Origin of the sequence: Methylomonas koyamae, assembly GCF_001644025.1 — a bacterium.
Classification (GTDB): Bacteria; Pseudomonadota; Gammaproteobacteria; order Methylococcales; family Methylomonadaceae; genus Methylomonas; species Methylomonas koyamae_A.
The window spans coordinates 1-41,238 of record NZ_LUUK01000200.1 but is presented as its reverse complement, the minus strand read 5'-3'; the positions used below and the strand labels follow the sequence as shown (position 1 = coordinate 41,238).

General features: G+C 57.3%; 32 protein-coding genes and 1 pseudogene. 10 read left to right on the top strand and 23 right to left on the bottom strand.

The features are described 5' to 3' along the window. The 4 genes and pseudogenes from A1355_RS19805 to coaBC form a co-directional block, all read right to left on the bottom strand. A pseudogene (locus A1355_RS19805) lies at positions 1 to 505 on the bottom strand (acetylglutamate kinase); the annotation flags it as partial. 12 nt (positions 506 to 517) lie between these two features. Next, on the bottom strand, positions 518 to 3,094 hold the full coding sequence (locus A1355_RS19800; protein WP_064031009.1) for a phosphomannomutase/phosphoglucomutase: 2,577 nt from the start codon (positions 3,092 to 3,094) through the stop codon (positions 518 to 520). A 17-nt stretch (positions 3,095 to 3,111) separates the two neighbouring features. Next, positions 3,112 to 3,567: a dUTP diphosphatase gene (gene dut, locus A1355_RS19795; protein WP_064031012.1), complete on the bottom strand. Its 456-nt coding sequence runs from the start codon at positions 3,565 to 3,567 to the stop codon at positions 3,112 to 3,114. After that, the gene (coaBC, locus tag A1355_RS19790; RefSeq protein ID WP_064031013.1) at positions 3,539 to 4,744 is read right to left on the bottom strand and encodes a bifunctional phosphopantothenoylcysteine decarboxylase/phosphopantothenate--cysteine ligase CoaBC; all 1,206 of its coding nucleotides are present in this window, start codon (positions 4,742 to 4,744) and stop codon (positions 3,539 to 3,541) included. The genes dut and coaBC overlap by 29 nt, the downstream gene beginning before the upstream one ends. A gap of 92 nt (positions 4,745 to 4,836) precedes the next feature. On the opposite strand from coaBC, the gene radC reads away from it, so the two are divergent. The 3 genes from radC to A1355_RS19775 all read left to right on the top strand — a co-directional run bounded on the left by radC (position 4,837) and on the right by A1355_RS19775 (position 9,022). Continuing rightward, on the top strand, positions 4,837 to 5,511 hold the full coding sequence (gene radC, locus A1355_RS19785; protein WP_064031008.1) for a RadC family protein: 675 nt from the start codon (positions 4,837 to 4,839) through the stop codon (positions 5,509 to 5,511). A 116-nt stretch (positions 5,512 to 5,627) separates the two neighbouring features. Beyond that, positions 5,628 to 7,058: a hypothetical protein gene (locus tag A1355_RS19780; protein WP_157197962.1), complete on the top strand. Its 1,431-nt coding sequence runs from the start codon at positions 5,628 to 5,630 to the stop codon at positions 7,056 to 7,058. Next, positions 7,055 to 9,022 (top strand): DUF3857 domain-containing transglutaminase family protein, encoded by a 1,968-nt coding sequence (locus A1355_RS19775; protein ID WP_064031006.1) that lies wholly within the window; start codon positions 7,055 to 7,057, stop codon positions 9,020 to 9,022. Before A1355_RS19780 ends, A1355_RS19775 begins: the two co-directional genes overlap by 4 nt. A 551-nt stretch (positions 9,023 to 9,573) precedes the next feature. On the opposite strand, the gene A1355_RS19770 is transcribed toward A1355_RS19775, so the two are convergent. Next, entirely contained in the window at positions 9,574 to 11,475 is a 1,902-nt protein-coding gene (locus A1355_RS19770) for a tetratricopeptide repeat protein (protein WP_064031005.1), read from the bottom strand. Between the two features lie 238 nt (positions 11,476 to 11,713). Between A1355_RS19770 and A1355_RS19765 the strand changes: the two genes are divergently transcribed. Next, a complete protein-coding gene (locus tag A1355_RS19765) occupies positions 11,714 to 13,708 on the top strand; it encodes an alpha/beta hydrolase family protein (protein WP_064031004.1) in 1,995 nt (664 codons plus the stop codon). 12 nt (positions 13,709 to 13,720) lie between these two features. Here the strand turns inward: A1355_RS19765 and A1355_RS19760 are convergent, their stop codons facing one another. From A1355_RS19760 to A1355_RS19745, 4 genes are all read right to left on the bottom strand, one after another. Further along, positions 13,721 to 14,449 (bottom strand): TIGR00266 family protein, encoded by a 729-nt coding sequence (locus A1355_RS19760; RefSeq protein ID WP_064031003.1) that lies wholly within the window; start codon positions 14,447 to 14,449, stop codon positions 13,721 to 13,723. A 65-nt stretch (positions 14,450 to 14,514) separates the two neighbouring features. Next, the gene (gene dapE / locus A1355_RS19755; protein ID WP_064031002.1) at positions 14,515 to 15,642 is read right to left on the bottom strand and encodes a succinyl-diaminopimelate desuccinylase; all 1,128 of its coding nucleotides are present in this window, start codon (positions 15,640 to 15,642) and stop codon (positions 14,515 to 14,517) included. After that, a complete protein-coding gene (locus A1355_RS19750) occupies positions 15,639 to 15,980 on the bottom strand; it encodes an ArsC family reductase (RefSeq protein WP_064031001.1) in 342 nt (113 codons plus the stop codon). The genes dapE and A1355_RS19750 overlap by 4 nt, the downstream gene beginning before the upstream one ends. A 5-nt stretch (positions 15,981 to 15,985) precedes the next feature. After that, a complete protein-coding gene (locus tag A1355_RS19745; RefSeq protein ID WP_064031000.1) occupies positions 15,986 to 16,228 on the bottom strand; it encodes a hypothetical protein in 243 nt (80 codons plus the stop codon). A 241-nt stretch (positions 16,229 to 16,469) separates the two neighbouring features. On the opposite strand from A1355_RS19745, the gene A1355_RS19740 reads away from it, so the two are divergent. Together A1355_RS19740 and A1355_RS19735 are read left to right on the top strand one after the other, a co-directional pair. Further along, a complete protein-coding gene (locus tag A1355_RS19740; RefSeq protein ID WP_064030999.1) occupies positions 16,470 to 18,707 on the top strand; it encodes a putative bifunctional diguanylate cyclase/phosphodiesterase in 2,238 nt (745 codons plus the stop codon). 708 nt (positions 18,708 to 19,415) lie between these two features. Beyond that, the gene (locus A1355_RS19735) at positions 19,416 to 20,132 is read left to right on the top strand and encodes a hypothetical protein (protein ID WP_064030998.1); all 717 of its coding nucleotides are present in this window, start codon (positions 19,416 to 19,418) and stop codon (positions 20,130 to 20,132) included. Between the two features lie 343 nt (positions 20,133 to 20,475). Here A1355_RS19735 and A1355_RS19730 read toward each other — a convergent pair whose 3' ends face one another. The 9 genes from A1355_RS19730 to A1355_RS19690 form a co-directional block, all read right to left on the bottom strand. Further along, positions 20,476 to 21,450 (bottom strand): hypothetical protein, encoded by a 975-nt coding sequence (locus A1355_RS19730; RefSeq protein WP_064030997.1) that lies wholly within the window; start codon positions 21,448 to 21,450, stop codon positions 20,476 to 20,478. A 168-nt stretch (positions 21,451 to 21,618) separates the two neighbouring features. After that, positions 21,619 to 22,437, bottom strand: coding sequence for a 2,3,4,5-tetrahydropyridine-2,6-dicarboxylate N-succinyltransferase (dapD, locus tag A1355_RS19725; RefSeq protein WP_064031011.1), 819 nt, complete (start codon positions 22,435 to 22,437; stop codon positions 21,619 to 21,621). Between the two features lie 93 nt (positions 22,438 to 22,530). Continuing rightward, positions 22,531 to 23,733, bottom strand: a complete 1,203-nt coding sequence (gene dapC / locus A1355_RS19720; RefSeq protein WP_064030996.1) for a succinyldiaminopimelate transaminase — start codon at positions 23,731 to 23,733, stop codon at positions 22,531 to 22,533. After that, entirely contained in the window at positions 23,733 to 24,515 is a 783-nt protein-coding gene (locus A1355_RS19715) for a M48 family metallopeptidase (protein WP_064030995.1), read from the bottom strand. Before A1355_RS19715 ends, dapC begins: the two co-directional genes overlap by 1 nt. 84 nt (positions 24,516 to 24,599) lie before the next feature. Beyond that, positions 24,600 to 26,558 carry a diguanylate cyclase gene (locus A1355_RS19710; RefSeq protein WP_064030994.1) on the bottom strand — a complete coding sequence of 653 codons (1,959 nt, stop codon included), beginning with the start codon at positions 26,556 to 26,558 and terminating at the stop codon, positions 24,600 to 24,602. A 93-nt stretch (positions 26,559 to 26,651) separates the two neighbouring features. Continuing rightward, positions 26,652 to 27,143, bottom strand: coding sequence for a CinA family protein (locus tag A1355_RS19705; RefSeq protein ID WP_064030993.1), 492 nt, complete (start codon positions 27,141 to 27,143; stop codon positions 26,652 to 26,654). Between the two features lie 44 nt (positions 27,144 to 27,187). Then, positions 27,188 to 27,766, bottom strand: coding sequence for a DUF502 domain-containing protein (locus A1355_RS19700; protein ID WP_064030992.1), 579 nt, complete (start codon positions 27,764 to 27,766; stop codon positions 27,188 to 27,190). Between the two features lie 88 nt (positions 27,767 to 27,854). Then, positions 27,855 to 28,928 (bottom strand): cytochrome d ubiquinol oxidase subunit II, encoded by a 1,074-nt coding sequence (cydB, locus tag A1355_RS19695; protein WP_064030991.1) that lies wholly within the window; start codon positions 28,926 to 28,928, stop codon positions 27,855 to 27,857. Further along, a complete protein-coding gene (locus A1355_RS19690; protein ID WP_064030990.1) occupies positions 28,918 to 30,309 on the bottom strand; it encodes a cytochrome ubiquinol oxidase subunit I in 1,392 nt (463 codons plus the stop codon). The genes cydB and A1355_RS19690 overlap by 11 nt, the downstream gene beginning before the upstream one ends. Before the next feature lie 167 nt (positions 30,310 to 30,476). Here A1355_RS19690 and A1355_RS19685 point away from each other — a divergent pair, with 167 nt between their 5' ends. Further along, positions 30,477 to 32,624 carry a sensor domain-containing diguanylate cyclase gene (locus A1355_RS19685; RefSeq protein WP_064030989.1) on the top strand — a complete coding sequence of 716 codons (2,148 nt, stop codon included), beginning with the start codon at positions 30,477 to 30,479 and terminating at the stop codon, positions 32,622 to 32,624. Here the strand turns inward: A1355_RS19685 and phoR are convergent. From phoR to clpB, 4 genes are all read right to left on the bottom strand, one after another. Continuing rightward, the gene (gene phoR, locus A1355_RS19680; RefSeq protein ID WP_064030988.1) at positions 32,621 to 33,895 is read right to left on the bottom strand and encodes a phosphate regulon sensor histidine kinase PhoR; all 1,275 of its coding nucleotides are present in this window, start codon (positions 33,893 to 33,895) and stop codon (positions 32,621 to 32,623) included. The two genes, A1355_RS19685 and phoR, sit on opposite strands and share 4 nt — an antisense overlap. Before the next feature lie 6 nt (positions 33,896 to 33,901). Beyond that, positions 33,902 to 34,594 (bottom strand): phosphate regulon transcriptional regulator PhoB, encoded by a 693-nt coding sequence (gene phoB, locus A1355_RS19675; RefSeq protein ID WP_064030987.1) that lies wholly within the window; start codon positions 34,592 to 34,594, stop codon positions 33,902 to 33,904. Between the two features lie 136 nt (positions 34,595 to 34,730). After that, positions 34,731 to 35,783: a glyceraldehyde 3-phosphate dehydrogenase NAD-binding domain-containing protein gene (locus A1355_RS19670; protein ID WP_064030986.1), complete on the bottom strand. Its 1,053-nt coding sequence runs from the start codon at positions 35,781 to 35,783 to the stop codon at positions 34,731 to 34,733. 229 nt (positions 35,784 to 36,012) lie between these two features. Continuing rightward, positions 36,013 to 38,586, bottom strand: a complete 2,574-nt coding sequence (gene clpB, locus A1355_RS19665; RefSeq protein WP_064030985.1) for an ATP-dependent chaperone ClpB — start codon at positions 38,584 to 38,586, stop codon at positions 36,013 to 36,015. A gap of 263 nt (positions 38,587 to 38,849) precedes the next feature. Between clpB and A1355_RS19655 the strand changes: the two genes are divergently transcribed. The 3 genes from A1355_RS19655 to A1355_RS19645 all read left to right on the top strand — a co-directional run bounded on the left by A1355_RS19655 (position 38,850) and on the right by A1355_RS19645 (position 40,469). Next, on the top strand, positions 38,850 to 39,053 hold the full coding sequence (locus A1355_RS19655) for a cold-shock protein (RefSeq protein ID WP_064030983.1): 204 nt from the start codon (positions 38,850 to 38,852) through the stop codon (positions 39,051 to 39,053). A gap of 131 nt (positions 39,054 to 39,184) precedes the next feature. Then, positions 39,185 to 40,111, top strand: a complete 927-nt coding sequence (locus A1355_RS19650; RefSeq protein ID WP_064030982.1) for a hypothetical protein — start codon at positions 39,185 to 39,187, stop codon at positions 40,109 to 40,111. 103 nt (positions 40,112 to 40,214) lie between these two features. Beyond that, positions 40,215 to 40,469: a hypothetical protein gene (locus A1355_RS19645; protein ID WP_064030981.1), complete on the top strand. Its 255-nt coding sequence runs from the start codon at positions 40,215 to 40,217 to the stop codon at positions 40,467 to 40,469. On the opposite strand, the gene A1355_RS25815 is transcribed toward A1355_RS19645, so the two are convergent. Then, positions 40,466 to 41,238, bottom strand: a 773-nt coding sequence (locus tag A1355_RS25815; RefSeq protein WP_231883735.1) for a radical SAM protein, incomplete at its 5' end; no start/stop codon positions are given. The genes A1355_RS19645 and A1355_RS25815 overlap by 4 nt on opposite strands.

The window sequence follows — 41,238 nt, the reverse complement described above, 5'->3', positions numbered from 1 at the left end:
CGACGGCCGGGTCTATGCTGCTAACCTCGCCGACATGGCCTAGATCGATGATTTCCGGCGCATCGTCGACATTGGCGCCGGCCTTGGTCATGGCGATCTTGCGGGCGTGGATGAAATTGCCGTCCTTGCCGGTCAGCCCGACGGCCTTGCCGCCGTGCATATTGATCAGATTGACGATTTCCTTATTCACCAAGCCGCCCAGCACCATTTCGACGACATCCATCGTTTCGCTGTCGGTGACGCGCATGCCGTCGACGAATTCGGAGGTCTTGCCGAGCCGGGTCAACAGATTGCCGATTTGCGGACCGCCGCCGTGGACGACGACCGGATTGATGCCGACCAATTTCATCATCACGATGTCGCGGGCGAAGCTGTGTTTCAACGCGTCGTCGACCATCGCGTTGCCGCCGTATTTGATGACGACGGTCTTGTCCTTGAATTTTTGGATATAGGGCAGGGCTTCGATCAGAACGTGAGCGATTTGGTGTGGGGTGTTTTCTTTCATGAATGAGCTTAATTAAAAAGGTAGGTCTAGGTCGGGTTTGATTTGTAGCAACAGCTGTTTGAACTGATCTTGAATCCGGCGTAGCGCATCCTTGGTGTCCGCCTCGAAGCGGGCGGTCAGCGCCGGCGTGGTATTGGACGCGCGAATTAGTCCCCAGCCGTCGGCGAATTCGATGCGCAGTCCGTCGATGTCGATGACCTTAGCGTTTGGGAAGCGGGCATTGCCGGCCAATTGGGTCATCACGGCCGCCGCTTCGCCCTCGGCGAGCGGAATCAGCAACTCCGGCGTGCTGATGCTATCGGGCAGATCGGAGAACACGTCGCTGCTGGAACGCATGTCGGCCGACAGAATCTCGATCAAGCGCGCCGCCGCGTACAGGCCGTCGTCGAAGCCGAACCAGCGGTCGTTGAAAAAGATATGACCGCTCATTTCGCCGGCCAGCGCCGCGCCGGTCTCGTGGAGTTTGGCTTTCATCATCGAATGGCCGCTCTTCCACATCAACGGCCGGCCGCCGCGCTTCCTGATTTGCTCTTCCAAATGCTTGGAGCATTTGACGTCGAAAATCACTTCAGAGCCAGGCTTGCCGGCCAGCACGTCTCGGGCGAACAACATCAATTGCCGATCTGGCCAGATGATTTTGCCCGACGAATCGACCACGCCCAAGCGGTCGGCGTCCCCGTCGAACGCGACGCCGACATCGGCGCCGTAATGCTTGACCGCGCCGATCAGGTCGGCCAAATTCTCCGGCTTGCTGGGATCGGGATGGTGGTTGGGAAAATGGCCGTCGATATCGCAAAACAATTCGACAATATCGCAGCCCATGGTTTTCAACAGCATCGGGGCCAGCAAACCGGCGGCACCGTTGCCGCAATCGACGACGACCTTCATCGGCCGGACCAGATGCACGTCGTCGGCGATCGTGCCGATATATTCGTTGCTGAACGCGGTATTCAGCTCGACCTTGCCGAGTTCGGCCTGGTGAAAGTCGCGGGCCAGCGTGCGCTGCTTGAGCTGCTGAATCGCCGGGCCGGCCAGGGTTTCGCCGTTTAGCACCAGTTTCAGTCCGTTGTAGTCGGGCGGATTGTGACTGCCGGTGATCATGATGCCGGTACGGCCCTCGCAATGGCGGGCGACGAAGTACAGTAGCGGCGTTGGCACCAGGCCGATGTCCAGCACGTTGCAGCCGGTCGAGCGGATGCCGGCCACCAACGCTTCGGCCAGAGCCGGACTGGACAGCCGGCCGTCGCGGCCGACGACGACGGTGGGCACTTGTTGTTCCAGCGCCAGACTGGCGAAAGCGGCGCCGATGTCGCGCACGCCGTCCTGGGTCAGGCCGCGGCCGACAATGCCGCGAATGTCGTAGCCGCGAAAACTGTCGGCGAAGTCGTTGCGCGCGGGTCGTGGCGGCGGCGCGGATGGCTTGGGCGCCGGGCTGGAGGCCGGCGCCGGGTGTGGGGCCAGACCGGGTTCGGTGTCGGCCGGTTGGCCTAGCGAGACCGGCGCGGTATTCAACGCGATCGGCGCCGTATTCAGCGAAATCGGCGCGGTGGCGACCGGTCTTGCCGCCGACTGAGGCGCTTCTTCGACGAAGTCGATGTCGAAGGATTCGTCGAAAAAATCGTGATCGTCGGCGAAACCGGTGCCGGTCGGCTCGGCCGTCTGTTCTTGTTGCAAGATGCGTTTGAATTGCGCCAGCGCCGAGATGATCGGCTGCATTTCTTCGAGCAATACCGGGTAGTTGCCGACCTTCTTGCCGGCCATCATGTCCTTGGCGGCTTTTAAAATCACGCTTTGGTCATGATGCAGAAAGTCGTGCAATTTGCGGTAGCCGATAAAGAATCCCAGGCAGGCCAACATGGCCGGAATCAGGACGATACTGGCGAACAGTACGGTGTTGCCGGCGCTGTCGCCGCTACCGATCCAGAGATCGAGTTGCCAGCGGGTGTTGGTCAACGGCAGGGATTGCGGTTCGTCGAGTTTGGCGGCCGGGTTGCCGGCACTGGCAATCACGCTCTGGTCCTGTTTGATTTCGATCAGGCCCGCATTGAAAATGGTTCTGGACAGGAGTTGCTGAACCAGATCCGGTTTCAGGCTGACCAGTATGGCACCCAGCGTCTGCTGGTTGGCGACGACGGCGCTGGTGATCGCCAGATGGCGGTGTTCGCCCTCGCCTTGCACCATCGGCTTTTGTTTGGCCGTCAACGTGGCGCGCACCATTTCCAGATCGGCGAAGCCCATGTTCGGCGTTTGCGTCAGTTCCGGCTCGCTGACGGTGGCCGGCAGAATGCGGACCCGCAAGGCCTGAGGTATCGCGTCTTGCAGCCGGGCGGCCAGCTTGTCCAAATCGGCGCGGCCTGCGCCGGCGGCCAGGGCATTGGCGACTTCGGGCGACTGCGCCAGACCGTCCACCACTTTTTGCAGGGTGTCGATCTGACTGGCAACGCCGACCGACATTACGCCGGCAATCGCGGTGACGCTGGATTGCTCGGTATCGCGGACGTTGGCCGCCGCCAGCCAGTAGCCGGCGGCACCGGTGACCAGCACCATCAAAGCCGCTATCGCGGCCACTATGCTAAATATTCGGCCCATCGCGGCGGCTCCGGATTTTAATGACGGCCGCTGTGGCCGAAGCCGCCGGCGCCGCGTTGGCTGTCGGCGAATTCGGCCACGCATTCGAATTCGGCCTGGACCACCGGAACGAAGACCATTTGGGCGATGCGCTCGCCGACTTCGACGGTAAACGTCTCGCCGCCCCGGTTCCAGCACGATACGAAGATTTGGCCTTGATAATCCGAATCGATCAGGCCGACCAGGTTGCCGAGCACAATGCCGTGTTTATGGCCTAGGCCGGAGCGCGGCAACAATACAGCGGCCAGATGCGGATCGTCGATGTGAATCGCCAGGCCGGTCGGGATCAACGTGCTGGCGCCGGGTTGCAGCGTCAGCGGCGCGTCCAGGCAGGCCCTCAGGTCCAGGCCGGCCGAACCGTCCGTGGCGTATGCCGGCAGCGGAATGTCGTGGCCCAGACGGGGATCAAGAACTTTTAGTTGAATTTTTCGCATGAAAATGTTCCGCGATCAGAGTGATGAGTTGCTCGGCCAGGGCGGATTTTTCGGTCATCGCCAAGCTCGCGGCCCCGCCCGGCCAATAGACTTGCAGGGCATTGCGATCGCTGTCGAAACCGCCGTCTTCACGGCCAATCCAGTTGGCGGCGATCATGTCCAGATTTTTGGCGATCAATTTGCCTCGGGCGTAATTTTCCAGGTCGTCGGTTTCGGCGGCGAAGCCGACCACGAACGGCTTGGGCTTTAACGCGGCGACATCGGCGACGATGTCCGGATTTTGGGTTAATGCTATCACCGAGGCGCCCCGCCCCTTTTTTAATTTGACGGGGGCGATCTCGCTGGGTCGGTAATCGGCCACCGCCGCCGCGCCGATGTAGATATCGGCTTCGCCCATGAGAGCCATGACCGCCGCGTGCATGTCGGCGGCGGTTTCGACGTCGATGCGTTCGAGGCCCGGTGGTGTCGGCAACGCTACCGGGCCGCTGACCAGCGTGACTTGCGCACCGGCCCGAGCCGCCGCCGCCGCCAATGCGTATCCCATCTTGCCGGAACTGCGATTGCTGATAAAGCGCACCGGGTCCAGCGCTTCGCGGGTTGGGCCGGCGCTGACCACCAGTCGCGCGCCTCGTAGCGGTCGGTCCCGATCGTCCGACAACAGGCTGTCGCAAAGCTCGGCGGGCTCGAGCATCCGCCCCAGTCCCAGTTCGCCGCAAGCCTGCTCGCCGCTGGCAGGTCCCAACACGCGAACGCCGTCGGCCGCCAGTGTAGCGAGATTGCGTTGGGTGGCGGGCTTGGCCCACATGGCTTGGTTCATGGCCGGTGCGACATAGACCGGACAGTCGGCGGCCAGCAGCAGCGTGGACAACAAGTCGTCGGCCAGACCGTGCGCCAATTTTGCCAGCAGATCGGCACTCGCCGGGGCGACGACGACAGCATCGGCCCAGCGCGCCAGATGAATATGGCCCATCGCCTGTTCCTGGCCTGCGTCCAGTAAGTGCAGGTGAACGGCGTGGCCGCTCAGCGCCTGGAAGGTCAGCGGGGCGACGAATTCGCGGGCGGCGGCGGTCATGACGACGCGCACCTCGCAGCCCTGCTTGCGCAACAGGCGAACCAATTCCGCCGCCTTGTAGGCCGCGATACCGCCGCAAACTCCCAGTAAAATGCGTTTGTTAATCGTCTTGCCCCAAAACGGTAAAGAGTTGGAATTATGGCAAACTCCCCCGGATTCTTCTATGCTTGACCCGTTTTTTCCGGCCGGGAGCGACAATGAGCATCAAGGATTGGTCGGCGGACGAACGTCCCCGCGAAAAGTTGTTGCAGCGCGGCGCGGCGGCCTTGTCCGATGCCGAACTGCTGGCGATTTTCCTGCGTACCGGCATCGCCGGCAAGACGGCGGTGGATATGGCGCGCGAGCTGTTGCGCGATTTTGGCTCGTTGCGGGGGTTGCTGGCCGCCGACCGCCAGCGCTTTTGCGAAAGCAAGGGCCTGGGCGATGCCAAATACGCCCAGCTGCAAGCCGTCATGGAAATGGCGCGCCGGCATTTTTCCGAAGTGTTGCAGCGCGGCGACGCGCTGACTAGCCCGGATGCCACTCGCGCGTATCTGAGCGCGCAATTGCGCGGTTACGATTTCGAGGTGTTCGCCTGTCTGTTTCTGGATAATCAGCATCGGGTCATCCAGTGGGAAGAACTGTTTCGCGGCACGATAGACGGGGCCAGCGTTTACCCGCGCGAAGTTGCCAAACGCGCGCTCTACCATGCGGCGGCGGCGGTGATCTTCGCCCACAATCATCCGTCCGGTATTAACGAGCCCAGTCAGGCCGACCGCTTGCTCACCGATAAGCTCAAACAAGCCCTCGGCCTGTTCGACATACGCGTACTGGATCATTTTATTGTCGGAGACGGCTTACCCTATTCGTTTGCCGAGCATGGCTTGATATGATATGACGCCGGGAAAGTCGGACGCGAGACTCGACTAGGGCGGCCGAGTCGAATCTCGGGAATCTTCGGGCATGCGCCGCTTGGACAGCATCAAGTCAATATCGATGGATTATAAGGATGAATGAAAAACGCAGGAGATTGCCCGCGCGGATGCTATATGGTGTCAGTTCGGTTTACCTGGGATTGGCATTTTGGGTTGCCGTTGCCTACGGCACCTTACCGGCCGCGCTCGGTGTGGCCGGGCTTTTGACGCTATCGGCCGCGATCAAGAATTACCAGGGTGGCGGCGTGTTTCTAGGCGGTACGTTGGCGTTAATGTTTTGCGTGGGTTTTGGATTGACCCCGCTACTGGATTATTCGCAACGCAAGGAAGATACGCTGTTCGCCAACCTTGGCCTTTGTATAGGGTTCGCGCTGCTTGCCGCCTGCTTATTTTGGTTCGGACATCAGCGACATGTAATTAAGGCGCGGCCGAACGCTGCCGAATCGGACAGTGACGACTCGGCGCCTGCGGGCGGACGGCCGATGCTTGTTTCTTCGAGCAAACCTCGCGCGGAGGCCTCGCTTTATCCGCCGACGCCAGTCGGGCGGGTGTTCTGGCTGTTGTTTTTTAGTTTGGGACTCTATGCTTGTTTCCTGATGTACCGCATCGTCAAGGATTTGACCGAAGTCAGCGAAACGCGTCTAAACCCGACGCGTTGCGCCTGGATGATGATGGTGCCCCTTTACAATTTGAACGTGTTCTATCAGGTGGAGCGGCGAGTTAGTCGCGTCGCGGGAAATCAGCGTTTCCGGTTCGGAGCCGCGCCCGGTACTTTGTTGGTGTTGATGATCGCCGGAGAACTCTTCGGCTGGCTGGCCCCAGGTTTTTTGTTACCGATTACGGTCGTTATCGGTGCCGTCCCCTGGTTGATATTGCAAGAAAGGATGAACCAGTTGCGCCGCAGTGCTGGGTTACCGTGGCGTGAGGAGCCGGATCGCTACAGTTGGCGGCAACGCGCCGTGTTGTTAGCGGGGTTGCCGTTCATGGTTTTCGCATTGTACCTCGGCAGGGGCGAGCTAGCGTTCTACACTGGGGAGCGTCTGCGAGCCGAACAAGTTGTCGCCGGTGTCGCGTCAAACTATCGTTTGACAATTCCGAGCGGAAAATGGCGACGGGCAAATTCCGGGAGCTTCCCCGACACCGATATGAAGCTGCTGACTTCGGCGGAAGACGAGTGGGTTTTGGTCAGAGTCCGACCCAGCGAACGGCAATCGCTGGATTACTATGTCGATCGGCGTCAGGCGTCGATTGCCGGGGACTGGCGCGATTTCAAGATCGAGGAGACCCGGACCTTGATATGGGCTGGCGAACTGCAACCGATGTCGTTGGCTCGGTATAGTCAAAACTCGCCTTTCACGTTTGGCGCCCACGAGCTTTATGTGGCAACGCTCGTTGCTCGCGACCAGGTGATCGAAGTCATCGGCCAGGGCCAAAAACAGTCGGCGGCCGACGTAGGGGCCTTGGTGCGAAGTTTTCGTTTGGCAACGGCTGGAAACGAATCATGAATAAAGCACTGGGACTGTTGTTGATGCTGGGTTGGGCGCTAGCGTGCGCGGCCGGTGGAACGGAAAGCAAATTGCGGCAAATCGGCTATTCCGCGAACTTGTTGCGTTGCCTAAAAACCGCGCGTCATTCCAGCTATCGGGAGTTGGCGCCAACGCCGGATCGCGTCCACGCTTTGGAAAGCGCCGGCTATGGTAGTGTGGCCTTGAGCGAGGAGCATCAATTCAAACTGTTGAAGAATGGTCAAGTCGAGGAAACCGTGACCGAGACGTGGTTGTATCTAACCAGCAGCGCCATCGAGAACGACGGCAACTTGGGGTTTTGGTTCGATGCGGCATCGCAACGCGCGGAAATTCAGGCCGCTTACGTGTTGCAGCCGGAAGGTGTCTCCACCGACGTCGAGCCGGATCTTTTGCAAATCAATACCGACAATTCACCCAATATTTTCAACGATAGTCTGTTCGTGACGATTCCGCTCACTCCGCTGAAGCCAGGCAGTATCGCCGTGCTGCGCTATAAAATCGTAACTGCGTCCAAAAAGGTACCGTTGTCCTGGTCGCGCAATCTATTTTCAGCCTATTTTTACCCGGTGGAACGCTTCCAAGTCGATGTCAGCTGGGACAGCGACGCGCGCAAACCGACGTGGAGGACAGATGACAGCAATCTGGCTTGTCACGAGGAGACTGCCGCCTTGCATTGCGCGACGTTGGGCGCGGTCGCGCCGCTGCCCTACGATCAACAAATGCCCGCTCCGCAAGATCTGTTGCCGGTTTTGACGCTGGCGGAGCCCGACGATTGGCCGGCGATTTCCGCGCGGATCCGCACGTTGACCGATTCAGCATTGGCAAAAGACCAGCGCTTGGACGCCGAGATCGGGCGGCTGAGTAACGGGGTTGCCAATCCCCGTCAATTATTCAAGCGCGTTGCGGCGTTCGTGGCGCGGGATATACGCTACGTTGGCCTGGAGCACGGCCACGGCGGCGTGATCCCGCGTCCCACTTCGGCGACGCTAGAGCGTCGCTTCGGCGATTGTAAGGATAAGGCCATGCTGTTCGTCGATCTGGCACGCCGCGCTGGTCTGGACGCATACCCGGTGTTGACCTCAACCAAGCGCAGAGCACTGAACAAATTGTTACTGCCGTCTTCGAGCTATTTCAATCATATGATTGCTTGCGTCAATTTCGGTAAAGACCAGGAGCAATGCACCGACTTGACCGATCCCGAGACTGCCGGCAGCCGCTTGCCGCATACGCTGCATGGCGCGGTGGCACTGACGGTCGGTCAAGACGGCGCAGCACCGCGCAACCTGCCCAGCGAGCCTTTTACGTGGGTGGCCAGCGTAAAGGCCGAGAATCGGTTGACCGAAGCCGGCAGCGTTGTCGAAACCTTGGTCAGGCGCTACGAGTCGCATTGGGCCGCCGGATTGCGGCGGGTCTTGGCGGCTAAATCCAAAGCCGAGTCCGAGCGTTGGCTATTGGAGGATTTTCGGGCGGTAATGGGCGACCAAGTCGCGCCCAGCGTTTCGGTGCAAGGACTTGAAACTTCCGAAGCCGGGATCGCGTTGAATTCGGTGACGGAATACCCCAATTTGTTTACGCTCGGACAGCTGACTTCCTATCAGGAGAGCGACTCGTGGCTGCGCGATTTGGCAAACGACGCCAAAACCTCGAATCGGCACTATCCCTATCGTTTTGAAGGGATTGATTACCGTAGCGAGTTGAGTTTTCGGGTGCCGGCCGGAAGACGCGTCGCCAGCGGAGGCCCAAAAATCGATTACGTGTCGGCTTGGGGCGAGTTGCATCGGCATGTCCGTCAGGATGGCGAAGTCGTGACCGCCTATACCCGTTTGGAAATGCCAAAAGCCGAGATTCCGGTTGCCAAGATCGCCGAATACAATCGATTTTTAGAATTGGTCGGCTACGAGTCCCGGTTTAGGTTCAGTCTAAGCGGAGGTTCGCAACAGTAACTGTCCCCGCCGTGAGCGGGACGCGGACGGGCGCTGCCCATCGCGGCGGCCGTCAGGCGGATGGCGGTGCGCAGTATAAATCTAGGTTTATAGTGCAGACGTTGTTGCCGCGCGAGTCGGGTAATCCGCCCAGCAGACAGGGGGCTTTCGCAAGATACCCACCGGGCAAAAGTACACCCGGCGCCGGATATCGCCGGCCATCAGCCGAACAAAAGCAGTCGGCGTCGGGGACTTAGCGATCGGAAAGGCCGAATTACTTGGGCTGTGGAGGATTTGAAATAAAGATGCGACAAATTGCCGCACTTTTTCTGGACAAAGCGGTTTTAGTTCACTAGAATGCGCCAACCTTGACTTAGGTCAAAACGAGCCAAAAGCTCGGCGTCTTTTGAGGGGGGAGAACGCAACCGTGTAAACGGTACAATAATAATAAGAGCGCAAGCAATTAACCTATCGGCATTGGCGGTAGGCGTCCAGAAAACATAAAAAACAACACCGGACGAAGCCCACTTTACGTGGGCTTTTTTATGTCCGCAAGATTGGTATACCTTGGGTTAAACCCGGCCGGCCGACAGGCGCTTTTGCAAGTCTTGTTGCTTGGCGCGGGCATCCGGCAGATTGCCGTACTCCAGCGAGGCGTCGCAGTCTTTCAGTGCGGCTTCGTTCTGTCCCAATTGCATTTTGGCGTAGCAGCGGTTGTTGTAGGCGATCGCTACGTCCTGTCTGGATACTTGGTCGGCGTCGTATAAGAAGTCGTAGCGGTTTAACGTGGCCAGCATGTTCGGCATATCGTTGCGCTTGGCGTAAAGCACCGAGATCTGGATGGCGGCATAGGCGCGGCCGTCATGTTCGGAGTTTGCGACTTCGGCATAATCGGCCAGCGCGGCGTCGGTCTGGCCCAGCGCCTCGTAAGCTTCGCCGCGCCGGGACAACGCTTGCCAGTCGTTGCCGCGGTCGATCTGCGCACCGCAGGCGCGCACCGCCTCTTGATAGCGCTTCAATTTGACCAGCGCGGTGCATTGCAAATGGCTCCAGTCCTTGCGATAAATCCCCGCCAGCTTTTCGGCGGCGCTTTGATAGACGAGGACTTGTTCGTATTGTTTATTGGCGTTGTAAATGCCGGCCAAGCGGTCGTAAATGGCGGCGGTTGCCGCATTTTTCTGGGTTGCGTTTGGAAACGCAGTGCGGTCCAGGTCGGCCAGCGCCCGTCGGTACAGGGTTTCGGCGTTGGCGTAATGGCCGGCTCGGTACCAAACCGCGCCGATCTGTTGGTCCAACATGAAGTGGTTGCGACTGGTGTCGGTCGCGGCCAGTTCGATGTTGTGGCCCATGCTTTCGGCGGTCAGTTGCAACAGGTTGTTGGCTTGACGTTCGTTGCCTTCGGTGCGGGCGATACCGGCCAGGATGGGTTCCAGCGCGGCGCCGAAGGTCAGGCTGTTTTGCGGGGTATACAAGGCTAGCGCTTGGCGGATGTCGGCTTGCAGGTCCCGGCCGGCCGCCACGTTGCGCAGGGCCTGATCGATACAATCGGCGCGTTTTTCCGGCGCCAGCGCAAAGCATTCGGCCCCGGCAATATCCAGCAGATCTTCGTAGAGATTCAAATACAGCAGTTTCAATGGCGATATGGCGGCGGCCGAATCGACGTACTCCTGAGTAAACGCCAGCATCTCGGCCACCGAGCCGCCCCATTTGGGCGTCAAGGTATTCAGTTGCACCCGGTAGAGCGGGTAGTAGTCCGGGAAGCGGCGGATCGCCAGACGAAAGGCGCCGTCCATCGCCAGCGAGTTGCCGTAGCCTTGCAGGATGGCCAGCAGCAAATAGCGGCTATAGGGATTGGCGTCGTCGCGGGCGATGGCTTGAGCGATGTCGGTGGCGGCCAGCGAGTTCTCGACCTCGAAGCCGCCTCTGTGCCGCATGGAGACTTTGGCGGCGTAGTCGTGGCCGCGGATGCGCCAGCCGGTGTCGTAATGGTATTGGGCGCGCAGCAAGTAGGCTAGGGCCGGCGGTTGGTCTTGCGCCAACCATTGGTCCAGGCGTTGCAGCAGCGCGGTATTGCCGGGTACGACCATCAGCTTGACGAAGCGGTCGAAAGGGGCAAAGCCCCAGTCCTGGATGCGGCTTTGCGTTAATTGGACTTCCAATGCCCGGCCGGCGGCGGCGAAATCGCCGGCGAGCAGGGCTTGCCTGGCTTGCGCGGCTTGGTCGGCCAGCGTGGGAACGATGTCGCGGCCGGCCAGTAATTTATCGGCTTCGGTTGCGATATCCAAGGTCGAGGTGGGCGCGGGTGGCGGCAAGATCGGTTGAATGATGCGGGTCGGCGGCTCCGGCGCCGAGGCGGGTTGTAAAAAGGTCCAGGCCAGCGCTAGGCCGGCGGTCAAGCCCAGCAGCAGAAGTAATAACATCAGACGTAGCGACGTCGGCTCGGGTGGCGGAAAATCGGGATCGATATCAGTCATGGCAGTTAATTGCCGGATTGCCGGCAGCCTAGTTAAATTGTTAGTAGCTTAGACCAGGTTGCGAAATCTTGGCGTTTTCCGCTCTGGCCAGGCGAGGTCGGACTGGAACAATTGCGAACCCGCTCCGGGCCGGCATCTAAACGGCGGTAAAAATAACGGCCTAACTAGGCTGCCAGGTTTGTTAGAATGCGCCGGCCCGCACTGGCGGCCGATGATGTTTAACCGTGTAGGAGTGACTGTGAAAGGACGATTCGCGCGCCGCGTGGCGCTGATTCCGTGGCTGGTTGGGTTGGTGGCTTGCGGCGGTTCCCGGCCGGCGAACGAACCTTTGCCGGTGGCGGCCGCGAGACCTGGCGAGTTGCCGGTTAAGGCCTTTGCGGCCTTGCCGCTGATCGAGGATTTGACGCTGTCGCCCAGCGGCGATTATCTGGCCTTTATTCAAAATACCGACGGCCATAGTGCACTGGTTACCCAAAATCGTAGCGGCGGCGATAGTCGGGTGGTGATTACGTCCGATAACCAGAAATACCATATACGCGGCTTTACCTGGGTTAACAATCAACGGCTGTTGGTCAGGATGTGGTATCCGGATCGGGTGTCCGATTTGAAGTTCACCCAGACTCGCTTGTTTGCGATTAACCGCGACGGCAGCGAGCTAAAGAGCGATCTGGTCAGGTTTCAAGACCCGGTGTTCGGCGGTCGGCGGCATATTCCGCAATTTCAGGATGCCTACGCCTTGATCCCCGGCGATGAGCGTCACATCTTGCTGATGCTGGACGAACGCCAGCAAGGCGCGCCTGACGTGTTTCGTTTGGATGTTTACAGTGGCGAGCGGGAAACCGTGGCCGGCAACCCCGGTTATGTCAGGCGTTGGCTGGCTGATTTGCAAGGCCACGTTCGGGTCGGCCTGGGCTTGGTCGGAGGCAGTACCGAGCGGATTGTGTATCGCTCCGCGGCGGGCGGCGATTGGCAAACATTATTCGAGCATGACGCGGTGAACGAAGACGGCATGCAGCCCTTGGGCTTCGACGCCGACCCGGATATCCTGTATTTACGCGGCCCCTATCAGGGGCGGTCGGCGATCTTTCGGATGCATTTGTCCGCGCCCAAGAGCGCTCCGGAACTGGTATACGCCGACCCGCGCTACGACGTGACGGGCGGTTTGATGTATTCGTCGGCCGGCAATCGGGTGCTCGGCGTGCATTACCGGGCCGCCACCGCGAAGTCGGTGTTTTGGGACGAGGATGCCCGCTTGGCACAGGCCAAGATCGATCAAGCCTTGCCGGATCGGGATAACGCGGTGATCAGCAGCGCCGGCAACCAAGTCATCGTATTGTCGTCGGGACCATCGCACGCGCCGGCCTATTACTGGTTAAACATGCATAACAATCAAATGGGGCGGCTGATCGACAGCTACCCACTGCTCGCGAATCAAACGTTGGCGGCATCTGAAATCGTGCATTTCAAGGCGCGTGACGGTTTGGAGCTGGAAGGCTATTTAACCAAGCCGCGCCAAGCCGGCACCACCGCCGGCCCGGCCGTCGTGTTCCCGCACGGCGGGCCGTGGTCGCGAGACAGTCACGGCTTCAATCCGTGGACGCAATTTCTGGCCGATCGCGGCTGGACCGTGCTGCAGTTGAATTTTCGGGGGTCGGCCGGTTACGGTAACGACTTCGAGACTGCCGGATTTCGGCGTTGGGGCCTGGAAATGCAGGACGACATTACCGACGGCGTACGCTGGTTGACCGAGCAAAAATTGGTCGATCCGGCGAAAGTCTGCATCGTCGGCGCCAGTTACGGCGGTTATGCCGCATTGATGGGGGCGATCAAAACCCCGGAGCTGTACCGTTGCGCGGTCAGTCTGGCACCGGTCACCGATTTACGACGCTTGCTGGACGAGTGGGGCGACATGCGTTGGCAGGATCATCGCTTGCGCGCCGAAATGGCCGAAAAAACCTTGGGCCATTGGTGGAGCGATAGGGCGCGTTTGAAGGATACTTCTCCGGTCGAGCAAGCCGCCCGTTTGCACACGCCGCTGCTGTTGGCGCACGGGGTCGGCGACTGGACCGTCAATGTCGGCCATTCGCGGGACATGGCCGACGCGTTGGCCAGTGCCGGTTTTAAGGATGTGCGCTACGTCGAAATGGAAGACGCGGATCATTATCTGACCCGCGAGGAAGACCGCTTGCGGTTTTTCGGCGAAATGGACGCGTTTTTGCGGCGTTTTCGCTAGCCGGGTTTTGGCTTATTCGCTGTCCTGAATCGGCCGGGACTGGCTAAGCACTCGTTCGGCCAGGCGCGAGAACGGCATGCTTTGCACCCACACCGAGCCGGTGCCGGACAGCGTTGCCAGAAACAAGCCTTCGCCGCCGAACAGCATGCTTTTCAAACCGCCGCTCATCGCGATACCGTAGTCGATATCGCCGCTGAAAGCCACCAGGCAGCCGGTATCCAAACGCAGGGTTTCGTTGCGCAGATCCTTGCGGACGATGGTGCCGCCGGCATGAATGAAGGCCATGCCGTCACCGCGCAAGCGCTCCAGAATAAAGCCTTCGCCGCCGAAAAAGCCGCTGCCCAGGCGTTTGTTGAAGGCGATGTCCACCTGGGTGCCGAAGGCGGCGGCCAGAAAGGCGGTGCGCTGGCAGATGACTTCCTCGCCAAGCTCGGCCAGATTCAGCGGGATCACCGAGCCGGGAAACGGCGCGGAAAAGGCCACCTTGCGCTTTTGACCGCCGCGATTGCTGAAGTGGGTCAGGAACACCGATTCGCCGGTCAGCATGCGCTTGCCCAGGCCGAACAACTTGTCCATCACGCCGCCGGAGCCGTCGCCCATCTTGGTTTCGAAGTCGATGTCCTGCTCCATGTAGGTCATCGCGCCGGCTTCGGCGATCACGGTTTCGTTGGGGTCCAGTTCGATTTCGACCATTTGTATGTCATGGCCGACAATGTGGTAATCGACTTCGTGGCAACGCATGCTGTCCTCCTCGGGGATAGTGGCTGAATGGTTGGCCGGCCAGCCGGATGCCGACCGGAACCGGATCAGGCCAGTAGATTGATCAGAATTTGTCGGTAGAGCGAACTCAGACGCTCCAGATCGGCCAGATCGATGTGTTCGTTGATTTTGTGGATGCTGGCGTTGATCGGGCCCAATTCGATGACTTGGGCGCCGGTCGGAGCAACGAAGCGGCCGTCGGAGGTGCCGCCGCCGGTGTCGTCTCGGGTCTTATAACCGCAAATGTGTTCGATAGCCGCATGGGTGGCTTCTTTCAATTCGCCTTGGGCGGTCAGAAACGGATGGCCCGATAAGCGCCAGTCCAGTTGATAGCGTAAACCGAAGCGGTCCAGAATCTCGGCGGTGCGGGTCTTGATCGTGGCTTCGTCCAGTTCGGTGCTGAACCGCAAATTGAATTGGGCGACCAGTTCGCCCGGAATCACGTTTTCGGCGCCGGTACCCGAAGTCAAGTTGGAGACCTGCAAGCGGGTTGGCGGGAAGAAGGCGTTGCCGTGGTCCCAGATTTCCTCGGTCAGCGCCTGCAAGGCCGGCGCGAAACGATGAATTGGGTTGTCGGCCAGCTCCGGGTAGGCAACGTGACCCTGAATGCCGAACACTGTCAGTTTGGCATTCAAGGAACCGCGCCGGCCGACCCGTATCACGTCGCCGAGTTTGGCCGCGCTGGACGGCTCGCCGACCAGGCACCAGTCCATGGTTTCGCCGCGGCCTTGCAGAGCTTCGACGACCTTGACCACGCCGTCGGTGGCCGGCCCCTCTTCGTCGCTGGTCATCAACAGCGCGATCGAGCCGCGATGCTCGGGGTGTTCGGCGATAAAACCTTCCACAGCGGTGACGAAGGCGGCGATGCTGCCCTTCATGTCGGCGCTGCCGCGACCGTAGAGTTTGCCGTCGCGTAGCGTTGGCTCGAACGGCGGACTGTCCCACTTCTCCAGCGGGCCGGGCGGCACTACGTCGGTGTGGCCGAGGAACACTAGTAGCGGTGCCTGGGTGCCTTTACGCAGCCACAAATTTTGGGTGTCGCCGAAATTCAGACGCTCGTCCTTAAAGCCCAGCGGAGCTAGGCGTTCGGCCAAGACGTCCTGGCAACCGGCATCGGCGGGCGTCACCGAGGCTCGGCGAATCAACGCCTGCAGCAAAGTCAGGGTTTCGCTCATGATGCGCTTGGATAACGATCGGCGGCGAAGCCGACGATCAATTGTTGCCCGTCGTCGAGTATCGGCCGCTTGATTAGCGTCGGCAATTCCAGCATCAGCGCCACGGCCTTGGTTTCGTCCAGATCGGCTTTTTGCGCGTCGCTCAACGAGCGCCAGCTGGTGCTGCGCTGATTCAACACCGTGTTCCAGCCGGCGTGGGCGACAAAGCGTCGCAGCAGGGCTTCATCCAAGCCGTCAACTCGGAAATCGTGGAAGCGGTAATTCACGCCGCGTCCGTCCAGACAGGCGCGCGCCTTCTTGACGGTATCGCAGTTTTTGATTCCGTAAAGCACGAGCATGGCTGTCAGGCGTCTCCGGCCAGCAATTCTTCCAGGCTAGGCAGGGTTTCGTCGGCCTTGGCGCGAGCTTTGTAGACGTCGACGAATTCCATGAAGGCTTGTTCGAGGTCGTCGAGGACTTCTTCCTCGTCGGCGACTTCGTCTTCCGGGATTTCGCCGGAGTCCAGATAGTCTTTTTGAATTGCAATTTCGCCGTTCAGCGACAGCAGGGCGAGGATGAGTGCGTTATTGGAGATGTTTTCGGCCATGGCTAGATTCGAATTGAGTTGATCGGAAAGGAATGTTTGCTGTTGGCGGGACGCTCCGTGCGTCGGGCGAGAATCCTTGAACAGATTGCCGCTAGAGTACCATTTTCCGGGTGGCGGCGCTTGCCCGTTTTTGGAGCCACCCTTCGGAGGTATATCGAAAAAACGCTACAAATCATGCGAAAATGCCCGGTATAAGGCTGTGGCGCTTGGCCGGCCGGTTAAGGAGTCTCTCGACAGTAGCATGCAAACCCATCCTGGCAGCGAATTTCAGGCAACAAATCAAGGTGTCGAATACATGGCATTAGATTGCGGCGATCAAGCCCGTATCTTGCAATTGCAGCAGGATATTCTGCGGTTGGTGGCCCTGGGTTACGATGCCGTCGAAGTGTGTCGGCAAATTTGTTTGCTGGAAGAGCAGTTGTTGCCCAATGCGGTCGCTTCGGTGATGTTATTGGACGACGAAGGCCAACGTTTGCACGTGTTCGCGGCGCCCAGTGTTCCGGTCGAGGGCGTCGCCCAACTGAACGGTTTGCGACCTGGACCTGGTGCGGGTTCTTGCGGGAACGCGGTATTTCGGCGAGAACCGGTTTTCGTCGAAAATACCCATACCGACCCGCGTTGGGAGGACCTTCGCCAACTGGCCTGCAATTTCAACATCGGTGCCTGTTGGTCGATGCCGATACGAGGCAAGGGCGGTCGGGTGATCGGTTCGTTCGCGCTGTCCAGCTTCGAACATCGCCTGCCTAGCCCGTTCCATCACAAGTTGTTGGAAATCGGCGCTTTCATTGTCGGCATCGTGCTGGAGCAGCGCAGAGCCAATGAACAGCTGCATCTGGCCGGTAAGGTGTTCGAGTACAGTACCGAAGGGATCATGATCACCGATGCCGGCAACCGCATCGTTTCGGTCAACCGAGCATTTACCCGCATTACCGGATACGCGCTCGACCAAGTCAAGGGCAAGAATCCGTCGCTGCTATCGGCTGGACGGCACGGTCCCGCGTTTTACCAAAAAATGTGGCAAAGCTTGGCCGCCAACGGTTATTGGCAAGGCGAAATCTGGAATAAAGCCCGCGACGGTCGGGTTTATCCCGAATGGCTAAGCATTACCGCGATCAACGGCGGAGACGGAAAGCTGGGTCACTATCTGGGCATCTTTTCCGACCTCAGCGACAAGAAACGTAGTGATGAAATCATTTGGCGGCAAGCGAATTACGATGCGTTGACCGGCTTGCCGAACCGCAACCGTTTTTACGACCGTCTGGAACAAGCGATCAAAGCGGCCCTCCACAACGGAGGCCGGTTGGCGTTGCTGTTGATCGATCTGGATCATTTTAAGGAAGTCAACGACACGGTTGGCCATGCCTATGGCGACGCTCTGCTAAAGGCCGCCGGCGAGCGTTTGCAGGCTTGTGCCGGTCAAAATAGCGTATTGGCTCGGTTGGGCGGCGACGAGTTCACGTTGATCTTGCCCGACATTGCCGACAACGCATGCGTCGAGCAAACCGCGCAAACGTTTTTGGATACATTGGCCGCGCCTTTCGTGCTGGATGGGGCCGCCAGTTATCTGTCCGCCAGTATCGGTATCGCCCTGTTCCCGGACGATGCCGTCGGCATCGACGCTCTGCTGAAATATGCCGATCAGGCCATGTACGCCGCCAAGAACCAGGGGCGCAATGCCTGGCGCTATTTTACGCCAGCCCTGCAAATCGCCGCCGAACATCGTTCCAGGACTTCCAGCGATTTGCGCGAGGCCTTGGTGCGCGATCAATTTCATTTGGTTTATCAGCCTATTGTCGAGCTAGCGACCGGGCGAATTCGCAAGGCCGAGGCCTTGATCCGTTGGCAACATCCGCAACGCGGGTTCATCAGTCCGGCCGAATTCATTCCACTGGCGGAGGAAACCCGCTTGATCCGGGAGATAGGCGGCTGGGTGTTCGAGCGCGCGGTCGAACAGGTCGCGGCCTGGCAAGCCGCGTATGGCGCCGATTTTCAAATCAGCGTGAACAAGTCGCCGCTGCAATTCAAGGGTGACGAAGACTGGGTGGGGTATTTGGTCGGCTTGGGTTTATCCGGGCACAGCATCGTGGTCGAGATCACCGAAGGCTTGCTGCTGGATGCGGACGAGCAGGTTTCAAACAAACTATTGGCGTTTCGGGATGCCGGTATCCAAGTAGCGATCGACGACTTCGGTACCGGTTATTCATCGTTGTCGTATTTAAAAAAGTTCGACATCGATTACTTGAAAATCGACCAATCGTTTGTCCGTAATCTGGCGCCGGACTCCAGCGATCTGGTACTCTGCGAAGCCATCGTGACGATGGCGCACCGCTTGGGGATGCAAGTGATAGCCGAGGGCGTCGAAACTCGAGAACAGCGAGACTTGTTAAGCGCGGCCGGCTGCGATTTCGCCCAGGGCTATTGGTTTGCCAAGCCGTTGAGCGTAGCGGATTTCGAGACTATGTTGGCTAAGGTTGGCTAATTCTCGACCAACCCGGTTGGGTTCAGGCGTTTGCAAGTCTTCGACAGCGTCGAGTGAATACCGCTTATTGTTGATGTCGAAGAAAGTCGTCAAGTCGATCGCTATACTCCTCCGGAGCTATCGATAAATTCGATTGCACGGCTATACACACCACGGATGGGTCGAGTTGCAGATTTCCGGCAATGAGGTTTTCGAAATCTTGTTGACTCCAGATGCCTTGATAAATCGGAGTCGTCATTAAGCGAATATTAGCGGGTTTTAGAATCTCTTCAACATAGATGCCGTAAATGGAATATTCGGAAAACCATTCAGCCTCGAATAATACCTGTTGCCACGGTTTTTGGTGTTTATCCTGTCGATATTGAGCGTAACATTCCGATTTTAAGTTTTTATTTTATGGGGTTTGTTTGAATCGGTTTTTACTATTGTGATTCTTTCAGAGCCGGGATGGATCTGGCCGGTAAATTGACATTGAGAAAGTGTGTCTCATTTTGGTCGCATTAATTACGCTTTTCCGTGACCGGAACATCCCGGAACCCTCACGCAACTCTTTCGCGCGGCACCGAGAATAAAAAATAACCCCGTAAAAAATGCAAGGCTTTGGATTTCTTAATTTGCCGGACATTTCGAATGGGTTGGCGGAGTCATTGTTTATTATTGCTATAAGATTGAATTTATTACACCTTAGAAAAGGATGCGCTGTTAACTATGAACTTTAACGATACAGGCACATTAATCGATTGGCCGTTGGAAGACACCGATGTTATTGCCCCATTGCAGAATAAACAGGATGGCGGTTCGCGTGGAGGTGTTTATTTATGTATACCGAATTTCGAAGCGTTGCCGCCGCCGTTTGCCATCAAACATGGCGAATACCGAATTACCCCTTGTGATAACACCTTGCCGCACCGGAAAACTTTGGCTGGCACGGCCGAAACCGATTGGGGCAAGGTCGAAGTGATCACCGATTGGACGGAGCACGCCGGATTGGGCGGAAAAGTCTTGACGGTCTCCTGTCGTATTCGAGCGTTATCCGATATTGCTTGGATCCGGCCGGGGTTTCATCCCTATTTTTCGGTCTCGCCGGGCAGTGTTATCGACATCGGCGCCGAGCACATCGACATCGCGGAGATGCCGCACGATCAACTGCAAGTTCACCACGCGGCATCGTTGGCGGAGCCGGCAACAATTCGTACCGCCGATTATACCGTGGCAATGACCTGTGGTTTGTCACCGCTACGGGAAGGGCTGTGTTTGGCGTATGGCGTGTGGAGCGATAAAAGTACCGAGTATGTTTGCATCGAGCCTATCATCGGTTGTCGTTTCGGCGCGGATGGTTTACCTGCACCGTTTAGCCTAAGCGAGGGTGAGGAATTTGCGATGACATTTACAATTCACGCGGAACGATTGGGTTTTCTGAAATAGTCGCTTAATTGCTGGGAAGCGAAAAGGAAAGGCGAGTAATCGCCGCACTTTTTTGGTCGTGGCATCCAGGGCAATGTTGTCGACCGTCAAGATGAAGCCCTGGCAGGTGTTGAATTGGTGATTATAAGGCCGGTTTGAAAAGCCGAATTTAGCCTTCGAGGTTGGTTTTCATGTAGCTTACGGTAACGAATGGCTAGGCAATCGCGCAAGCAAGGTTAAACTATGTACATGCGATATGCTCGAGTAAACAGTGGATTTCTTGCCTTTCAGACGACGCCGTCTTGAAATGGCTTCTTTATGAAAAGCCTGTCAAGTTTTATTTTTAAATCACGCTGAATGAATACTAAATACAGGATTTTAAGGCTCGGCAAAGAGCATTCAAATTGCCGTGGATATATTGGGGTTGTTGTTCTAGGATGGTTTGTCTGACGGCCCAAGGGTCGTAATTGTTTTTAATTGAGATTAGCTGTTCGATCAACTCGTCTTTGGAACCGTAAATCAAAAAATTATTGGAGAATGATTTCCGGTCGCTGTCCTCGAGATAGACGCGACCGTTCGAAAGTAAGGAGTGGCGTTTAACCCAACTTGCAGCAGGGCTGGCGATATATCCACCTTGATATTGGATTTGTACGATCGGTAAGCCAAAGGCCTCTGGAAATGCGACGAAAGCGACACCCACTTGGGCGTAAATGGCTTCGATTTCGCTAAAAGTGTATTCACCTCGCAATTCCAGAGCCGGAATATTTAGGGTTTGAAGTGCTTCCAGCTGGGTCTGCCGCGCTGCAGTGTAACCTTCTCGAGGAAAATCGATCATTGCCGTCAAAGGTCGCTGTGCTAAGAAAGCCGCTTGTGGCGTGATGTCCAGACCGATTTCGAATATCGGGCGATCTGTTAATGGTTCGATGTCGTGAATGCCGCTAACCGTCAACAATCCGTCGAATATATGGTGTGCCGTAGGCCCGAATTTGTCCCGCCAAAATTGGGCGCCTTGGTAAGCGAAAACCTCGTAGAACAATAATGGTTTGTCGAGTTGTTTTAGTGGGCGGAGGATTTGTGGGCGGCCTAAGATTCCTATCGTGTCGGATACGATGATAATGTCAAAGCTACGTAAGGTGTTGGTGATGCCTTGCAAATCCGCCCAAATTGCTTTGAAACGATGCCGGGTCGATGCGCCTCGTTCAGACATCGCTTCCAATTGCGCGAGTGCATTCGGGAAGTAGCCAAACTCCACACCCAGCTTAGTTAGCATTCGGGTCAGGCTTTCGGCCAAAAATCGCGGACTACGAAAATCGTTTTTCGCTAAGATCGCTACCCGCATGACTATTCCTTAAAGTATTTGGCATTCGGATTAAAAAATGCTGTTTGGTCTATATGGCTGGGATTCGGCTGTCCCACTTTGTATTCCAGTTGGAGTCCCAATCGATGTCCGTGCGCTTCGTATCTTAACGCGTGAGGCGCACGGGAGAAAGTTTAGTACCGAGGACGATCAATCCCGCAACAGCTCATTAATCCCGGTTTTGCTACGGGTTTTCTCGTCTACTTGTTTGATGATCACCGCGCAATACAAGCTGTGGCTGCCGTCTTTGGATGGCAGGTTACCGGAAACGACCACGGAGCCGGCCGGGATGCGACCGTAGCTGACTTCACCGGTCATCCGGTTGAAGATCTTGGTGCTTTGGCCGATGTAGACACCCATCGAGACCACACAGTTGTCTTCGACGATCACGCCTTCGACGATTTCGGAGCGGGCGCCGATGAAGCAGTTATCGCCGATGATGGTCGGGTTGGCTTGCAAGGGTTCCAACACGCCGCCGATGCCGACGCCGCCGGATAAATGCACGTTTTTACCGATTTGTGCGCAAGACCCGACCGTTACCCAAGTATCGACCATCGTGCCGCTATCGACGTAAGCGCCGATGTTGACGTAGGACGGCATCAGGATCGCACCGGGTGCAATGTAGGAACCGTAACGGGCTACTGCGTTGGGCACCACGCGGACGCCGGCTTGAGCAAAATCGGCTTCGCTGTATTGACCGAATTTGGTCGGCACTTTGTCGTAATAGCGCACGTCGCCGCTCTCGATGACTTTGTTTTCGTTGATGCGGAACGACAGCAGCACGGCTTTTTTCAGCCACTGGTTGGTGACCCAGTCGCCGTCTTTTTTCTCGGCAACGCGCGCTTCGCCCTTGTCCAGCATGTTCAATGCGGTGGCGACCGCGTAGCGAACTTCCGATGAGACGGTGGACGGGCTGATTTCGGCGCGGTTTTCGAAGGCGTCGTTGATGATGGTTTCCAGGTTTGACATGGTTTTCTTAAGTTTAAGGATTAAACAAATGTAGGATATGCCGACGTAAGGAGGCGCATCGTTCGCGATACGCTTCACGTTGTTCAGCACATCCTACGCGGTGTTTTCATTGAGAAAAACTTTAATGCGTTGCGCCGCCTCGACACATTCCTCGATAGGCGCAACCAAGGCGATACGGACATGGTAGGCACCGGGATTAATGCCGCCGCTGTCGCGCGACAAATAACTTCCCGGTAACACCGTAATGTTCTGCTGGGCAAACAATTGTTTAGCAAATTCACAGTCATCAATTGGTGTCTTCAGCCAGACATAGAAGCTGGCCGGCGGCCGGCTGATCTCGCAGACGTCTTTTAAAATATCGATGAAGGCGGTGAACTTGTCGCGGTACAACTGGCGGTTGTGTTTGACGTGTTCCTCGTCGTTCCAGGCGGCGATGCTGGCGTGTTGGGTCGGCACCGGCATCGGGCAGCCGTGGTAGGTGCGGTATTTGAAATACTGTTTCAACACCTCGGCGTCGCCAGCGACGAAACCGGAGCGCAGGCCAGGCGCGTTGGAGCGCTTGGACAGGCTTTGGAAGATCACGCAGCGTTTAAAATCGATATTACCGTCTGCGTAGGCGCTTTGCAGCAGGCCTTGTGGCGGATTGGCCTCGTCGTCGTAGAGTTCGGTGTAGCACTCATCGGAGGCGATGACAAAGTCGTACTTTTCGGCCAGCGCCAGCAGTTTCAGATGGTCACTCTCGCTCAGCACCGTGCCGGTCGGATTGCCGGGCGAACAGATGAAAATCAGCTGGCAGCGCTGCCAGATCGCTTCCGGCACGCTGTCGAAATCCGGGAGATAGCTGTTTTCCTCGGTGGTGTTCAGATAATACGGTTCGGCGCCGGCCAGCAAGGCCGCACCTTCGTAGATCTGGTAGAAAGGATTGGGCATGATCACCACCGGCTTGGCGGCGGGATCGATCACAGCCTGTGCCAGTGAGAATAAGGCCTCGCGGGTGCCGTTGACCGGCAGTACCTGAGTCTCGGGATCGACGCCGCCGGCCGGAATCGCGAAGCGTCGGCAAGTCCACTCGGCAATCGCCTGACGCAATTCCGGCAAGCCCTTGGTGGTCGGATACTGGGTCAGCCCGTGCAGATGACGCAGCAGGGCTTCCTGGATGAAGTGCGGCGTGGCGTGTTTGGGTTCGCCGATAGACAGCGCAATATGGGGTTGATCGCTAGGGGACACAACGCCGTTTTTTAACGCAGCCAGCTTCTCGAACGGATAGGGGTGCAGTTGAGACAAATACGGATTCATTATTTGGTGCAGTGCGGTTGTTTGCCCTGACTTCTAGCTTGTTGCTGAAGTTGAACAGCGTGGTTCATGTGTTGGTTCAAATTGTCGATGCGGCTACCGTGCGATGGGTGCGTGGACATGAACTCGATAGGCTGGCCGCCTTGCGAGGCTTGGTCCATTTTTTTCCATAGATTGATGCTTTGGCGGGGATCGAAGCCGGCTTTAGCCATCAAATCCAAACCTATCGTATCGGCCTCGGTTTCGTGAACCCGGCTATAAGGTAGCAGCACGCCGTATTGGGCACCGACGCCGAGTAGACCCAAGGCCGTCTGGCCGAGCGCCGTCTGCGGTTGGGTAACCGCTTGAACCATCGAGAGTCCGGTACTGACCGCAGTCTCTTGCGACAAGCGTTCGTTGCTGTGGCGGGAGAGCACATGACCGATTTCGTGGCCGATTACCGCCGCCAATTGGTCTTGATTGTCGACTAGCTTGATCAGACCGGTGTGAACGCCGATCTTGTTGCCGGGCAGGGCGAACGCGTTCAGGGTTTCGTCTTCGAAGACCACGACTTCCCACTGTCCGCCGGTTTGCTGGGTCAGGTCGAGTGCAACGCATTGCGCAAACTGGTTGTAATCGGCGTTGCGGCTGATCGGATTTTTGCTCTTCATACTGTCGAAGGCTTGCAAGCCCATTTGATCGACCTGATTGTCGGGCATGTAAATGAATTGGCTCCTGCCGGTAGGACTGGTGGCGCATGCGCTCAGTAAGCCGACGAGAACGGTAAACAGGGATTTTTTCAACATGGCGAAACTTCCGCAGGATGAACAGAGCCGGCATTTTAGCCCAACCGGCGCGCTGGAGTGGCAGCTTTTTGGCCGGCAGGGTTGTTACGCGGGCTCGGGTTCCGGTCGGGGCGGGGCTTGCAAGGGCGAATGAATTCTGACGGTATTGCGACCGGCCTGCTTGGCAACATACATCGCGCGATCCGCCAGTTCCAGTACCGTGTCGATATCGAAGGCATGGGGCTGGCATTCGGCGACGCCGGCACTGATGGTAAATTGAATTGGCGCGGCATTCCCGCTCGAGAAACTCAGTTCGGCGATCGCGGCCCGCAGACGTTCGGCGATTGCGCCGGCTTCCTTGACGCCGGTTTCCGGCAGTAATACGCAAAACTCCTCGCCGCCGAAACGGGCGAATAAGTCGCGTGGCCGTAAAATCGGCATCACGGTTTCGGTCAACATGATCAAAATGCGATCGCCAACGCCGTGACCGTGATGGTCGTTAATCTGTTTGAAGTGATCGATGTCCAGTGCGATTAACGACAGCGCTCGGCCGTGCCGGTTTGCCTGTTTGAGTTCGGCGTTGGCTTGGGTCATGAAGTGGCGGCGATTGTAGGCCCCGGTCAGCGGATCGGTGGCGGCCAGCATTGCCAGTTGCTCGTTGGCCGATTTCAATTCGCGGGTGCGTTGTTCGATACGGTTTTCCAGGTCCAGATTGATCAATTCCAGTTCTCGATGGGCGTTTCGCAGAGCTTGCTCGCCGGCGACGATGTCGGTGATGTCGTGCAGAACCCCGATGAAATGGCTAACGCGCCCCGCTTCGTCCAACACCGGGTCTATCGTCATCCGGTTGTAAAACAAGCTGCCGTTCTTACGGCGATTGCGCAGCGTGCAGCGTATGCGTTGGCGTTGTTCTATCGCGCTACGCAGCGCCTGAATTTTGTGAGCATCCGCGCCAGGGTCTTGTAAGAAGCGCGGGTTTCTGCCGATCGCGTCGCGGCGTCGGTAGCCGGTGATGGCTTCGAAGCCTTTGTTGACGTAAATAATCGGGTTGTCCTGGCTGGTCGGATCGGTAATCACGATGCCGGCATACACGGTTTCGACCGCTCGGCTTAGTGCGCGCAGCCGGACGTTTTGTTGCTGCAATTCTTGTAGTAGCGCGGCGAGCGCCAACGATGAAAACGCCAAGGCCGCCAGATATTCTTGCAAGCGGAGGACATTGTCGGCTTGATTCATCGACACGAAATGGCCGCGGCCGGCAACCGTGCCGGCAATTGCGATCATAGCGATCAGTAGATTCAGGGACGCCGCGCCGCGCAGTCCGAAGCGGGCCGCGGCCCAGATCGTTAGCGGCAACATCAGGATGGGGCTGGCCGGATAACGGGTAGTCAGATAGTCCGGCAACGAGAAAACCCACAAGCCGACCAGTAACGTGGCGGCTAACAACAAGGCGGCTTCGAACGGCCTGTCGGCCGGGGGCGTGTCCCACAGATTCGATTGCACCTGTAGCCAGCCCAACAACACCGGGGTGATCGTCAGCAGTCCCAGGCTGTCGCCAAACCACCAGATACGCCATTCGCTCCAAAAAGAGACCGTGTCGGCCGAGGTCGTCACGTAAACCGCGGCGCCGAACAGGCCGGCAACCCCGCTGGCCACGATCAGAGCGAATAGGCCAAACATCGCGACTTGGCGAAGGGTGTCCAGTCTGAACGGCCAGCGGCAGGTGAGCTTAATCAAGCCGGCTGCGATCAGAGCTTCCAGAATGTTGACCGCGACGAACAACAAGGCTTGATGCAGTTGGAAGGTCGGTAGATCCGCGGCGATCTCGGCCGGTACCGCCGCTAGCGCGTAGGCGGGCCACATCCTAAGAGGGTTCAGCAAAAAACCCGCCAGCAGAAATGCGTTCGGCGGCCAGAAAATTGCGATGCCCTCGGACATGACCGAGGCTTTGACGCCCAATACCGCGCCCAAATAGTAAGCGATGCCGACGGCGACCGGTCCCCACCAGCGTCGATGATCTTGGCTGGCGGTTCCGAAAAAGGCTTGAAGTGCCGGGACGATAGTCATGGTGTGCGGATCAGCGATTCGGGCGCGTTGCGCAGTTGGAGTCTCGGGAATTGTAAGCAAATTCTTACAAGTTGCGCGAAAGTAGGGGAATATCTAACTCACAGCGGCGGTTTGTAAAGCCCATTGCAACGCGAAATCCACGGTTTGTTGGCGAATTTCGTGGCGGGTACCCTGGAAGTGTTTACGTTGGCAGCTGGCAGGTTGGCCGCTGGTTTGTAGCGAGACATACACCAAGCCAACCGGCTTATCCGGCGTGCCGCCGCCCGGGCCGGCGATGCCGGTGACCGCCAGGGCCAAATCGGCTTGACTATGGCTGAGCGCGCCGGCCACCATCGCCAGCGCGGTTTCCGGGCTGACCGCCCCGGCACCGTCCAACGTCGTTTGCGGCACTCCCAGCAACTCCGCCTTGGCGGCGTTGCTGTAGGTCACAAAACCCCTGTCGAACCATTCCGAGCTACCGGCAACCTCGGTAATGGCATGGGCAATCCCTCCGCCGGTACAGGATTCGGCGACGGCGATGCGCCAGCCTCGCCGTTTCAAAGCGGCGCCCAAACGCGCGGCGAGGGTGTCGGCGCCGTCGGTCATTGTCGGGAAATGGTCGGCTGAGCGCTATCGTTGAACGAACCGGTTTAACTCGGCAGCTTTTTAATTTCGGCGACTTTTTCGAAATCGGCGCCGACGCTGATGATGAAGCTGGTGACTTGTTCGATGCTCATCTCCGATTTAATTACTTTCGATTCATGGACGATCACCGCGAAGCCGGAGGTTGGGTTGGGCGAGGTCGGTACGAACAACACGTAGCGGTCGTCGGTTTTGTTGGTGACATAGGCCGGTACCCAAATGCCTTCCTTCGGGTACTCGACGTAAACCACTTCGCGCGGTTCCTGAAGCTGATGTCCGGCGATCATGTTGACCAGTTTTTTGGTGACCCGATAGATGGTGCTCAGCAGCGGAATCCGCTCGATCAGGTGCTCGAACATCGCGATAATCGAAAATCGGCCCAGGCTGACCCGGTGGCCGACGTAGGTAATGGTCGCGAAACTGGCGGCGAATAGTAGAAAGGTCACCAGATAGTTGTCCGAATAGCCGTAAACGAATTGAAATAAATCGGTCAGCCGGTCTTTGACGAACAGGACGATTTGGACGATGACCATGATCGGAATAAACGCCAGTACGCCGATCAGGGTGTGGTTCAGGACTTTCTTCATATTGCGCCTACCTTTTTGTAGTTATAGTTGTCAGGAAACTAAGGTTTTATCAGGTTTGTTCGAGCGATACAAACTCATCGGGTTCCCGCTAACGCCAGCGGCTGGCAATCGCCATCAACGGAAACAGTATCCCGCCGAACATCAGCAACGCGCGCAGCCCGGTTTCGCTGGCGCTGGCGTCCCAAAGGGTTAGCGAGCTGTTCAAGGACATATTGGACGGGGCCAAAAACGGAAAGAGCGACACGCCCGCCGTCAGTACCAGCATCGCCATTGCTACCGAGGCGGCCAGGGAAGCCCAATAGGCTTTATCACGGCGCGAACAGATCAGCATCGCGATACCGGCGATAAAAACCAGCGAGGGTATCGCGATCAACGAGGGTTCGTGTTCGTAATTGTCCAGCCAAAGGCCGTCGCCGCGTCTGACGAATTTGCTGAGCGGGTTGGACGGTCCGAGCGGTGCGATGTCGGTGGTGACGTGGTAGCCTTCGAGGTGCGTGATCCACAGTCCGGTCAAGGCGAATAGACTCAAAAAGGCTAAGCCCAACGGAAGGGCGAGGGCCTTGGCACGCTCGGAAATTTCCGAGTCGCCGTGCAATTGTAATTGGAGTGCGCCCAAGCTCGTGGCCGCGGCCGCCGCGACAGCGCCGACCAACATTGAAAACGGGTTGAACAAACCGCCCAAGTTGCCGAGCAGCGCGATCCGCATATCGCTTTGCAGATGAAACGGAATGCCCTTGATCAGGTTGCCTATCATCACGCCGAGCAGAAAGGTCGGCAGCAACGCCCCGAGAGACAAGCCCCTGTCCCATTTTTCCAACCAATTGGCAGGCAAACCGGCGCGGACATACAAAGCAAACGGCCTAAGCGCGAGTGGAATCAATACAAGGGGTAACAAGGTCTGAAAACTGGAAAACACCGCCGCGTAAACGCTGGGCCAGCCGAAAAACACCAGTGCGATCAACGCCGCCAGCCAAGCCAGATTGCCGGCGGTAACGGCCGCCCATTGCGCGGTTAAGGCTCGTCGTTGCGATTCGTTAGCTTTTAACGTCGGTAACAGGCTGGCGGCACCGAGTTCGACCGCGAAAGTTAGGCTGACGCCGATCGCAAACAGGCTGAGCAGCGCCCAGGCCGCTAACCGAAGAATCGAATAATCAAGCGTCATGACGATTTTCCTCCGAGATTGCGCCGAGGCCGTCGGAGACGGCTCGTTTGACCAGGATTAGCGCCAGACTCAACAAACCGCCGTATGCCAGCGCGTAAAGGCCTAGGCCGGTCGATAAATCGCTCGGGTTGCCAAGCGATACGCCCAGCCATGTCGGCAGCGCGTCGGCGATGATCCAGGGTTGGCGGCCGTATTCGGCAATAAACCAACCGGCGCCGCTGGCCAACCAAGGTAGCGGCAAGGCGTAAAAGTTGAGTTTTAATATCGCGGGGGAGCCTAGCCAGCCGAACGCGAAGGCGATACCGGCCAGAAAATTGAGAGCCAGCAATACGCCGCAGCCGACCATGACTCGGTAGCCCCAACGGATGGGCTCGGACGGCGGCACGCTGGCCCGCGCGGTTTGTTGAATCTGCGCTTCGCTGGCGCCGCTGACACCGTCTTTCCAACGTTTTAGCAATAAGGCATGGCCCAGGTCGGCCTGGGTGGCGGCGAAAGCGGCGAGTAACTGTGGTTCGCGGTGGTCATCGCGGATCGCTTGGAGCTTTTCGTAGGCGCCGATGCCGTTGAGAGTACGTCGGGCATGCTCGGCGATCAAGTCGGCGGGCGGCAGGCCGTGAATAGCCGCGAATTTGCCTACTTGTAGGCTGTTGGGTTGGAAAATGCCGGTATCGCCGAGCGCCATCGTTGCCAGCACGGCGGTCAGGCCCATCACGCCGCCTAGTCGGTGGCCCAGCGCCGCCGCCCGGCTCTCGCGGCCTTGCCGCCGCCAAAGCGCGCTAACCGACAATATCAGCCCGGCGGCGCTTGCGTAGCCAGCCAACGCCGCGTGCAGGAATTTTGCAGTCATCACCGGATTTCGAAACAAACTGGCCGGATCGGTCAATTCCAGCCGTAAGGTTTGCGGATTGAAGCCGCTGCCGACTGGGTATTGCATCCAGGCATTTGCCGCCACGAATCCCAGCAGGGCGACATGGCAACCCAGACATGCGGTCCACGCCAGCAGAGCGCGGCGGACGCCGGGCAAGCATCGCTCGCCGAACAGTAAACGGCCGGTCGCCTGAGCCGTGACGAAAAAGCCGGCGCAGGCCGTCAAAAGAGCCAAGCCGATCGTATCGCCGGCATAATGGGCAAAATACGCCCAGTGACTGCCGAATTGGCAGACCAAGATCAATGTGGTTGCCGCAGTCAGTGCCATGCAGATGCCGAACAGTTTGACCCAGAATGCGGCTAGAGCGGCATAACGGGCGTCGCGGACGGATAGCGTTTCCAGCAGGGCGAGCAGCAACGATAGTCCGAGGCTGACCGGCATGAACAGAAAATGCTGGGTTGCCGTCATCGCGAATTGGCCGCGCGATAGCTCGATAACGGTTTCCGAAATCATGTCCACCTCTTTGGCAGGGTCAAAAATGCCGGCAATTATAGAGGCATGGCGAACTTTGGCGGTGGTTTTTGTTTCCGGACTCGGCTCGCAAAAAATCGCCGGGCGCGGGCTGGTGAATGAGGGCGGTTGTTGTACACTTCTGGACAGGTGTCTTTCCGTGTCACGTTATGAAATCACAATCCGGCGTCACTGTATTCTTGAAGGTTATCGGGGTTGCCCTGCTATATGCGGCACTGGCCAAGCTGGTGTTGGCTTTTTTTTCCGACGCCAGCGGCGTCACCTTGGTCTGGTTTCCGTCCGGATTGGGCTTGGTTACAATTATCTTGGGGGGATGGCGCTTCGTTCCGGCCGTTTTTGTCGGTGCGTTGCTGGCGGGGCTGTTGGTAGACGATTCCTTGGCTATTTCCGCCGGCATTGCTGTCGGTAACACGTTGGAGTCCTGGTTGGGTGCCTGGTTTTTATCCGGCCACTCTGGCTTTTCACCAGCGCTGAAACATCCGCGCGACTTCGTCTGGTTGGGCATTGCCGCCCTGTTTAGTGCCGGATTCAGCGCGTTAATCGGGCCGATGATATTGCTGTTCGCCGGTCATGTGGCGCTGGATAGTGCGTTCGACAGTATGCTGCACTGGTGGATGGCCGATGTGTTCGGCATGGCATTGCTAACACCGTTGGTACTGATTTGGAAGGATTGGCCCTTGGATTGGTTTGCGCCCAGGCGCTTGCCTGAAACACTCGCTTTTATCGCGCTTAGCGCGGTATGTGGTCAAACGGTGTTTTTGGCGTGGTGGCCGGATCTGTTCGGCGATTTCGCCAAATCCTACTGGCCTTTTATGTTTGTCATTTGGGCGGCGGCCCGATTCGGCCGCCATGGCGTAACCTTGTTAATCACGATGACCGCAGTGCAATCCTTATGGGGCCTCGAGCACGGCGTTGGGCCGTTTGTCGGCAAGGGCGTTCAGGAAGGCTTGCTGAGCATCTGGTTTTATCTACTGATTTTCGCGGCGGTCGGGATCCCGCTCGCGTTAATGCTGTTCGACAAAGAACAGTACACGCGGGCTTTGCGGCAGAGCGAAGCCCGAATGGGATTTGCGTTGGATACCATCGGCGCTGGCGCGTGGGACTTAGATCTAGCTAGCAAGGACGTGCAGCGTACGCCAACCCATGATCGGATATTCGGGTATTCGCAAATGCGTAGGGTCTGGAGTTACCAGATGTTGCTCGATCACGTGTTGCCGGGCCATCGCGAAGCGGTGGACGCGCGTTTTCAACAAGCGATCGGAATGGCCGCCAATTGCGATATCGAATGCGAGATCCGCCGCGCGGATGGCGAAAAGCGTTGGATTCGGATCGCCGGCTGCTACCTGCCAGGTCGCCCCGCCCGGATGGCGGGAATCGTTCAGGATGTGACTGACTCCAAATTGGCCGAGGAAGACAGGCAATTGGCGATGTTGTTCTACCAAGGTTGCAGCGAGGCGATGATGATTACCGACCTCGACGGGCTTATTGTCTCGGTAAATCCGGCTTTCGCAGATGTTACCGGTTATGCGGCCGAGGAAGTCATCGGTAAAAATGCCAGGATTCTCGGTTCTGGGCGCCACGATGCGGCATTTTTTCAAGCAATGTGGGCGGCTATTCAAGCGACCGGGCAATGGCGGGGCGAAATATGGAATCGCCGGAAAAATGGCGAACTCTATGTGGAGCTGTTAACGATTAACACGATATTTGATCGCAACGGCTTGGAACTGCGGCGGATCGGGGTGTTTTTCGATATTACTCACCGCAAGCTGACTGAAGAGCAATTGTGGCAGCAGGCCAATTTCGACCCATTGACCGGTGCCGGGAATCGCCGGATGTTGTATGCCCGCTTGGATCAGGAAGTCAAAAAATCCCAACGTAGCGGTGCGCTATTGGCGTTGATGATCGTCAGTTTCGACGGTTTCAAGGAACTTAACGAAAGCCTGGGCTACGCGAAAGGCGATAGTGTGTTGCAGGAAGTGGCGCAACGTTTGGTGGGCGGCATTCGCGAAACCGATATCGTCGCCCGTTTGGACGGCGCGGAGTTTGCCGTTTTGCTGACCGAGTTGGATAAGCTCGATAGTATTGCCAAATTGGCCGGCCATTTGGCCGAGCTTTTGGCTAAACCTTATGCGGGGGTGGAGGCGACCGGCTTGTTGAATTGCCGTATCGGGATCGCGTTGAGTCCTGTCGATGCCTCGGATGCCGAAGGCTTGCAGCGCTCGGCGATTCACGCGCTACGCCGTTGCGAAGCCGGGCGTTACGCCTTCTTCAATCAATTCGCGCTTAGCGGCAACTAACACAGCCGTTGCTTGGGGAACACGCAACGAAACCGACTCCCTTTACCTAACTGGCTTTCGATTTCCAATTTGGCGTCGTGACGCACCAGCACGTGTTTTACGATGGCCAAACCCAGGCCGGTCCCGGCGATTTTCTGATTGCGTTTGACGTCGGCACGATAAAAGCGCTCGGTAATCCTGGGGATTTCGTGGTTGGCGATACCTTGGCCGAAATCCTCGACTTCCAAATACACACTACCGTCCGGCAAGTTGTCCCAGCGCACATGTACCGGCGAGCGCGGCGGCGAATACTTCAGGGCATTGCCTAGCAGATTGCTAAATGCGCCGCGCAGCTCCAGCGCATCGCCGCGCAGGTTGGCGGTACTCGCGAGGCTCAGCGTGACCCGGCGTTCGTCTTTTTCCAGCAAATCGCTCTCGTGGCAGACTTGGCCGAGCAGATCGGCAATCTGGACGCATTCGGACTTTTTAGCCTTGCTTTCTAAACGGGCGAGCAGCAGCAGATCGTCGATCAGCATTTGCATGCGCTCGGTTTGCGCCGACATGTTTTGAAACGAGCGGGTGTAAACGCTCGGACCGTTTTCCATTTCCTGCAGGGTTTCCAGATAGCCGCGTAGTACCGTCAGCGGCGTGCGCAGTTCGTGCGACACATTGGCGACGAAGTCGGTGCGCATCCGCTCGATGGCCTTTAAGTGGGTGATGTCTTGCGCCATCAGCAGACGCAAGCCGTTGCCGTAGGGCACGATACCGATTTGCAGAATCAGGTTTTCGTTGACCGGCGAGGGGATGCTGATTTTCTGTCGGTAATCCTGGTCCTTTAGGTATTGGATAAACAGCGGATGGCGGACCAGGTTCGGAATCCGATGGCCCGTATCGGACTTTTTCAAGCCCAGAAATTCGTGAGCGACCTTGTTGCTCCATTCGATTTCGCCGTAGCTGCCCAGCACGACGACGGCATCGGGCAGCGCGTCGGTGGATTTACGGAACCGGTCCAACATCTTGCCGAGCTTTTTCTTACGGCGTTTCTGACTGCGACGAATTTTATACAAGTGGTAGTAAATGTCGCCCCAAATCCCTTTGAAGTTAGTGCGTTCGCCAACGCCGCCCTGGCTTAGCCAGCGCTCCAGGCGGTTGATGCTGATGGTTTGTTTGGTCAGTAGTAGTAATGTGACGGCCAGCAGCAGTTCGGTCAGATGACCGAAGAACACACTGATCAGCAGCGTGGGGATCAATAGGCCAATGACGATATTCAGTTCGCGTTGCCAGCGCTGCATCTAACGTCAATCCGCCATCGAAAACCGGTAGCCGAAGCCGCGCACGGTTTGGATCAGTTCTTCCCGGCCGTAGGTCGCCAAAATTTTGCGCAATCGGCGGATGTGCACGTCGACGGTGCGCTCTTCGATATAGACGCTTCGGCCCCAGACCTGGTCCAGCAAATGCGTGCGGCTGTAGACCTTGTCGGGATTGGTCATGAAAAATTGCATCAGCCTGAATTCGGTGGGACTGACTTCCAAACTGCGGCCGCCGATCATCAAGCGATGTTGTTCGGTGTCCAGCGTTAGATCGCCAACGCTGAGTTGGCCGGATTCCGACAATTTGCCGCTGCGCCGCATCACCGCCTTGATTCGAGCAACCAATTCTTTCGGGGAGAAGGGTTTGGTGACGTAATCGTCCGCGCCGATTTCCAGGCCGCGGATTTTGTCTTCTTCTTCGCTACGGGCAGTCAGCAGAATGATGGGAAGTTCCTTGAAGCCCGGCTCGTTTTTCAAGCGCTTGGCCAGTTCGACGCCGCTAATGCCGGGTAGCATCCAGTCCAGCACGATCAAATCCACCCGGTTGTCGGCCAGGGCTTGCATGGCTTGTTCGGCACTGCCGGCGGAGATGACTTGAAATTCGGCTTGTTCCAGCACCATGGCCAGCATTTCCCTGATAGCTTCTTCATCTTCGACAACCAGGATGTTCAAGTTGGGCATATAGGTTCCATAAAAGGCTAGGTAGCAACGACTTAGCTAATCTAGCAGCGATATATTACCTGTTTGTGACAAAAAATATCGACCGGCGCGGTAAGGGGCCAGCCGAGCGCGGCCTTGGCGGAGGATGGCGGAGGCTTTAGCTGGGCGGGTTGGCGGCCATCACGCCCAGTACATCCAGAACCCGGCAACAATAGCCGAACTCATTGTCGTGCATCAGGGCCAGACCCAGGTGACGACGGTTGCCGAGGCTTAAATGCTTCATCAGGACGATCGCCGAATAGGGGCTAGCCAGGTAGTCGATGCTGGCTTTTTGGTGCCCCCACGCGCCGTATTCGCAAGAGAGGATTCCAGACAGGCGATTGTTCGAATACTCGCAAAGCAGGCTGGCGACTTCTTCCGGAGTGGAATCCCTGGCCAAGACCGCCGCGATGTCGATCACCGAGACGATGGCGGTCGGTACTCTGTAGGACAGGGCTTCCAGCTTCCCGGCCAACCGAGGCAGCACCAGTTCGGTCGATTTGGCCACGTTGGTGGCGGTGGGAACGATGGATACCGCGCAGGCCCGGCCGAGTTGCGAAGAAGGGTGGTAGCCGTCCAGGACTTTTTGGTCCGACAATTCCGGGTGGATCGTGACGATACGGGCGTAGTCGATGCCGATGTGGCGGTCGAGAATGTCGCAAATCGGCACCATGGCGTTGCCGGTGCAGGTGCTGGCGGAAACGACATGGTGACGCGCCGGATCGTAATCGTCTTGGTTGACTCCGTAAACCAGACTGAGGTCGCAACCCGCCACGTTCCAGGTGCAGAGGATTTTTTTGGCGACGCGCTGATCGAGCAAGGCTCGGAAGTCGCCGATCGCCGCGGTACCGGTGGCGTCGAACAACACGTCCAGGTCAAAGGGCCGCAGCATGCCGAAGCTGTCGTTCTCCGGCGGCCGACGGCGGCGATCGACGCGTTGATAGCGTATCCGCTGCTCGCCCAACAGCAAGTCGGTACCGTCGTGGTCGACCGCGAACGGCGGCCGGCCGTAGGTACTGTCGTGGGCGATCAGGTAAGCAACGTGGTCGATCGGCATCACGTCGCAGATCACACGTATGTCGAAGCGACCCGCGGGGTCGTTCAGAAAATTGTTGCGAAGCACACCGCCGCCGATGCGACCGAGTCCGACGATACCGATGCGTAAGCTCATCGTTCCGAACCTCCGGCGTCGTGCGCGAGGAAGAGGGCAAACGTCGGTCGCGCACTACGAGGTGTGATACTTGGATTCATGGCGGTGGCTTGATTGTTATTGTTGATATGCAAGCCAGATTGAAGCTAGAGCAAGCCGTCGATTTAGTCAAGCCGAAGGCCGGGCGGATAGTCGAAACCCGGTCGGGACGGGCCGGTTGCCGGAAATAGTTCCGGACCGGCCCTTGGCGTCATTTGGCGAAAGTTAGCCCGTCGGCGGCGCGATCGACCTTGACGGTGTCGCCGGGTAGGTAGCGCCCGGACAAAATTTCGTTGGCCAGTCGGTTTTCCAGCTGGCGTTGAATTGCCCGTTTCAGTGGCCGCGCGCCGTAAACCGGATCGAAGCCGGCTTCGCCGAGCAAATCCAGCGCGGTTTCGCTGATGTCCAGGTCAATATCCTTTTCGGCTAAACGGTTTCGCAGCAGGTCGATTTGAATTTTGCAGATCGCGCGAATTTGGCCCTGGCCGAGCGGATGGAACACCACGGCTTCATCGACTCGGTTGATGAATTCCGGCCGAAAATGCTGGCCGACGATGTCCATTACCGCGTCTTTCATGTCGCCGTAGTTCTCCTCGCCAGCTAGCTCTTGGATGACCTGCGAACCCAGGTTGGATGTCATCACCACCACGGTGTTTTTAAAATCCACCGTGCGGCCCTGACCATCGGTCAGGCGGCCATCGTCCAGTACCTGCAGCAGCACATTGAACACGTCGGCATGGGCTTTCTCGATTTCGTCGAGCAGAATTACCGAGTAAGGCTTGCGGCGCACCGCCTCGGTCAAATAGCCGCCTTCTTCGTAGCCGACATAGCCCGGCGGGGCGCCTATCAAGCGGGCCACCGAATGTTTCTCCATGAACTCGGACATGTCGATGCGGACCATCGCTTCTTCGGTGTCGAACATAAACTCGGCCAAGGCCTTGCACAATTCGGTTTTGCCGACGCCGGTCGGTCCCAAGAACAAAAAGGACCCGTTGGGCCGGTTCGGATCGGACAATCCTGCCCGCGAGCGGCGGATCGCGTTGCTGACCGCTTTCAGGGCTTCGGTCTGACCGATCACGCGTTTGGCCAATTCGTCTTCCATCCGCAATAGCTTTTCGCGCTCGCCTTCCATCATTTTCGAAACCGGAATGCCGGTCCATTTGGAGACAACCTCGGCGATTTCTTCTTCGGTGACCTTGCTGCGCAACAGCGTGGTCTCCTGCATTTCGGCTTGCGACGCCAGATCCAGTTCCTTTTCCAGTTTGGGAATGTCGCCGTACTGCAGTTCGGACATCCTCGCGTAATCTTGAGCGCGGCGGGCGGCTTCCAACTCCAGTCTGGCGTGTTCCAGTCTTTCCTTGATCGTGGCGGTGCCTTGCAGCGCGGCTTTTTCGGCTTTCCAGATTTCATCCAAATCGGAATATTCCTTTTCCAGTTCGCCGATCTCGTCCTGCAAGGTCTCCAGACGTTTTTTCGAGGCGGCGTCGGTTTCGTTTTTCAAGGCCTCGCGTTCGATCTTGAGCTGGATCAGGCGCCGGTCGAGTTTATCCATCGCTTCCGGTTTGGAATCCATTTCCATCCGAATCCGGCTGGCGGCTTCGTCGATCAAATCGATGGCCTTGTCCGGCAGTTGCCGGTCGGAAATGTAGCGGTGCGACAGCATCGCCGCCGCGACGATGGCCGGGTCGGTGATGTCGACGCTGTGGTGGATTTCGTAGCGTTCCTTCAAACCGCGCAAGATGGCGATGGTGTCTTCGACGTTGGGTTCGTCGACCAAGACTTTTTGGAATCGGCGTTCCAGCGCGGCGTCTTTTTCGATGTATTGGCGGTATTCGTCTAGCGTGGTGGCGCCGACGCAATGCAGTTCGCCGCGTGCCAGGGCCGGCTTGAGCATATTGCCTGCATCCATCGCGCCTTCGGCCTTGCCGGCGCCGACCATGGTGTGCAGTTCGTCGATGAACAGAATGACCTGGCCTTCGAGTTTGGCGATGTCGTTGAGCACCGCTTTCAGGCGTTCCTCGAATTCGCCCCGAAACTTGGCGCCGGCGATCAGCGCGGCCATGTCCAACGACAGCAATTGCTTACCTTTGATGCCTTCCGGCACTTCGCCGTTGACGATGCGCTGGGCTAGGCCTTCGACGATGGCCGTCTTACCGACGCCGGGTTCGCCGATCAGCACCGGGTTGTTTTTGGTACGGCGTTGTAGAACCTGGATGGTGCGGCGGATTTCGTCGTCGCGGCCGATCACTGGATCGAGTTTGCCTTGCTCGGCGCGTTCGGTCAGATTGATCGTGTATTTTTTCAGAGCCTGGCGTTGATCTTCGGCATTGGCGTCGTTAACGGCTTGGCCGCCGCGCAGATTTTCGACGGCTTTTTCGACGGCCGGCGCGGTTACGCCGGCGCGTTTCAGCAAGTTTTGTAGCGCGCCGCCGCCTTCCAGCGCCGCCAACAAGAACAATTCGCTGGAGATGTAGGCGTCTTTACGTTTTTGCGCCAATTTGTCGGTCAGGTTGAGCGTCCGCGACAGTTCGTTGGAAATTTGCACGTCGCCGCCCGCGCCGGAAACGCTGGCGAGCCGGTCGATTTCCTTCAGCAGATCGCCGCGAAACGTATTGACCTGCACGCCAATCTGTTGCAGCAAAGGTTTAATGCTGCCGCCTTCCTGGTCCAGCAAGGCCAGCATGACGTGCAGCGGTTCGATGAACTGATGATCCTTGCCCAAAGCCAAGCTTTGAGCGTCCCCGAGCGCTTGCTGGAATTTGCTGGTGAGTTTGTCCATACGCATGGTAGGTACCTCGATTGTAATGATGTTGCCGCTGAGATGGGGCGGTGGACGAGCGATTTCAAGCGGCTATATATTAAAAATCGCTAATATTTTGAATGGCCGGCCGGTGATGGCGGCGTGGTCGTGCTCAGTGGTCATGCCGAATAAATCACAGTACAATGCCGAGACTCGATTCGCCGAAATGACGTGGCTCGACGGGTGAAATCCGTGAGCGCGGCGGTTTGTTCGGGTAAATTTTGGTTTTAATTCGTAGGAGTTTTTGTATGGCAACAGGCACTGTAAAGTGGTTCAACAACACCAAAGGGTTTGGGTTTATCGAGCCTTCCGAAGGTAAGGAAGATGTTTTCGTCCACCATTCGGTGATCTTGGGCGAAGGGTTTAAGACTCTGTCCCCTGGGCAATCGGTGGAATTTGAAATTGAATCCGGTCCCAAAGGTCTGACTGCCGCCAACGTTCAGCCGAAATAATTCAGTTTCGGAAGAATCGAAACAGGCTCTTGTTCGCAAGGGCCTTTTTTTTGTCAATCGTTAATAGTCTATTTCAAAATCTCGAATTTTAACACAGTTATAATAAAGCTTCACTTCTCCCGGAGGACCGCATGGCCCGCGAATTTTCTACGTTAAGGCAGTTGGATATCCCCGTTAAGGTGTTGTTTACCGGTTATTTGACAACGGTCGCGGTGGGTTATCTGGTCGCGCTGATCCAGATTCTGTTTACGCACGGTTTGGCCGACGGCAAGTTCGGCTTGTCGATAGACGACATCGTTTACAGTTACTACGGGAATCGGTCCGGCACGATGCTGGAGACGAAATTGAACGGCTCGATGAAGGACAATGCCTCCGAGAAAGAGCGGTTCGCCATCATCCAATGGGTGCGGGACGGTGCCGACAAGGATGATTTTGTCGATGACGGTATCGATAAAATCATCGAGAGCCGCTGTGTGATGTGCCACAACAAAGAGGCTTCGCTGCCGGACTTTAGCGACTTCAACGTCTTAAAGGAATTGGCCAAGGAAGACGAAGGCGCCACGTTCACGTCGCTGACCAGGGTGTCGCATATCCACTTGTTCGGCATTAGCTTTATCTTTATGTTGGTCGGACTAATCTTTAGCTTTTCCGAGACCAGTACGCTGAAATACAAGTCGATCGCGATCGGCATGCCCTATGTGTTTCTGCTGGTGGATATTTTGTCGTGGTGGTTGACTAAGCTCAATCCGATGTTTGCCTGGCTGGTGATATTTGCCGGTGCCGGCATGGCCATCTCTTTTGGGTTTATGTGGTTGGTTTCGGTGTTGGAAATGTGGGCGTACAACCAAGTGTTTGTCGATAGCCAAGGCGAGCCCAAGCCGCAATGGAGTAGGATTGTCGAAGCCAAATTCAAGCAACTGGGTGGCGACCGCGCGGTGGAACGCGCGATGAGCGGGTTGATTCGGTTGGTCGGTTACGCTTGGCGGCTGTTCAATCAGCACGGCTTGCCGGTTTTACTGGACGTTTACAAAAAACTGTTCGATAGGTCCCGTAGCTGACTTTGTGATCGTCATTGGATAAACCACCGGAAATTCAAGTTTCCGCCTAGGCGGCCGCTATGACTAGCGGTATGATGCAAACTTGATTTGCAGGAGGTACGCCATGATTAGCAATGTACTGAATAGTGCCACCAACCTGATCAGCAACGCCCAGCAGAAAGCGGCCTCGGCCGCTCAAACCATCGCTACGTTGCCTGTCCAAAAAGACGAAGTCGGCGGCTCGCAAGATATCGCGCCGACCGAATTGTTTAAACCTATCGTCAGTTTGAAGGAAGCCGAGCTGGAGAATTCCGCAGGCGTCAAATTACTGAAGACCCACGAAAAAATGGTCGGGGCGCTCCTCGACGTCAAGGCCTAAAGGCTGACGCCGACATCGTAGCCCAGAGCTTCGATGTCGGCGGCAAAACTCGTCATTTCACTTAAATCGGCGCCTCTCAACTCACCTGCCTCCGGTTGCAACGACGGTCGGGCCAGACTGTACAACAGTATTTTCGCGATTTTAATGTTTCTGGATTTCAGTGCCGCCAGCAAGGCCAAATACGCGGCTTTTTCGGCGTCTGACCAAGCCTGTCGATAATGCAAAATACAGGTTTGCAATTTGGTTGGGCATAAATCGCTGGCGATTTGCAGATGTTCGATCAGCTTGGCTTGACTCAATTTGGCGTGGTTCAGCAAGTTTCGGCCAGCGCTAGTGGCACTGTCCAGCTTGAACCAAAGCTCGCCGCCGCAATTCGCCAATTCGGCCAGTCCGGCTTGGACAGGTTTTTGATGTACCAGACTGCCGTTGCTGATCAATACCAAGTTGCCGGTCGGCAATATGCCGCTTTCCAGGCCGATTTCCCCTATCAGGCGGATGGCTCGGTCGAAGGATTTTAGACTGGTCGGCTCGCCGTTGCCGGAAATCGCAATGTCCTTGACGACGCGCTGTTCGGCGGCGACATCGTAAGCATCGAAAAAGTCGCCACGTAACACCCACTCCAAAAAGCCCCGCAATTCCCGTTCGAGTACCTCGAAATCCAGGGTGGGCGCGGCCCCGCGTTTCAGGTTGGGGACTTGGCAATACACGCAACGCCAGTTGCAAGCGTTATTGGGGTTGAAGTTGATGCCTATCGATAGCCCGCCCGCCC

What these genes read in the sequence shown, in the direction of transcription:
- A1355_RS19800 (WP_064031009.1), bottom strand. Translation starts at nt 3,094, where the DNA reads ATGGGCCGAATATTTAGCATAGTGGCCGCGATAGCGGCTTTGATGGTG.
- dut (WP_064031012.1), bottom strand. Translation starts at nt 3,567, where the DNA reads ATGCGAAAAATTCAACTAAAAGTTCTTGATCCCCGTCTGGGCCACGAC.
- radC (WP_064031008.1), top strand. Translation starts at nt 4,837, where the DNA reads ATGAGCATCAAGGATTGGTCGGCGGACGAACGTCCCCGCGAAAAGTTG.
- A1355_RS19780 (WP_157197962.1), top strand. Translation starts at nt 5,628, where the DNA reads ATGAATGAAAAACGCAGGAGATTGCCCGCGCGGATGCTATATGGTGTC.
- A1355_RS19775 (WP_064031006.1), top strand. Translation starts at nt 7,055, where the DNA reads ATGAATAAAGCACTGGGACTGTTGTTGATGCTGGGTTGGGCGCTAGCG.
- A1355_RS19770 (WP_064031005.1), bottom strand. Translation starts at nt 11,475, where the DNA reads ATGACTGATATCGATCCCGATTTTCCGCCACCCGAGCCGACGTCGCTA.
- A1355_RS19760 (WP_064031003.1), bottom strand. Translation starts at nt 14,449, where the DNA reads ATGCGTTGCCACGAAGTCGATTACCACATTGTCGGCCATGACATACAA.
- dapE (WP_064031002.1), bottom strand. Translation starts at nt 15,642, where the DNA reads ATGAGCGAAACCCTGACTTTGCTGCAGGCGTTGATTCGCCGAGCCTCG.
- A1355_RS19750 (WP_064031001.1), bottom strand. Translation starts at nt 15,980, where the DNA reads ATGCTCGTGCTTTACGGAATCAAAAACTGCGATACCGTCAAGAAGGCG.
- A1355_RS19745 (WP_064031000.1), bottom strand. Translation starts at nt 16,228, where the DNA reads ATGGCCGAAAACATCTCCAATAACGCACTCATCCTCGCCCTGCTGTCG.
- A1355_RS19740 (WP_064030999.1), top strand. Translation starts at nt 16,470, where the DNA reads ATGCAAACCCATCCTGGCAGCGAATTTCAGGCAACAAATCAAGGTGTC.
- A1355_RS19735 (WP_064030998.1), top strand. Translation starts at nt 19,416, where the DNA reads ATGAACTTTAACGATACAGGCACATTAATCGATTGGCCGTTGGAAGAC.
- A1355_RS19730 (WP_064030997.1), bottom strand. Translation starts at nt 21,450, where the DNA reads ATGCGGGTAGCGATCTTAGCGAAAAACGATTTTCGTAGTCCGCGATTT.
- dapD (WP_064031011.1), bottom strand. Translation starts at nt 22,437, where the DNA reads ATGTCAAACCTGGAAACCATCATCAACGACGCCTTCGAAAACCGCGCC.
- dapC (WP_064030996.1), bottom strand. Translation starts at nt 23,733, where the DNA reads ATGAATCCGTATTTGTCTCAACTGCACCCCTATCCGTTCGAGAAGCTG.
- A1355_RS19715 (WP_064030995.1), bottom strand. Translation starts at nt 24,515, where the DNA reads ATGTTGAAAAAATCCCTGTTTACCGTTCTCGTCGGCTTACTGAGCGCA.
- A1355_RS19710 (WP_064030994.1), bottom strand. Translation starts at nt 26,558, where the DNA reads ATGACTATCGTCCCGGCACTTCAAGCCTTTTTCGGAACCGCCAGCCAA.
- A1355_RS19705 (WP_064030993.1), bottom strand. Translation starts at nt 27,143, where the DNA reads ATGACCGACGGCGCCGACACCCTCGCCGCGCGTTTGGGCGCCGCTTTG.
- A1355_RS19700 (WP_064030992.1), bottom strand. Translation starts at nt 27,766, where the DNA reads ATGAAGAAAGTCCTGAACCACACCCTGATCGGCGTACTGGCGTTTATT.
- cydB (WP_064030991.1), bottom strand. Translation starts at nt 28,928, where the DNA reads ATGACGCTTGATTATTCGATTCTTCGGTTAGCGGCCTGGGCGCTGCTC.
- A1355_RS19690 (WP_064030990.1), bottom strand. Translation starts at nt 30,309, where the DNA reads ATGATTTCGGAAACCGTTATCGAGCTATCGCGCGGCCAATTCGCGATG.
- A1355_RS19685 (WP_064030989.1), top strand. Translation starts at nt 30,477, where the DNA reads ATGAAATCACAATCCGGCGTCACTGTATTCTTGAAGGTTATCGGGGTT.
- phoR (WP_064030988.1), bottom strand. Translation starts at nt 33,895, where the DNA reads ATGCAGCGCTGGCAACGCGAACTGAATATCGTCATTGGCCTATTGATC.
- phoB (WP_064030987.1), bottom strand. Translation starts at nt 34,594, where the DNA reads ATGCCCAACTTGAACATCCTGGTTGTCGAAGATGAAGAAGCTATCAGG.
- A1355_RS19670 (WP_064030986.1), bottom strand. Translation starts at nt 35,783, where the DNA reads ATGAGCTTACGCATCGGTATCGTCGGACTCGGTCGCATCGGCGGCGGT.
- clpB (WP_064030985.1), bottom strand. Translation starts at nt 38,586, where the DNA reads ATGCGTATGGACAAACTCACCAGCAAATTCCAGCAAGCGCTCGGGGAC.
- A1355_RS19655 (WP_064030983.1), top strand. Translation starts at nt 38,850, where the DNA reads ATGGCAACAGGCACTGTAAAGTGGTTCAACAACACCAAAGGGTTTGGG.
- A1355_RS19650 (WP_064030982.1), top strand. Translation starts at nt 39,185, where the DNA reads ATGGCCCGCGAATTTTCTACGTTAAGGCAGTTGGATATCCCCGTTAAG.
- A1355_RS19645 (WP_064030981.1), top strand. Translation starts at nt 40,215, where the DNA reads ATGATTAGCAATGTACTGAATAGTGCCACCAACCTGATCAGCAACGCC.